The sequence below is a fragment of the Halomonas sp. BL6 genome, from assembly GCF_006228115.1.
GTDB lineage: Bacteria > Pseudomonadota > Gammaproteobacteria > Pseudomonadales > Halomonadaceae > Vreelandella > Vreelandella piezotolerans.
In genome coordinates this window covers 515762-573432 of sequence record NZ_VDGL01000003.1, presented here as the reverse complement: position 1 = coordinate 573432, position 57671 = coordinate 515762, and the positions used below count along the sequence as shown (strand labels likewise).

Sequence of the window (57671 nt, the reverse complement as noted above, 5' to 3'; positions counted from 1 at the left end):
AAAATCGTTGGTTTCTGTCGATGCAGGGCCACGAGCCTTGGCGCGAGCCAAGATTGTTGGATCACCGGCGTAGCGCGCAGCGTCACCGGTCGTTCGCTGGTAATACCAAACACTTCCGACGTCCCTTCACTGATGCGTGAAAACGCATCGTGAATGCTGGGCAGCCACGCTTGACCTGCCGGGGTCAACGAAAGGCTGCGCGCGTGGCGAACGAACAGCTTTTGCCCCAGGCGATCCTCCAGCAGCCGAATGCGCTGGCTGATGGCCGCCTGGGTCACGCCCAGCTCATTACCCGCCGCCGTAAAGCTTAGGGTTCGGGCGGCGGACTCAAACGCTTGTAGCCATAACAGCGGAGGGAGTGAGCTCATGGGAAAGCAACCTATAAGTTAAACAGGGTCTTTGGGGCCAAATTCATCGTTTGTCACTGCGCAAGGGACTCCGCATCCTAATAAGCAGATCGTGTGTTACGTCACCCATTCTCAGCGAGGTTTCTATGTCCAGCGCACTAGCCACAACGGAAAAGCGTTCAGCCCCTCAAATGAGCGAACTCATGCCGTATGACCACGGTCCGGCACTCAAGGACGCCACGCTCACCGACAGCGGCCTTTCGCTAACGTGGCAAGACGGTACGCAAACGGCGCTACCTCTGCTGTGGTTTCGTGATCACTGCGCTTGCCAGGCGTGTCGCCACCCGCAAACCCGCGAGCGCCTCTACCTACCGCTAGACGATATCGAACAAGCGCCCAGCGTTACCTTGGCCGATGGTCATCTCTATCTTCAGTGGCACGACGGGCATGACAGCGCCTTTCATAGCGGCTGGCTTTACCAGCGCCGCCCCGAGGCGACTCGCATCTCATCCCTGCCGAATCCGACGCCGTGGCGGGATGACTTTTTCCCAGCGCGCGTTCGCCATGCCGATTTCATGACCCCGGCAGGGGAGAAAGCCTGGCTGTCCGCCCTGCTACGCGACGGTTTGGCGTTGATCACTGACGCACCGCTGGTGGAAGAGGAAGTTAGCCGCCTTGCCGAGCGAATTGGCCCGCAACGCGCCACCAATTTCGGCGGGCGATTCAACGTGCGCTCCAAGCCCAACCCTAACAACGCAGCCTACACCGCCGTAGGCTTGCCGCTGCATATCGACCTACCCAACTGGCAGCAGCCGCCGGACATTCAACTACTCTACTGCTTGCAAAACGACGCCAGCGGCGGTGAGTCACTGTTTGCCGACGGCGCCCGGGTCATCGATGCGCTACGCGAACAGGACCCTGAGGCACTCGCCATTCTGAGTGAGACCCCCATCGACTTCCGGTTTCAAGACAACCATCACGATATCGCCTTCAAAGCTCCGGTGATCACCTTGGATAGCCAAGGCGAGCTGATGGAGATACGCCTCAATAATTGGATACGCGATACGCTCCATTTGCCAGCCGAAAAAATGACGGCTTGGTACCGGGCCTACAAAGTACTGTGGCAACTCTTCCACAGCGAGGCGCATCAGTTGGAGTTCACACTAACACCGGGCCAGATGGTGGCGTTCGATAACCGTCGCGTACTCCACGGCCGCCGGGAGTTCGATCCTAATAGCGGTGCTCGCCACCTTCAAGGCACCTACCTAGACCGGGACATGCTGGCCTCGCGCCTGCGTGTTCTTGCGCGTACGACCGCACCATCACAATAACCCTAGCAAGGAGACCCTCCTCCATGACACGTTCACTTCGTCCTTTCGTTGCGACCATTACCCTGGGCCTAGCAGGCGTTACTACCCAAGCCGCCGTCGCCGATGACGCCACGCTAGATTTCGGCGTTCCCGCTTGGCCCGGCATTACCGTGAAAACCGAAATCGCCGAGCAGCTCCTTAACCCGCTGGGCTACGACACTCAAACCCATGAAATTGGCCTGCAAGTGATCTATCAAGGCCTGGAAAGTGGCGACGTCGACGCCTTTCTAGGCGCTTGGCTTCCTGCGCAAAAAGAGATGTTCGAGCCTCGCAAAACCTCCGGCGTCATCAGGGACATCGCCAACAACGTCGATGGCGCGCAGATGACCCTGGCCGTTCCAGCGTATTTACATGAGCGCGGTATTCGCAGCTTTGCCGATCTAGACGCGCACCGTGACGAGTTCAATGGCCAAATTCATGGTTTTGGCGCAGGGTCGGCCGCCAGTGAAATTCTACATAACGCCATCGATAACGATATCTGGGGCCTCGGCGACTGGCGCTTGGTGGATACCAGCGAAGTGGGCATGCTCTCTGCAGCACAAGATGCCATTTCCAGAGAAGAAGCCATCGTTTGGGTCGGTTGGACGCCCCACTGGATGAATCTCGAGCTCCCCATGCGCTACCTGGAAGACCCGGAAAACCTGTTTGGTGAGAACAACGGCGAAAGCGACGTACGTACCCTGCTGCGCAGCGACTACGCCGATGCCCACCCGGCGCTGGTCACCTTTTTCGAGCAGTTCAGCTTTACCGCCGAGGAACAGAGCTGGATGATCCAAGCCTTCGGTCAAGAAGAGCGTGACCTCGCCGAGGTGGCCCAGCAGTGGATCAACGACAACCCCGAACGCATAGAGGCCATGCTGGCCGATGTCACGACCGCCGAGGGTGATGCCGCTTGGCCCGTCATTGAAGCGCGCCTACAGTAACGCGCTCGTTCACCCCACCGCCGCAGTGGCGTATGCTAACGCTCTTTTGCCAGATAGGCGGTGGGGATGGAATGTCACGAACGTTGCTAAAAGGGCTAGGCTTACTGATCACGCTGGTGATACTGGGCGTGATGTGGCGCTACCTGCAGCAGCAAGGGCTGCTGACTCAGGCGCAGCTCGAAGCACTCACTACCACCATTAGCCAGTGGCAGCGTGCCCCCTGGATGTTTGCCGCCGTCATAGCCGTCTATACCGGTTCGCTGTTAGTGATGTTTCCGCTAAGCCTGCTGGTCGTGTTGACCGGCCTGCTGTTTGGCCCGGTATGGGGATTGGCTTACGCTACGTTGGGCACGCTGAGTTCGTCGGTGGTCTCTTACTGGGTGGGCCACTGGCTGGGGCGAGATGCCCTCATGCGCTACGGTGGCCGCCACCTACGCGGCCTTTCCGGCTATCTCTCCCAACGCGGCATTCGTACGATGACGGTGATCAACCTGCTGCCGCTGGCTCCCTTCACGCTCACCAATATGTTGGCCGGGGCGTTTCATCTCAATTTCCGCGACTACATGATCGGCTCGACGCTGGGCATCGTGCCGGGACTGGCCGCCGTCATCCTGCTCGGCAGCCAGCTAGGGGCGCTGTTCACCGCTGCCTCACAACAAGAGTTGGTGCTGGCCGTGGCAGGCGTGGTCGTCGGGGTGGGTCTACTCTGGCTACTCAAGCGCGTGGCCACCGCTCGGACGAGCCGTCCTCGAAACGACGGCTAGCCTCTCGCTTGCATCACTTGGGCTGACGCTCGTGGGTCTGATGCGTCGTGTGATGTTTCGCTAGCACCTCGGCATAAAAGTGCGCCACCGCAGCGGCAAACTTGCCGATATCGTAGTCAGCGGCGAACGCTTTGGCTTGATCACCGAGGGTTTCGCGCAACGCGTCATCCTCGACCAGTTCCACCACTCGCTGCCCCCACTTCTGGCGGTTTTGCGGCGTCTTGAAGCCGTTGTGGCCATCGCGCACCACGTCATCGATACCGCTCGAGCGTACGGCGACCACCGGAAGCCCAGCGGCCATGGCCTCTAGAATCACCATACCTTGTGTTTCCGAGGTAGAGGCAAACACGAACACATCGCCTACGTGATAGTAGAGCGCCATCTCTTCGGGCGGCACGGCCCCCACCAAGGTGACCTGTGCTTCCAAACCCAGCGTGTCGATCTGTGTTTGGATCGCTTGTCGGTCCGGGCCGTCGCCGACCAACAGCAAGCGTAGGCCGGTCTTTCCCTGGCGCTTCAACTCTGCTAACGCTTCCAGCATGAAGCCGATGTTCTTCTCTTTGCTGATGCGAGAAACGCTTACCAGCACCGTATCGTCGGCCGCGATAGCCAACTGCTGGCGAAGCGACGCCACGGCCTCCTCGTCGGCATCGGCAAAGCGCGCCGCGTCGATCCCCGTGGGCTGCACCAGCGTCGGCGTCTTGACCCCGATCATGCGCAGGTACTCCTCTGCCGAGTAGGTCGGCACGATGACCCCCTGGCAACGATTGGAGAAGCGCTTGATCAAATAGTGAGAGATCAGGTTGCGAAATAGTGCCCCCGGCAGCGGTACGAAGTGGGCGTAGTGCTCCAAGCGCGTGTGGTAGGTATAGATGACCGGCACTTTCAGCCTGCGCCCCATCCACAGCCCCATCGACCCCAGCCAGAACGGGTGATGTACATGGATCACATCGGGCTTGAACTCACGCAGGCAGCGGCGAAATCGCGCGCTGAACGGGTTGGTCAAGCGAAATTCACGCTTCTCGCCAAACGCCATCAGCGTGGGTACCCGCAGAATGGAGTCATCGTCCTGCCACGACTCCCGGTAGCGCGGCACCAGCAGCTGCACCCGATGCGAGAGATCGCCCAGCCCCTGGCGCAGCCGTTCCACTGACACCGAGACCCCGGAAACGAACGGGAAGTAGTTGTTCGACACCATCGCCACCCGCAGGCTTTTTTCCAGGTAGGGCGTGGGGTCGATATCGAAGTCAGGATAGTAGTCGCGCTCCTCGAAAATCAGCCGGTAAAGCCGCATGGCCAACAGTGTCAGCAGCCCGACGATCAGCAAGAACCGCGGATAGCTGACGTAGAAGAAGGCGTAAATCGTCGACCCCACGCTGCTCAGCATGCGCCACCAGCCGGGGAGGTCGACGTTCAATCGCAACGGCGAGATGCCCACGCTGTCACCGGCTACCTCGACGACGACGTAATGATGAAAACTCTCATCGGCATCCAGCAGCAGGCCGCCCGCGCCGCCGGTGGTCACGTACGTCACCCCGTTGACGGTTTGCTGGGCGTATAGCGAGAGATTCGCGGAAAACACCGTATCGACCCCATAGCGCTCGGCCAAACGCATGATGCCTTCAGCAAGCCGGGGATCGTTGAGGTAGTTATCTTCTTCGAACAGCGGGGCATCCTGGATGACGTTATGCAGTGGCAGGCCCACGAACACGAACCGATGAGCCGCGTCAGAGGCGGCTAGCTCGCGCTCCAGCCAATCCAACTGCCAGGAAGTCGACGACTTGCCGGTACCATCTAGAAAAATGAAGTGGCTGTTGCCCGCCACGAACGCATAGAAATGCGGGCCAAAGTAGTCGTAAAACAGGTAGCTGCCGAAATCGCTGTCTTCATTATCGCCGTAGGTCAAGAGATAAGGCATGTCGAGCAGTTCGAGGCTGTGATAAATCGCCTGATAACTCTCCTGCTGGCCGCCACTCACCGCATTGCCCGCCGACACCATGAAATCGATATCGCCCTGGTTGAGCAGCGGAACGATCTCGTCTTGAAAGACGTTTACCGAGTTATTGATGTTGCCCACCACCGCAAAGCGGTAGGCATCTCGGCCTGCTAGTCGGTCGCGTACCTCGGCGACTTCTACGGTATGCAGCGATTCGAACTCGGGTTCGGCCACGTAGAGCCACACTTGGTGAATGATCAACCCCGCCACCAGCGCAAGGTTCAAAACGAAAAACAGCCTCAACCAGCGCTGGCGGGAGAGGCGAAAAAGGCGTCGAGGCATGTAGAGGCGCTTATCTCAAAGAGTCATTCGGTGGCTGTGACTAAAGCGCGGCACAGCCGTTCAAGGTGGCCAGCAAGCGGCGCGAACCACCCTGCTCACGATGCTCACCTAACCACACCCCTTGCCACGTGCCAAGGGCCAAGCGGCCATCGCGTACCGCCAGGCTGAGCTGAGTGCCCAATAGACTAGACGCCACATGGGCGGGCATGTCGTCGGGGCCCTCTAACGTATGCTGAAAGTAGCTCAGTCCTTCTGGCACCAAACGTCGCATGAAAGCATCCAGATCATGGCGCACGTCTGGGTCGGTGTTCTCGTTGAGCGTCAACGACGCGGAGGTATGCATGAGCTGCAGATGCAAAAGCCCCTGATGGCACTCCGCCAAACAGGGCAGTGCTCTGGCGATCTCATCAGTAATCAAATGAAAACCGCGGGACATTTCCGGCAAGTGAATCTCTTGTTGATGCCACATAAACACTCCTTTGTTATATGCATTGTCAGAGGATACGTTAACAGACATACCATAGCCTATTTCCACTACCTGCCGAACAGCACCAAGAGGACCGCGTGGCGTGGTGCCACCTACCCTGATAAATTGAGCGCTGTGATGGTCTGACATTAAAAGGAGCGAGATGATGACATCCGCATGGCGGCCAAGGAGCATGGCCACGCTGGCAACCCTAGCCGTGACCGGCACATTCTTGATGGGTTGCACCGGCATTCCCGATGGCACGGAACCGGTGACTGACTTCGAGCTCGAGCGCTATCTGGGCGAGTGGTACGAAATCGCTCGCCTGGATCACTCCTTCGAAGAGGGACTAGACTGCGTCACCGCTACCTACAGTAGGCGCGACGATGGGGGCGTCAAGGTGATCAACCGAGGCTACGACCTGGAAGAACGCGCCTGGGACGAAGCCGAAGGTCGCGCCTACTTCATCGATGACGAGCGCGTTGGACGACTGAAAGTCAGCTTTTTCGGCCCGTTTTACGGCGGCTACAACGTTCTCGAACTCGACGATGACTACCAGTGGGCGCTGGTGGCAGGCCCTAACCGGGACTACCTATGGATTCTGGCCCGCACCCCCACGTTAGCAGGCGACGTGGAGCAGCGCCTTCGTCAGCGCGCCGCCGAGCTGGACTTTCCCACCGACGAGTTGATCGACGTGGTGCAGGATCAAACCTGCCCAGGCCGCTAACGGACCCACGTTAGCCATTGGGCAAGGCGGGCACACGGCCCGCCATTTCTCGCTGTAAGAAGTCGATCAACGCGCTGATCCTTTCCGGCACATGGCGGCGATGCTCGAACACGGCGTAAAAGTCAGCGCGTATGCCCTGCCACTCCGGTAGCAGCGTTTGCAACGTCCCACTGGATAGATGCTCGTTCACATCCCACCAGGAACGCAGCATCACACCGTGGCCATCCAGCGCTAAGCGGGTAATGACCTCGCCGTCGTTACTCGCCAATGGTCCCCTGACCTTCACGGCCTGGCGCTGCTGGGATTGCCGGTGCTCGAAGCGCCATAGCGGGAAGTCGCTATCGTTTTCACGAATCACCAGGCAACGGTGCTGGGTAAGATCGCTCGGAGCCTTCAGCGGCGGCATTTTTTTCATATAGCTAGGCGCAGCGCACAAGACGCGGCGGTTGGGTAGGATACGCTTGGCGACGAGGCGTGAATCCGGTGGCTCGCCAATACGGATGCCGACGTCAAAGCCGTGATCGCTCAAATTGAGGGGGAAGTTGGTCAGCTCAAGCCAGCTCTCCACGCCTGGGTGCTCGACGCAAAACCGCGATAGCAGCGGCGCGATATGCCGCCTGCCAAAGCCGAAGGTCGCGTTGACCCTCAGCCGACCGCTTAGGCCTTGGTTCGCGGTCTCGCTGAGTGAGCTTTCGAGCGTTTGTAACTCCTCCAGAATGAGACCACCTTGAGACAGGTAGCGCTCGCCTTCGAGGGTAAGCGTCAACCGGCGCGTCGTGCGCGCCGCCAACGTCACCCCCAGCCGAGCCTCTAGCTGCTTCAAACGTTTACTCACGGCTGAGAGGGACAGCCCAAGCTCGCGAGCAGTGGCGGTCAAGCTTCCCGCTCGCGCTAGCTGCTGAAAAAAGGCGAGGTCATCCAACATCATGGGATTATTCACTTTTAGGCAACAATAGGTTGCATAATAGCCTGATTATCTCGTCGCCAACAGGCGCTACACTCCTACTAAGCAATCACACTCCATCCTTTTCGCGACATCCAACCACATAAGGATCTTCCATGGCCCATCGTATTGCAGTCATCGCTGGCGACGGTATCGGTACCGAAGTGATGCCCGAGGGTATTCGCGCGCTGGAAGCCGCCGCCAAGCGCTTCAATATCGATCTGGCGTTCACCACCTTCGAGTTCGGCAGCTGTGACTACTACTTGGAACACGGCAAGATGCTGCCCGACGACTGGTTCGACCAGCTCAAAGGGTTCGATGCACTGTTTTACGGAGCCGTGGGCTGGCCAGACAAAGTGCCCGACCATATTTCGCTATGGGGCTCGCTGCTGCAGTTTCGTCGCCAGTTCGACCAGTACATCAACCTGCGCCCCTGCCGATTGATGCCCGGCATCAAAAGCCCGCTAGCGGGCCGCAAGCCCGGCGACATCGACTTTTACGTCGTGCGCGAAAACACCGAGGGCGAGTACTCGAGCGTCGGCGGCAAGATGTATGAAGGCACCGAGCGTGAAATCGTCATTCAGGAAACGGTGATGAGCCGAACCGGTGTCGACCGCGTACTAAAGTATGCCTTCGACCTAGCGCAAACCCGCCCGCGTAAAAAGCTTACCTCGGCCACCAAATCCAACGGCATCTCAATCACCATGCCCTACTGGGACGAGCGGGTGGCCGAGATGGCCAAGCAGTACCCAGAGATCGCGGTGGATAAATTCCATATCGATATTTTGACCGCCAACTTCGTGCTGCATCCGGACTGGTTCGACGTGGTGGTGGGCAGCAACCTGTTTGGCGATATTCTCTCCGACTTAGGCCCTGCCTGCACCGGCACCATTGGCGTCGCCCCCTCGGCCAACATCAACCCAGAAGGCAAGTTCCCCAGCCTGTTCGAACCGGTACACGGCAGCGCACCGGACATCGCCGGTCAAGGCATTGCCAACCCTATCGGCCAAATTTGGTCTGGGGCGATGATGCTGGAGCACCTGGGCTATAAGGAGGCGGGCGACGCGATGGTCGAGGCCATTGAAGCGGTGCTGAGTGAGGGCGATAGCCAAGTGCTCACCCGCGACGTGGGCGGCCAGGGCACGACCGAAAGCCTCGGTAGCGCCATTACCGAGCGGATTCGCGGTTGATTCTTCTATAAAAGCGTTCGTTAACGAACAACGCCTCGCTGGCAGCGAGGCGTTGTGCGTTTCAAGCGTCGATTAGCTTGCCAGTTTGGCAGCAATCTCAGCGACATGTTTGCCCTGGAAGCGGGCAATTTTCAGCTCGCGGTCATCCGGCTGGCGGGAACCATCACCACCGGCCAGCGTCGCAGCGCCATAGGGCGTACCGCCGCTGACTTTCGAAATATCGAACTGCTCTTCGATGCCGTAGCCAATGGGCACGATGACCATGCCGTGGTGGGCCAACGTCGTCCAGGTAGAGGTAATGGTCATCTCATCTCCGCCGCCAGTGCCGGTCGACGTGAACACGCTCGCCACTTTGCCGCGCAGCGCGCCGTTGGCCCACAGGCCGCCGGTTTGATCGAGGAAGGTGCGCATCTGACCCGCCATGTTGCCAAAGCGCGTCGGCGTGCCGAAGATGATGGCATCGTAATCCGACAACTCCTGAGGTGTGGCTTCCGGCGTGGTGAAGTCCTGCTTGCCGCCAGCGTTTTTGAACGCCTCCTCCGGCATGGTTTCAGGCACACGTTTTACCGTCACTTCGACACCGTCAACTCCCTTAGCGCCTTCGGCCACCGCGGCAGCCAGTGTATCGATATGGCCATACATGGAGTAATACAGCACCAGTACCTTCGTCATAACGCACTCCTTTGGACTTGCATTCGAGCATTGGACAGGTTGCCCGTCGAGGGCAATGAAAACTCACTAAACCATAGCCTAGTCAAACGTAGAGAAAAGCGAATGTTTTCGATGCTCCGCATCGATTTCATCGACGTGCCGACCTTGCGCTTTTGCCACTTCGGCACTAATTTTTCTTGTATCGTATTTACGGTATGTTTCATTCACGTATAACGCCAAGGAGTCCGGCATGACGATTTTCGAAGCACTTCGCAAAGATCACGACATCCAGCGAGACCTGCTGGCCCGCTTGGTAGAGACCCATGGCGATAGTGAAGAGCGCGATACCCTCTATCAACAGGTACGCGCCGAACTGAAATACCACGCCAACGCGGAAGAGAGAGCGCTGTACATCCCCATGATGGACATCGATCTCACCCAAGAAAAAGCGCGCCACAGCGTGGCGGAGCATCATGAGATCGACGAGCTGATCGAACTGCTGGACGACACCGACTATAGCGCCAGCCACTGGCTCACTCACGCTAAGCAGCTTCAACACTTGGTGACGCATCACTTGGACGAAGAGGAGCAGGAAGTTTTTCAACTGGCAGGCCGCGGCCTCCAAGAGAACCAGAAATCCTCTCTGGCCAAAGAGTATCAGGAAGAAATGCGGCGACAGCGAGCAGACTAGACGTCCTTAGTGTGCGACAGACGCAAGAGCGTCGGTGATCAAAGCGCTTGTGGCAAAGGGCCATGAGCGCTTTTTTGTACCGGCAACTTTCATCATCCCACCCGCCATTTTCACGCGAACGACGCCTCCCCTTGTGGACAGCTACGGGCGTGGGTAAAGGTAGGAACAATAAAAAAGCAAATGCCCATGCTCAAGGACACTTTCATGCTAGGCCAATGGCTCGACTGGACGCTCGACGAGGAACGCCCCTCCCCGCGCATCGGCCGCTTCCCAAGCGGCACTTACCATCTTCACGGGCCAGGTATTCTAGAGCTCACCCCTAACATTCTGCGCCCAGAGGCACGCGCCTGTGTATTTTCTGCGGCGATACATGGTAACGAAACCGCCCCGGTGGAACTGCTCGGTGATTGGCTGAGCGCTTTGGAAGCCAGCACGCTGCAGTTAGGCGCGCCGGTGCTGGTGATCTTGGGTAACATTCCCGCGTTAAAAGCGCACAAACGCTTCATTGCCACCAACCTCAACCGGCTGTTCAAACGCGATCTGGACGAGCGGGGGGCCGAACCCGACCGAGCGCGAGCGTTAATGGAAGCAGTAGATACGTTCTTCGCCCGCCACCATGCGCTGCCGAAACTGCACTACGATCTGCACACGGCGATTCGGGACAGTTTGTATACCCGCTTCGTCGTCGAACCCTACGCCCTCGCCGCCACCGATGCGCAGCAGTGGCAGTGGCTGGCCGGAGCCGATATGCAGGCCGTGCTCCACCAACATCAGCACAGTTGGACGTTCTCCCACTACAGTAAGCACTATCATCACGCCCAAGCGTTTACGTTCGAGCTGGGTCGGGTTGCCCCGTTTGGTGACAATGATATGGCTCCCCTGGCGCCAATGCTGACGCTCTTGGGCTCACTCAGCTCAGGTTATCCGCCGCCGACAAAGCCCGCAGATAACATGGCCTTTTTTAAAGTACAGCACGAGCTGATGCGCCAAGCGAAGGACTTTACGCTCTGCTTCGACGATGACGTGCCCAATTTCAGCCGTTTCGAGCCCGGCACCTGCCTCGCCAAAGATGGGGTAGCGGGTGATTTCATCGTGGAGAAGACACCATTACATGTGGTGTTCCCCAATGCCCACGTCGACATAGGCGCTCGTGCGGCACTGTTGGTAGTGCCCAGTCATGCCATTACCTGACGGACACTTGCGCTACTGCTTGACGATGAAAACGTCTTTTTCATAACGACGTCTTTTTTTATAACAACAACGTGAAGGGGCCGTCAGGACACATCGCCACGTACCAAGACCAATGTCGTCCTGATAAAGTACGCGCATTTGGCGCAGTCCTGATAGAATCGCCCCTTTTTTCGCGCCAGCCGCACACACGCACGACAAATTCATTTGTTGCTGCTGCGGCAACCCTGTACTGGAGCCTACGTTATGGCCGCTACGCCTACTCCCCTTGAAGTGCGCAATATTAAAAAGCGCTTTGGCGATACGGAAGTTCTCAAAGGTCTCTCCCTGGAAGCCCAAAAAGGTGACGTCATCACCCTCATTGGCGCCTCAGGGTCGGGCAAAAGCACCTTCCTGCGCTGCATGAACCTGCTTGAACAGCCCGACGATGGAGAGCTCTACGTCCACGGCGAACAAATTCGTTTCAAAACCACCAAACACGGCCGTGAGCCCGCCGACTGGAAACAGGTGGTGCAGATGCGTGCCAAGCTCTCGATGGTCTTCCAAAGCTTCAATCTATGGGCACACATGACGCTGCTGGAAAACATCATCGAAGCGCCGATCCACGTGCTCGGCAAGCCCAAAAAAGAGGCAATCGAGCATGCCCATGCGCTGCTGGATCGCGTAGGGCTGAGCGCTCGCGCCAATGCCTACCCGGCACAAATGTCCGGCGGCCAGCAGCAGCGCGGTGCCATTGCACGGGCGCTCGCCATGGACCCGGAAGTCATGCTGTTCGACGAGCCCACCTCGGCACTGGACCCGGAGTTGGTCGGCGACGTGCTGAAAGTCATGCGTGACTTAGCCAATGAAGGACGCACCATGGTCGTGGTCACCCACGAGATGAGCTTTGCCCGCGACGTGTCCAGCAAAGTGATCTACCTGCACCAAGGCTTGGTAGAAGAAGCCGGGGCGCCGAACGAGGTGCTGGGTAATCCGCAGTCACCGCGCTTGAAGCAGTTTCTAGCGCCCAAATACTGATCCGCGAGGCACGCACACCATGCTCGATTTGCAAGGTTACGGCCCCCGCCTGATCGAAGGGGCGGGCGTCACCGTTCAACTGGCCGTTCTATCGCTGATCTTGGCCATCCTCCTAGGGCTGCTGACGGCCAGCGCCAAGATGTCGCGTAACTGGCTGTTACGTCGCACCGCCACCGTTTACACCACGGTGATTCGCGGTGTGCCGGACCTAGTGCTGATGATGCTGCTGTTCTTCGGCGGCCAGATCGGCGTCAACGCCATCAGCGACATGCTGTATTACAACTACGACATCGACATTTATATCAATTTCAATGCCTTTGCCGCAGGCGTACTGACCATCGGCTTTATCTTCGGTGCCTACATGGGCGAAACCTTTCGTGGGGCGTTCATGGCAGTGGATAACGGCCAGATAGAGGCAGGCAAAGCCTACGGCATGAGCAGTGGTTTGGTGTTTCGTCGCATTCGCTTCCCCCAAATGATGCGCCACGCCCTGCCCGGCCTTTCCAATAACTGGATGGTACTGCTCAAAACCACCGCGCTGGTCTCGGTAATCGGCCTGACCGACATGGTCCGAGTAGCCGCCGAAGCCTCCCGCGCGACCCACGAGCCCTTCGTGTTTTTGATCCCCGTCGCGGTGGCCTACCTGCTCATTGCCAGCGTCTCCGAGTGGATCTTTGCGCGCCTACAAAAACGTTACGACATCGGCTTTGGGGGGCAGTGACATGTTAGATATCTCTGCATGGTTCAACGACCTACTAGCGGACAACCTGATTTTCACACCGACGACCCTCGGCTACTACTGGGAAGGGTTGGTGACCACCACGCAGTTGGTCTTTCTCTCGCTGGTGGCCGGGCTCATCCTAGCGGTACCGCTGGCCATCATGCGTAGCTCCAGGCACAAATGGATCAGCCTGCCGGTCTATCTGTATACCTACGTGTTTCGCGGAACGCCGCTGTTGATCCAGCTCTACATCATTTACTACGGCGTCGTATTTATCGACGGCATTCAAGAAACCTTTCTGTGGCCGGTGCTGCGCGAAGCGTTTTACCCCGCGCTGATTGCCTTTACGCTGAACACGGCCGCCTATACCACCGAAATTTTTCGTGGTGCCATCAAGGCAACGTCGAAAGGCGAAATAGAGGCCGCACGGGCCTATGGCATGTCGCAACGTTTGATGATGCGGCGGATCATTCTGCCCAGCGCCTTTCGACGCGCGCTGCCAGCCTACGGCAACGAAGTCATATTCATGCTGCATGCCAGCGCCATCGCCAGCGTGGTGACGTTGATGGATCTGACCGGTGCGGCACGCTTCGTGTATGCGCGCTTTTATGCGCCCTTCGATGCGTTCCTATTCGTCGCAGCCATCTATCTCTGTTTGACCTTCGCGATCTTGTATTTTTTCCGCTTCTTAGAGAAAAAGCTGCTGGCCCACCTGCAGCCACAAACCACCTAACCAAAACAAAGACAACACGCGCCAGCGTAAAACAAACGTTGGTTCAAATGCAGACTCCCCCTTTTCGCCGACCTCAACCTGGGGTACGTTAAGGGGGATCACCTTGGGTGAACCTGCTTCTTTTGGAGTCTAAAAATGAAAAAACTACTGACTGTTTCTCTGCTGGGCTTGGCCGTCGCTGCAGCATCTTCTGCTCACGCGCGCGATTACGACAACGTCCGTATCGGCGTCGACGTTCCCTACGAGCCCATGGAATACCGCACCGCTGAAGGTGAACTGACCGGCTTCGACATCGACCTGGGCAACGCCCTATGCGAGCGTATCGGTGTTACCTGTGAGTGGGTGGAGCAGGAGTGGGACGGTATCATTCCAGGCCTGATGTCACGCAACTACGATGCGATCATGTCCTCCATGACCATCAACGATGAACGCCGTCAGCAGGTACTGTTTTCAGACCCCTACATCACCATGCCGTCTGCCTGGTTCGCTCCGAGCAGCCTGGACATCAGCGAAGCCAACGAAGAGACCCTGGCAGGCAAAACCATTGGCGTTCAGCGCGGCACCCTACAGGATAACTACGTCACCGATAACTTCAGTAGCGTCGCTGACATCAGCCGCTACTCCACCGCCGACGACATGGTGCTGGACATGGAAGCACAGCGTCTGGATATCGTCTTCCTCGACTTTCCGATCGGCCAGTCCACGCTGCTCGAAAGCGATGAAGCCGAGTACGTCGTAGTGGGTGAGCGTATCAGCGAGCCGAAAGAGTACTTCGGCGACGGTTTCGGTATCGCCTTCCGTCAGCGTGACGAAGCGCTAGCCGAGCAGTTCAACGAAGCTCTGGCGGAGCTTAAAGAAGACGGCACCTACGATGAGATCTACGCCCGTTATTTCGGCGAAGAGTAAGCGCTAGCTGCTTGAGCGAGCCTCCCCACCTGGGGAGGTTCGCAAGCGAGACGCCAACATGCCCTCACGCCTCCTCTTATCCCACGCGCTGCACGCGCTTCGCCCAGGTACCCGTGGCAATATCGCCCGTTTCTACCTGAGCGAATGGTTCGACGAATAGCCCTCCCCTTTTGGCACGCCCGTGCCAAGGCACGCCCCTGTGCGTGCATATTGCCCTGCGCTTAGCGCACCCCATGCAATAGCCGCCCTAAGGCGGTTGGCATACAGCAGCATCGATCTACCTACTAAAAATCGCTTCAGGAGACTGACTATGCGTTATGCAACGCTGTCCGTGGCCGCTGTTCTTGCGGCTGGTGTTTCACTTTCATTGGCATCCACTGGCGCCTTTGCCCGGGATTATGACGAGATTCGACTCGGCGTCGATGTCCCTTACGAACCCTTCATGTACCGCGAGGCCGACGGCACGCTCACCGGTTTCGAAATCGAGCTCGGCAACGCTGCCTGCGCCTACATGGAGGTCACCTGTACATGGGTCGAGCAAGACTGGGACGGCATCATTCCGGGACTGCTGGCGCGTAACTACGACGCCATCATGTCCTCCATGGCGATCACCGACGAGCGCGCCCAGCGGGTGCTGTTCTCCGAGGCGTACTACACCACGCCCAGCGCCTGGATCACCACCCGTGATAAAGAGATCGATATCGAAGATCGTGCCAGCCTGGAAGGCTTGACCGTTGGCGTGCAGCGAGCGACGTTGCAGGACAACTACGTCACTCAGCTTTACGGCGATGTCTTGGAGATCCGTCGCTATACCGGTGCTGACGATGTGGTCACCGACCTGATGGCGGGCCGCCTGGACCTCACCTTCATGGACTACCCCATCGCCGAAGCCACCATCGATATCGACACGCCAGAGAGCGATTTCCAGCGCATCAGCGACTTCATCAAGCAGCCCGAGGAGATTTTTGGCCAAGGTGTGGGGATGGCGTTTCGCCCCCGCGATGAAGCCCTGGCCGAACGCTTCAACGAGGCTCTGCACGCGCTCAAGGAGAACGGCACTTATGATGAGATCATGAACCGCTACTTCAACTACGATGTACGTTTATAAGCGCGCTGTTCGAATAGCGTGACGCTATCACTACGAGCGCCGGCCTCTGGTCGGCGCTTATCGTTTTCTGATGACTCTCCAGGGAACTCCATGCTGACACTTGTAAAGAATGCCCAACTCTTTGCCCCCGAACCGCTTGGGCTGTGCCACCTGCTGATCGCCGACCAACGCGTTGCCGCCGTGCTGAATGCCGATGAAACGTATCAATTGGGCACGCTGATTCGTACGGTGGACCTGGAAGGGCGCCGCGTGATTCCAGGGTTAGTCGACCCGCTGGTGCACTACATCGGCGGTGGCGGTGAAGGCGGCTTTGGCAACCGCACCGCCGAACTCAGCCTGGAAGACGCCTGCGCCTCCGGGGTGACCACGCTGGTGGGCGCGCTAGGCACCGATGCGCTTACCCGCACCCCAGCCAACCTGATTGGCAAAGCGCGGGAGCTGGCCGCTGGCGGGCTGAGCACCTACGCCTACACTGGCTCTTACCAACTTCCCCCCGTTACGCTGACCGGTTCGGTAGCCAGCGATATTCTCTACATTCCTGAGTTCATCGGCGTGGGTGAAGTCGCGATTAGTGACCATCGCGGCTCCCAACCCACTACCCAAGAGTTAACGCGGCTTGCTTCCGACGCCCGCACCGCCGGGCTGCTCGCAGGGAAATCAGGCATCGTCTTCATTCACACCGGCGACGCCGACACTCACTTGGAGCCGCTGCGCCAAGTGGCCAAAAGCAGCGCCATCCCGCTGACACAGTTCTACCCCACTCACATCAACCGCACTACCGCGCTGTTCGAAGATGGCCTGCGCTTTGCCCGTGAAGGCGGGCGCATCGACTTCACCACCAGCACCACGCCCGAGCTGTTGGCCGGTGGTGAAGTGCCTGCCTCCGAGGCAGTGGCTCGGGCGCTGAAAGCGCGGATCGAGCCCGGCCAACTCAGTCTCTCCTCCGATGCCAACGCCTCGCTGCCGGAATTTGATGATCAACACCGGTTTATTGGCTTGAAACCCGGTAAACTCAGCAGTCTATTCGAGGTGCTGGGCGAGTGCGTCAATGAGCATCAGATCAACATGGAGCACGCGCTACGCTGCGCGTCGACCACCGCCGCCGATACGCTCAAACTGCCCCGCAAAGGCCGCTTACAGACGGGTTCGGACGCAGATTTCATCGTACTAAGCGAAAATCACTGGGCCATCGACCAAGTCTGGGCACTGGGCAAACCCATTTTTAGCGCCAGCTAAGTGTCACGCCCTCCGGCGAACTTGCTCAGCCAAACCGGGTCTTTACTAACACCCCACCACATACAAGGAGGTAGCATGGCTGAAACGATGGCGGGTCCCGCAACGCCCCATGAGGAGACGACAAGCGCGTTTCGTCCCTCCTCCCACTGGACCGCTTGGGGACAGTGGCTAGCGCTGTTCACCATGACCGTGGATCACCTCACCCGCTACGTGCTTCCGGGTGATTGGGATTTGAGCTGGGCGGGCTCCTCGATTGGGCGCATTGCGTTCCCCCTCTTTGCCGCCATGGTGGCGTGGCACGGCCTGTTCAATACCCGCAACCCACTTCGCTATTCGCGACGCATTCTGATCATTGGGCTCGTTGCGCAAATTCCCTACATGATGATGCCCCGCGCGTCCGATGCGTTCATTTTGAACGTCTGTTTTACGTTGGCCAGCGGGTTGGCACTAGGAGCGCTGGTACGGCAAGGCTGGCAGCACTATCAACGGCAAACGTTAGGCTTTGGTTGGCTCATGTTAGGCGCTGCCGTCGGCGTTACGGTGTGGTATCTACTGGGATTTTGGGTGGAGTATGGTCACAACGGCCTGCTGCTGATTCCGCTGTTCATGTTTGCGATGCAGGCGCTCAGTGACACAGGGGATGCGCTGAAATCACGCCTATGGGCGGGGCTCGCGGCATTTCCCGTACTGTGGATTGCCGGGCAGATGAACGCCTCCGACATGGCCAAATCGTTCACCGTCGCCACGTGCGTGCTGGTCCTGATGCTCGCCGCAGGCGCAGCCCAGCGAGTGCCGCCGGTGGCGCTGGCCATGCCCCGACGTTTATGGCTGGCGTGGTACCCAGGGCACTTCGCCCTCATTGCCCTGTGGCTTCTGCTTAGCGGTCAATTGGCGGGGTAGATGCCTGCTCGGCGACGCGCTTGTTCACGTCATCACGCATCCAGGGCTGGTAGCGGCGAAGCCGCGCTCGGCCCTCGGTCTTGGCTTGATACATAGCGGTATCCGCCTGCTTGAGCACATCTGCGTGGTCACAGTCAGCGGCATTGAAACAGGTATAGCCCATGCTCGGGGTGACCTCGACCCAGCGGCTCTCTAGGCGGTACTGACCGGCCAACGCCTGCTGTACGGTCGCCATATAGCGGGCAGCGGCAAGGTCGAGTGCCTCGCTCTCCGACACATCGAACAGTGCCAACAGCACAAACTCATCGCCGCTCAGACGGGCAGCCATATCCTGGCCGTGTAGGCAGGACTCCAAACGGCGCGCGACCTGTACGAGCAGATCATCGCCCGCTGCGTGGCCAAGCGTATCGTTAATCAACTTGAAGCGGTCCATGTCCATGAACATCACCAAGCCTCCGCGTTGGCCGCTCTCTGGCTCCCGGCATAGCGCCTCCAGACGCTCGATGAACAGCCGTCGATTGGGCAAATCGGTCAGCGCGTCGTAGTAGGCTTGGCGATAGATGATCGCCTCGCTGCGCTTCCGTTCGGTGAAGTCTTCGATGATCGCCACACCACCTATCATTTGATCGCTGGCACTGTGAACCCCATTGAAAAACGCCCTCAGCGGCGTTCCCTCAGTGGCTTTGGGCAGTCGATACGTGCCTTCGTAATAGCCGGTGCCTTTTTCCAGCGCATCCTTCACCGCTTGCGCCACGTCACGGTCGGCAGAGCGATCCAGCATACGATAGCCGAGCAGATTCGAGCGCTCCACGCCCAGTATGTCCAGCAGCTTGCTATTGCAGTCGGTGATCTGGCCCTGCTCATCAAAGTGCAGAACGCCTAGCGGCGAGTGCTGAAAAATGGAGCGATAGCGATTTTCGCTCTCCTTGAGCTGTGCTTCGCGGGCCCCCATGCTCACCCGCAGAGCGATATTGTCATGGATGGTCCGGCTAAAGCGTCGGCTGGTCGCCATGATCAACCCTAAAAACAGCACTAACATCAAGCCAATCAAAATCGATAGTGGCGAGCCTTGCAGCAGAAACTGCAGCTTAAGCGGCAATAGAATGGGAAGCACGAAGCCAATGGCAATCCACCATACCGACGAGAGCGTCGTCACACCGCCTGCCGCAATGCCAGCCAGCACGATCGATAGCGCGGCGATTTGGCCAGGATGGTCATGGCTGAACAGCAGCACGCCGGAAGCTCCCCAAACACAGCCTGACGCAATGGCCCCCATGGCAAACCAATGCAACCACCGTCGACGCTGTTGCTGGAGAGCGGGCAACCGTTTGAACCGCTGCGCCAGCAGTAACCTTACGGTAGAGATCAATGCCAGTGACACAAACCACCCCAACAGCAGTGGGGTGTCCACTACGGGCCACATGGCCGCCACCAACAGCCCACCTGCCAGTACACTGCTCAACACCGGTTGCCATAAGTTGTCGTAAAGCAAGCGCACTTTTTCACCGCGCAAACGCTGCAACGTAATGTGGTGATCACGCTGATAACCACTGCGCAGCCCAGAGGCCGTTGCCGTGGCGGCAAGGGGGGTGGGGGGCGACATACAAACTCCCTGTTTTTAGTCGGCTTGACGCCAATCTTATTGGTTAGGTTGTTTTTAATACACCTGTTTTAGCACGTTTACGCGCTATTAAGGAGTAGCCGCTGACAATAAAAAAGCCGCGTTATTAAGCGGCTTGCCTTACGAAAAGAGGGCGATGACGTCAGCCCATCAGGACTGCCTGGATCGCTTCATGCCCTAGAGATCTAGCGGCGCGGGGCCACATGGGAAGATTGTTCGCTAACACGCCTGTTGACCTCATCACTCATCCACGGCTGATAGCGACGCAGCCGCGCGCGGCCTTCGGATTTGGCCTGATACATGGCGATATCGGCTTGCTTGAGCACGTCGACATGGTTATAGGCCGCCGTATCAAAGCAGGTGTACCCCATACTCGGGGTAACATCGACCAAGCGGTTTTCCAACCAGTATTTCCCCGACAGCGCCTGCTGAACGCGGGCCATGTACTGCTCGGCAAGAGCGTCCGTTTGGCTCGCGTTCTCTTCGTCAAACAGGGCCAGCAAAACAAATTCATCGCCACTTAGCCGTGCGGCCATATCACCGTCGCGCAGGCAAGACTCCAAGCGTCGCGCGACCTGCACCAGCAATGCATCCCCAGCCGCATGCCCCAGAGTGTCGTTGATCAACTTGAAGCGGTCCATGTCTAGAAACAGAACCAACCCGCTGCGCTTTTGGTCGATCGTGTGGGTATCGAGCGATTCCAGCCGTTCGATGAACAAGCGTCGATTGGGCAAATCCGTGAGCGCATCGTAATAGGCTTGGCGATAAATGATCTCTTCACTGCGTTTACGCTCGGTGAAGTCCTCGATAATGGCCACCCCACCGATAATGCGATTGTCCATGCCGTGCACACCGTTAAAAAAAGCACGCAGTGGCGTCTTTTTTTGAGTGTTGGGGAGATGATACGTGCCTTCGTAGTAACCCGTCCCTTTTTCAATCGCATCCCTGACGCTGTCGGCCACCCGGGGGTCTGCGGAAGGCACAAGCAAGTCATGGCCCACGATGCAACGACGATCAACGCCCAGGATCACCGGCAGCTTGCTATTGCAGTCCGTCACCTTGCCGTCTTCATCGAAGTGAAGCACGCCCAGCGGTGAGTTTTGAAAGATGGAGCGGTAGCGATTTTCGCTCTCAAGCAATTTTGCTTCACGATCGGCCATGCTCATGCGTAGCGAAATATTATCGTGAATGACTTGTCCCAGGCGTCGGCTGGTAAGAATCAACAAACCGACAAACACAATAATCAACCCACCGATAGCCTGCTGGGTCGGCGCTGGCGAGAGCAGTAGCAATATTTGTATAGGTAGGCTAATCGGGATGATGAAGCATACGGCCACCCACCACACGGCCGAAAGCATCGTAACGCTACCCGCTGCCACGCCTGACAGCACAATCACAAGAAAAGCCACATAATCCGTTTGCTCACCCTGAAACATCAGGACGCCACCGCCGCCCCACGTGCACCCCGCCACCAGCGCTCCCAGAGCGAATCGCCACAGCCACTGGGCCTTTGCCTGCTCTTCCAGCGACGACCGCAAAAAACGACGGGCGTCACACAACCGCCAGGCAGACACGGCTAAAAGGACGATAAACCACATCACTACATATGCCGTATCCACTACGTTTCGCATGACGGCCGCTAATACGAGAGCACCTAAAATGCCTGCTGACACAGGCTGCCAGATGTTGCCGTAAAGAAGGCGCACTTTTTCGCTGCGTAAACGCATGGTGTCTACCAAGCATGGTTGAGGAAAATCACTGGGCAAGCCTGAACACGTTATCATGGGCAAGACGCCATACGTTCAGTGATACGGAGAGCGACCTTTCACGTAGGTAATGCCTTTCACGCATTCATGGGGGAACGGTGGCGACATCCAGACGGTTTCGTCCTTGTACCATGGTGGCGTCGTTTGAGGAGTCCTTGTCACAAAAATTCACCTCCATCGCTGGGGCATCCAACGATGGAGGTGCAGTAGTAAAAGGCGAGGGGTCGACCTGTAGGAATCCCTATAGCATGGATTCGAAACTCCACGCCACGGGAGGCGCATCGGGAATCAATGCTTGGCAAGCACGCACTTTCTCTAATAGCTCGGCGTGGGTGGCGGCCACGACGTTGACATGCGCCAGCTTACGCCCAGGGCGCTCTTCCTTGTCATAGCGGTGTAGATGCGTGTCGGCCATGGCCAGCAGCGCAGCATTGTCGCCTTCCAAGCCGATGACGTTCACCATGCAAGTGGGCGCAGTGGCGTTCGTTGCGCCTAACGGCAAACCTTGCACTGCCCGCAGATGGTTCTCGAACTGGCTGGTGACGGCGCCATCCATCGTCCAGTGGCCAGAATTATGCACTCGTGGGGCCATTTCGTTGGCCAACAGGCTGCCGTCGCGGGTTTGGAACAGCTCCAGCGCCAGCACGCCAACGTAATCCAGCTCGTCTAGCAGCGCACGAATATAGCTGTCGGCCGTCTGCTGAACGCTGGCGTCCAAATCCGGTAGCGGCGCCACGGAGTAGCGCAGAATGCCGCCCACGTGCTGGTTTTCGGCCATGGGGTAGAACACCACCTCCCCATCGCGGCCGCGCACGGCAATCATCGAAACTTCGCGCACGAAATCGACGAACGCCTCGACGATGAGCTGTGAATGGCCAATGGCCTCCCACGCCTCTTGGGCCTGCTCTGGCGCTTTCAGCACCGCTTGCCCTTTGCCGTCGTAGCCTTCAGTGACCGACTTGGCTACCACCGGGCAGCCCAGCTCGGCGGCGGCGGCGGCGAGCTGCTCAGCGCTTTCCACCACGCGGTAGGCGGGCGTGGGAATACCTAAGCGGTCGAACAGCGCCTTCTCTTCTACTCGGTTCTGGCACACCGCAATGGCGCGACTGCCGGGATACACCGGCTTATGCTGCTCGATCTGCTGGACCAGCGCCACGGGCAGGTGCTCGAACTCGTAGGTGACCACGTCGACCTTCTCGAGGAACGCCGCCAAGTGCTGGTTATCAGGGTCGACGATCACCTCACCGATGCCCGCGCTGGGGTTACCGGTGGTATCCAAAAACGTGAAGCTGTTACCTAGCGGATAGCCTGCCAGCGCCAGCATACGGCCGAGCTGACCCGCCCCAAGAACACCAATGTTTTTTGCTATCATACGGTTTGCACTCTGTGCGCTCATGAGGGCTACCTATTGGGCTTGGTCCGCTTCGGGGCGCGGATCGGGGTTGTCCAGCACCATCTGCGTCTGTTCGGCACGGAAGGCATCTACGGCGTCGCGCACGGCGCTGTCGTGCAGGCCAACGATTTGAGCCGCCAGCAGGCCAGCATTGGTGGCCCCCGCTTTGCCGATGGCCAGCGTCCCCACGGCAATGCCGCCCGGCATTTGCGCAATCGAGAGCAGTGAGTCCAGGCCTTTCAGCGCTTTGGACTCCACCGGCACGCCGAGTACCGGCAGCGCCGTTTGTGATGCCACCATGCCAGGCAAATGAGCCGCTCCACCGGCACCGGCCACGATGACTTGCAAGCCGCGCTCAGCAGCGCTTTTGGCATAATCGAACAGCAGATCAGGCGTGCGATGCGCCGATACCACGCGAGTCTCGTAGGGAACGCCCAGTCGCTCCAACATCGCCACCGCGTGCTCCATGACCGGCCAATCGGACTTCGACCCCATGATCACGCCCACTTTGGGTGCGCTGTTCGACATGCAAAACTCCTCGGCCAACGGCCTAACATAAGCTAGAAAGCAGTCCATAAGCCGTGCAAAGCGCGGCTCACTCAGAATTAGGAAGGCGCATAGTTTACCAGAGCCACGGGCGTTTGCGGGCGTGGTGAGGCGTGTGAAATTTTCCTCGAATTAGGCATTGAAAACCGCGTGAGTTGGCGGCATTGTGTGTTTGTCATTTCAGACTGATGGAGTCACATGAGTACGGCATACTCGACTGCTCACGCAGAAGCGATGGATCCTCCGCGAAGCAGCCCTGACCTCGATGTCAGGGAACTTGAAAAACGTACGCGCCTTATGCGCATCATTACCCGCCTGATCGCCGTATCAGATCTGGGGAGCCGTGAAATCGCCCGCCGGGCTGGCTTACCCGTTCAAAAGATCAGCGACCTGCTCGCCGGAAGGCTCGAGCACCTGGACATCGACGAACTGAATGTCCTGCGTCGCACGTTAGAGCCGGAGGCGCCATAGTAGCCACGCCACCTGCCGCTCGATACCCTCTTTAAGTATCTTCCCGCCCCGATTACAGGGGCGGAATCATCACGCCGCCCAGCGCCACCAGAATGACGACGAGCCAAGCAGGCAGCTTCCACACGGAGAGCAGCAGAAAGCCCGTCAATGCCAGCACGAACGCGTAAGGCCCCACGATGGCACTGGTCCACACCGGCTGATAGAGCGCCGCCCCTAAAATCCCCACCACCGCGGCGTTGGCACCGCGCATCAGCGCTTGAGCGCTTCTCCACTGGCGGAACTGATTCCAAAAGGGCAGCACGCCGACCAGCAGCAAAAACCCCGGCACAAAAATCGCAAGCAGTGCTAACAGCGCACCCACCAAACTAGGGATGCCCGGCAGCAGCGCTCCCAAATACGCCGCAAACGTAAACAGCGGCCCCGGTACCGCTTGCGCCGCGCCGTAACCCGCCAAAAACGCATCCGCCGTGACCCAAGCCGATTGCACCACTTCCGCTTCCAGCAGCGGCAGCACCACGTGGCCGCCGCCAAACACCAGCGCCCCTGAGCGGTAGAAGGCATCGACCACGTTCAACCAACCGGCGCTTCCCGCTAACAGCGGTAAGAGCACCAACAGAATGGCGAACAGCGCCAACGCTACCGTGCCCGCTCGGCGCGACACCGGGAAGTGCAGCGATTCGCTGGACGCCGATGCCGTGCTGTCGCGGCACAGCAGCAAGCCCGCCGCGCTGCCCAACACGATCGCCGCCACCTGTCCCAACGGCCCGGTGACCACTACCACCGCAAACACCGCCGCCAAGGCAATGCCCGTGCGAGTTTTATCCGGGCAGAGGTTGCGCGCCATGCCCCACACCGCGTGGGCCACGATGGCCACCGCGACGATTTTCAAGCCGTGAATGATGCCGCTGGCCACCGGGCCCTCCAGCACGGCGGCACCCAGTGCAAACAGCACCAACACGATGGCCGAAGGCAGTGTAAACGCCAGCCACGCCATCGCGGCTCCCCAGGGGCCAGCACGCATCAACCCTAAGGCAAAGCCCACCTGGCTGCTGGCGGGACCCGGTAAAAACTGGCACAGCGCGACCAAATCGGCGTACGCCTGCTCGCTGAGCCACTGGCGGCGTTCGACGAAGGCCGTGCGAAAATAGCCCAGGTGCGCCACCGGCCCGCCAAACGACGTCAGCCCCAGCGCCAAAAATGCCCAAAACACCTCGCTGGCCCGCCCTCGTACCGGATTCTTTTCTGACATCGTGCCCACCGTTTACCCATTAAAAAGCGCAAAGCGTTTAGGTTACGCTTTGCGCTTGACGACTTAGTGACAGCCTACCCGCGTGGGTGATCCGTCAAGAATTACTCTTGGTCGGTTACCGCACCGGTGCTCGCCGAACTCACCAACCGTGCGTACTTGGCCAGCACGCCACGAGTATAGCGAGGCGTAGGCTGTTGCCAGGCCGCGCGGCGGCGCATCATCTCGTCATCGCTGATGTGCACGTCGATGGTATCGGCTTCGGCATCGATGGTAATGGGGTCGCCATCTTCGACCAGCGCCAGCGGGCCGCCGTCGAACGCTTCCGGCGAGACATGCCCCACCACGAACCCGTGACTGCCGCCCGAGAAGCGACCATCGGTAATCAGCGCGACGTCGTTACCCAAGCCACGCCCCATGATGGCCGAGGTGGGCGTGAGCATTTCGCGCATGCCGGGGCCGCCCTTCGGGCCTTCGTAGCGGATCACCACCACGTCGCCCGCCACCACGGTGCCATCGTTGATACGCGCCTGGGCTTCCTCTTCCGAGCCAAACACCCGCGCCGAGCCGCTAAAGCGGGTGCCCTCTTTGCCGGTGATTTTCGCCACCGCCCCTTCCGGCGCTAGATTACCGAACAGAATACGCAGGTGGCTTTCGGCTTTGATCGGGTTACCCAGCGGCGCGATGATCTGCTGATCCATCGGGTAGGGCTCGACATCGGCGAGGTTTTCCGCCAGCGTTTTACCAGTCACGGTCAAGCAGTTGCCGTTGAGCAACCCAGCGTCCAGCAGAATTTTCATCAGCGGCTGGATACCGCCAATCGCCACCAGCTCGCTCATCATGTAGTGGCCGCTGGGGCGCAGATCGGCCAGTACCGGCACGCGCTTACCGATCTCGGTGAAGTCTGCCAGGGTCAGCTCGACGCCGACGGTGCGTGCCATGCCTATCAGGTGCAGCACGGCGTTAGTAGAACCACCCAGGGCAATCACCACGGTCACGGCGTTCTCGAATGCCTCGCGGGTCATAATATCGGAAGGCTTGATGTCTTGAGCCAGCAGCGCCAATACGGCTTCGCCTGCAGCTTTGCAGTCGTCGCGCTTCTCTTGGGAAATCGCGTTCTGCGCCGAGCTGCCCGGCAGGCTCATGCCCAGCGCCTCGATGGCCGAGGCCATGGTGTTGGCGGTGTACATCCCCCCGCAGGAGCCTGGGCCAGGAATCGCCGTCTCTTCGATGTTTTTCAGCTCGATCAGGTCGATGTCCCCACGGGAGTGGGCGCCCATCGCCTCGAACACCGAGACGATATCGGTATGGCCCTTGCCGGGCATGATGGTGCCACCGTAGACGAACACGCTGGGGCGGTCGAGCCGTGCCAGCCCCATCACGCAGCCCGGCATGTTCTTATCGCAGCCGCCAATCGCCACCAGGCCATCGAACCCTTCGCAGCCCGCCACGGTTTCGATGGAATCCGCGATTACCTCCCGCGACACCAGTGAGTACTTCATGCCTTCGGTGCCGTTGGCAATGCCGTCGGAAATGGTGATGGTATTGAAAATCACCCCTTTACCGCCGGCGGCATCGGCGCCATCGCGGGCAAACTCCGCCAGCTCACCAATGTGGCTATTGCACGGCGTCACCATGCTCCAGGTAGACGCAACGCCCACCTGGGGCTTCTGAAAATCGTCATCGTTGAAGCCCACGGCGCGCAGCATGGCGCGGCTAGCCGCTTTACCGGGGCCATCCACCACCGGGGCAGAGTGGCGGCGGGCACTATGATTGGTCGGCTCGGTCATCACGGACTCCTCTTCATTGCATGGCAGAGGCCACAGCTTGGCGATATATCTTACATCCCGCAAGGTACTTAACTTATGGCACCATAGCGTCACCGCACCCCGTAACGCCGATTGCCGTGAAGGAACGCCGCCGTATGCATGCCAATGCCTTGTTCTCCCCCACCTCGCTGACGCCCGGGTTTATGGTGGTGCACGCCAATCGCCTGGAGGATTTACGCGGGCTGGCGGTGGAGTGGATGCGGCTGCACCCGCTGGGGCCGCTAGAGAACGAAACCATTCTGGTGCAGAGCAATGGTATTGGGCAGTGGCTAAAGCTGGCGTTAGCGGAAGACCCTAAGAACGGCGGCGCGGGCATTGCGGCGGCGCTGGACGTCATGCTGCCCGCGCGGTTTTTATGGCAGGCCTACCGCACGGTGCTTACCCACGTTTCCCAACACGCCGATGCCGTGCCGGAAACCTCGCCGTTCGACAAGTCGCGCTTGGTCTGGCGGCTACTGCGCCTGCTGCCTACGTTGGCCGGGCAACCAGTGTTCGAGCCGCTGGCGCAGTTTCTAGAAACCGACCGCGACCAGCGCAAGCATTACCAGTTGGCCGAGCGGCTGGCGGACCTGTTCGACCAGTACCAGGTGTACCGCGCCGATTGGTTGGACGCCTGGGCCAACGGCCACGATGTGCTGATTACCGCCAAAGGCGAGCACCGCCCATTGGAAGAGCATCAGCGCTGGCAGCCTTCGCTGTGGCGTATCCTGCGTGACGATGTGGCCGCCACCCAAGGCGAGGCCGGGCTGAACAGCAGCCGCGCCCAGGTACACCAGCGCTTCTTGAAAGCCACCGAAAAGTTAGAGGGCCGAGCCTGCCCGCCGGGGCTGCCCCGTCGGCTGATCATTTTCGGTATTTCGTCGCTGCCCCAGCAAACCCTGGAAGCCCTGGCAGCGCTCTCCCGCTGCTGCCAGATCGTGCTGTGCGTGCACAACCCCTGCCAGTTCTACTGGGCGGACATCATCGAGCACAAAGACCTGCTACGCGCCCAGCGTTATCGTCAGCGGCGCAAAACCGGCATGCCTGACACGCTGGACGTACTAGGCACCGGCGATGCCGATGACGCCCTGCACCTGCACGCCCAGCCGCTGCTGGCCGCCTGGGGCAAGCAGGGCCGCGACTACCTCCGCCTACTCGATGAGCACGACGACGCGGGCAACTATCAAACGCTTTTCGAGCAGCAGGCGCTGCGCATCGATATGTTCGAGCCGTTCAGCGGCGAGGAGCGCCACTGCCTGCTCAGCCAACTGCAAGACGATATCCGGGAGCTGCGCCCGGTGGCAGAAACCCAAGGCCAGTGGCCAGCGCTGCCCGCCACCGATGACTCCATCGTGTTTCATATTGCCCACGGCCCCCAGCGGGAAGTGGAGATTCTCCACGACCAGCTGCTGGCCGCCTTCAGCGCCGACCCCGCCCTGCGCCCGCGCGACATCATCGTCATGGTGCCGGATATCGACCGCTACGCGCCGCACATTGAAGCAGTATTTGGCCAGCTGCCCACCGACGACCCGCGGCATATCCCCTACACGCTCTCCGACCAAGCCAGCCGCCACCGCCTGCCGCTAATGATCGCGCTGGAAAAGCTGCTGCGCCTGCCAGAGCTGCGCCTGACGGTCAGCGATGTGCTCGACCTGCTGGACGTGCCCGCCCTGCGCCAGCGCTTCGGGCTAGAAGAGCGCGACCTGCCGGTACTGGAGCGCTGGATGGAAGGCGCGGGCATCCGCTGGGGGCTGAACGCCCAGCAGCGCCAACGGCTGGAGCTGCCCGGCGGGCTGAGCCAAAACACCTGGGCCTTCGGCCTGCGCCGCCTGCTGCTGGGCTACACCGTGGGCGACGGCCACGCCTGGCAAGGCATCGAGCCCTTTGATGATATTGGCGGCTTGGAAGCGGGCCTGGCAGGGCCACTGGCCACGCTGCTGGAAAAACTCGACGCCACCTGGGAAACCTTCTGCCAACCCACCGATGCCGCCACTTGGGTCGCGCGGCTGCGGGCGCTGCTGGAAACCTTCTTCCTCACCGACGATGCCCAGGAAAGCATCATGCTCACCAAGCTGGAAAACGGCTTGCAGCAGATGCTGGAAAGCAGCCAGGAAGCAGAAATCGACGACCCGCTGCCGCTCTCCATGGTGCGCGAACACTGGCTGGCACAAATCGATGAACACAGCCTTTCCCAGCGCTTTTTGGCCGGGGCGGTCAACTTCGCCACCCTGATGCCCATGCGCGCCATCCCCTTCAAGCGGGTGTGCCTGCTGGGCATGAACGACGGCGACTATCCCCGCTCCCAGCCACCGCTGGATTTCGACCTGATGGGCAGCGACTACCGTCCCGGCGACCGTTCCCGCCGGGAAGACGACCGCTACCTTTTTCTCGAAGCGCTGCTCTCCGCCCGGGACCAGCTCTACATCAGCTGGATGGGCCGCAGCCAGATCGACAACTCCCCGCTGCCCCCCTCGGTACTGGTGGGCCAGTTGCGCGACCACCTGGAAGCTGGCTGGCAAACGGAAAACGGCGCGCCGCTGTTGGAAAGCCTCACCACCGAGCACCCGCTGCAGCCGTTCAGTCGCGCCTACTTCACCCCCTCCACAAGCCGACTGTTCACCTATGCCCACGAATGGCGGGAAGTACACGCCCCGCGCACGCCCGCCGCTGCGAGCCGCACGCTGCCAGCGCCGGAAAACGCCCCCACCAGCCTCTCGCTTGGGCAGCTAGGCAGCTTTCTGCGCGAGCCGGTACGCAGCTTCTTCAATACCCGGCTGGGGGTCTATTTCGAGCAGGAGGCAATGGCCGAGCTGGACGCCGAGCCCTTCGCGCTGGATGGCCTGCAAAATTGGCAGCTCCAAGACCAATTGATTGCCGCCCAGCGCCACGCGGTGGATCACGGCCAGCCGCGTATCGAGGCATTGCACGAGGCGCTAGAGCGCTTTCAAGGCCAAGGCGTACTAGCCATGGGCGCGTTCGGCGAACGCATGCGCGCGGCACTCGCCGACCCCATGGAGGAATTGTTCAACGCCTACGAAGAGGCGCTAGACGCATGGCCGCATCTCCTGCCCGACAGCCTGATCCACTTCGAGGCCCACGGCCTAACGCTGGAAGAGCCTTTGGGCGAGCTGCGCCAGGATGAGGAAGGCCACCGCTGCCGCCTGCTGCTGCTCAGCAGCAGCCTGATTAGCCAGGGCAGCGGGCGCGGCCAATACCGCTGGAGCCACCTGCTGCGCCCCTGGGTTGCGCACCTAGCGGGCAACCTGGATGGCCCGATGACGACGCAGCTGCTCTCCAAAGCGGGGCATGTCACGCTGGAACCCGTAGCCGCCGACACCGCCCGCCAGCACCTGGAAACGCAGCTCGCCGCCTGGCAAGCGGGCCAGCAAACCCCGCTGCCACTGGCCCCACAGGCCGGTTTTGCCTGGCTGGCCAAGCAAGGCACGCAGGAGATAGCGCAGGAGAAAGGCCGAGACAGCGACGCCTTTGCTGCCGCCGAAGCCGCCTATGAAGGGGGTTACAAGGTCACCGGCGAAGCCGCGCAAAGCGCGTACTTGAGCCACCAGTGGCCCCGATTCGAGCGGCTGTTTTTCGAGCAGGCCAACGGACATACTTTTGCCACACTGACCGAATCACTTTACGCACCGCTCTTTTTCGCTGTTAAGGGCAAAAAGGAGTAAAGCCACACGGCTAGGAACGGCCCATGCTGAGGACTTTCTTCGCCAACGCAATCATCTCCGGGTCGCCGGTGTGCTTGGTAGGCACATCGGAGAGCTTCACCACCGGCAGCCAGCCCTGCCCTTCGGGGCGGGCCTCGACCATCTTGATCACCATGTTCATGGGCGCCACGCCAATATCGTTGGTGAAGTTGGTGCCAATACCAAACGCCATGCCAATTCGCCCCTGGCAGAACGAACGAATGCGCTCCACTTTTTCAGGCGTCAGGGCATCGGAGAAGATGATGGTTTTGCTCAATGGGTTGATGCCCAAGCGCTGATAGTGGGCCATGGTGGCATCGGCGAACTCGATGGGGTCGCCGCTATCGTGGCGAACGCCGTCGAACAGCTTGGCGAACTTCTTATCGAAGCTCTCGAAAAAAGCACGAGTGGTAAAGGTATCGGTCAGCGCGATGCCCAAATCGCCCCGGTAGACATCCACCCAGTGCTCCAGCGCCAAGCTATTGGCCATTTTGAAACCAAAACGAGCGCCGTGGAACATGAACCACTCGTGAGCGTGGGTGCCGATGGGTTTTACCCCATGGCGCATCGCCAGCAGTACATTGCTGGTGCCACTAAACGCCTCACCGCCGTAATAGCGCAGCGCCTGCACGACCCGGTCGTGTACCGCAAACGAGAAGCGCCGCCGAGTGCCGAACTCGGCAATCTTCAGCCCGTGCTGGCGATACAGCTCGATCTTCTCGCGGGTGCGCTGCTCGATGAGCGCTTCGTCCTCTTTGGTCACCGCCACGCCGCGCAGCTGGTACCAAAGCTCGCTAATCACCGCCATCAGCGGCACTTCCCATAAGATGGTACGGTACCACGGGCCTTCGATCACCACCGACAGCTCGCTGCCCTGCTGCTCGATCGTGACCTCACTGGGGTCGTAACGAAAGCCCGCCAGAAAATCGAGATAGGTGGGATCCAAATAGGGGCAGGTGGTTTGCAGGTAGCGCTTCTCTTCATCCGACAAGCGCAGCGTCGCCATGCGATCCACTTCACCGCGCAGCGCCTCACCAAAGCCCTCGGGAAACGCATGCTCACCGCGATTGATGAACGCGTAACGGGCGTGGGCATAGGGGAAGCGTTTGATCACGGCATTCTGCATCGTGATCTTGTAAAAATCGTTATCCAGAAGCGAGGTCAGCATGAGATCCCTTCACCAGCATCAACAGATCGCCAAGAGCGGCTAGCCCATTAGATTACCAGTTGGCGACGATACCTCACAGCCTAACCCCTGTTTACTATGGCTGGCAGGTGGGCGAACGGCTATCTGCTATCGTGAGTAGAGTGCTACCATTTCAATACCGGTTTATCACTAGGAGCGGACTCCATGCGTCTTTCGCAATCACAGCGCGAGCTTATTCTGTCAGGCGTCCGTGAGTTTGTAGGGCCTTCGGTGGCAGTGCATGTTTTCGGCTCGCGGCTAGATGATAGTAAGCGCGGCGGCGATGTCGATCTGCTGCTTATATCCCCCAACGCCATCCCGCTACTCGCCTGTGCTGAGTTCAAGATGGCGCTAGAACAACGCCTCCAGCTACCGCTTGATATCGTGACCTACGTAACAACAGCTGAACCTACTCCGTTTCAAGCCATTGCACTCGCCCAGTCACGGCCAATGACGCTTGAGGTAGCCGCATGAGCCAGGATGTACTTAGCGAACAGCAGCGCTATCTGGCGCAACTGCTTGAAGCCATTCAGCGCTGCGCTTGGTTTCTTCATCAATCACGCAAAAAAGTCACATGGCCTTTGGACGGTGATTGGTTAGCCGACCATAAAAAAGATGTCGACCTTTTTGAAACACTGGCCGCTATCAATGAGCGGTTTGCCAAGCTACAGGACTCTATTGCTTCTGCTATGCGGCACAGCGCCCTGTTGGCAGGTGAGTCTACTGACAGCTTTCTCAAAGTCCTTTCGCTGTTCGAAAAGCAGGGCGTCGTGGACGCTACCAGTGACTGGCAGCGCTGCCGCGCTATTCGCAATATTGCCGCTCATGATTACTCGACGCACTATGCACAAATAGCAGAGCACTTTAACTTGCTGAACGAACTTGCCGACGTTCTCCTTGTTACCTCAAAAAGACTAGTGACATGGAGTGCTGAACAATTGGGCATTTTTCCTGCCACCCAAGACTTCTCTAACGAATTCGACACCGTCTTTCAAACCAGCCTCTAACGTTGCTTTGCTCTTTTGCCCAGCTCTTGGCAACGCGATATAGTGCCGGTGCCTTGGGTCAGCCACCCAAGGCGCTTTGCTTTTCGCCTGCCGTGATGTTCGGAGAATGAGAATGAGCCAACCCGCCCCGCTGAACCCGCTGACGCTGCCGCTTCACGGCAGCCGTTTGATCGAAGCCAGCGCGGGCACGGGGAAAACCTTCACCATCGCGCTGCTCTACGTGCGCCTGGTGCTGGGCGGGCAGCAAAGTGACGACGACACTGCCTTCGTACGCCCGCTCACCCCGCCGGAAATTCTGGTGGTCACGTTCACCAACGCCGCCACCCAGGAACTGCGCGAACGTATCCGCCATCGGCTGGTGGAAGCCGCTGGTGTGTTTCGAGCTGAGGGCACAAGCGAAGGGGCGCCGGGGGCAAGCCGTAGTGGAGGTCATTCGACAGGGATGTTGAATGTAGCGCCCACGGATGGGTTCACAGCGCCTCCACGTAGGCTTGCCGCCGGGGAAGCCCCGGTGGTTGCACTAGATCCCTTACTCCTAACACTCCGCGACCAATACGACCCAGCCACCTGGCCCGCCTGCGCCCGACGCCTGGAGCTGGCCGCCGAGTGGATGGACGAAGCCGCCGTGTCCACCATCCATAGCTGGTGCTACCGCATGCTGCGTGAGCACGCCTTCGATAGCGGCAGCCTCTTCTCGCTCAATTTGGAAAACGACCAGCAAGAGCTGGAGCAAGAAGTGGTGCGCGACTACTGGCGCACCTTCTACTACCCGCTGGACGCCGAGGCCCTGGGCAGCATCACCGGCTACTGGAAATCCCCCGATCAGCTACACCAAGACGTTCGCAAACTGCTCCACGAAAGCGACGCGCTGGGCGCGTTACGCCCGGAGCCCAAGCAGACCCTGAGCGCCGCCCAAGCTGAGCGCAGCGCACGCTTAAGCGAGCTAAAGTCTCCATGGTTGACTTGGGTAAACGAGCTACGACAGCTGTTCGATGATGGACAGAAAGCGAAGCTGTTCGCTGCCAACAAGATGCGCAAAGATCATCGCGGCAAATGGTTGGATAAAATCCAAGATTGGGCAGAAAGCGACAGCATCGCTCCAGATATAGATAAAAAAGCAGCAGCATGGAAGCGGCTAACGCCTGATGGCATTGCAGAGATATGGAACGGCCCCCCACCCGCGCACCCAGCGTTTGAGGCTTTCGATGCATTGCCCGCCGCGCTAAACACGCTGCCCGAGCCACGCAACGACCTGCTGATTCACGCCGTGCAGTGGTGCAAAGTGCGCCTGGAGCGGGAGCAAGAGCGCCGCGCCGAAATGGGCCCCAACGACCTGCTCACCCACCTGGACCGCGCACTGCAAGGCCCCAACAAAGAGGCGCTGGCCGCGCAGATACTGCGCCAGTTCCCCGTGGCGCTAATCGACGAGTTCCAAGACACCGACCCCATCCAGTACCGCATCTTCAACGCAGTATATGAGGTCGCCAAGCCCCGCCGAGACGCCGCCATGCTGCTGATCGGCGACCCCAAGCAGGCCATCTACGCCTTTCGCGGCGCGGATATCTTCACCTACCTCAAAGCCCGCGAAGACACCGCAGGCCGCCACGTGACGCTGGGCACCAACTTCCGCTCCAGCCGCGCCATGGTCGAGGCGGTGAACCACTGCTTCCGCTACGCCGACCAGCACCCGGCCGGGGCGTTCCTGTTCCGCGAAGAAGGCGGCAACAACCCGCTGCCCTTTCTGCCGGTAGAGGCCAAAGGCCGCAGTGAGCAGCTCATTCACCAAGGCCAGCCGCTGCCAGCCATGACGCTCTGGCCGCTCGCCGCCGACGAGCCGCTCTCCAAAACCGCCTACCAAACCGAGATGGCCGAACGCTGCGCCTCGTATATGGCGGAACTGCTCAGCGCAGGCCAACACGGCAAGAGCGGCTTTCAAACCGATGAGACGCTCATCCCGCTCAAGCCTTCCGATATGGCGGTACTGGTGAACGGCCTGCAGGAAGCCCGCGCCATTCGCCAAGCGCTGGCCAGCCGTGGAGTGAAGAGCGTGTATCTCTCTGACCACGATAAGGTATTTAGCTCGCCCATGGCCGCCCAGGTAGAGCGCTGGCTGCGCGCCTGCGCCGAACCGCTGGCCAGCTCCCGCCAAGCCGAAGCGCACCTGCGCGCCGCGCTGGCCACGCCGGTGCTGGGGCTAAGCCTGGCGGAGCTGGACCACCTGCAACAAAACGAGCTGGCCTGGGAAGAGCGGGTAGAGCAGTTCAGCCACTACCACCGCCTATGGCAGCGCCAGGGCGTGCTGCCGCTGGTGCGCCGCATGATGGTGGATTTTGATATTCCCGCCCGCCTGCTGGCGGAGTTTGAAGAGGGTGAGCGCTTGCTCACCGACCTGCTGCACCTGGGCGAACTGCTGCAACAGGCCAGCGCCGAACTGGACGGCGAACACGCGCTGATTCGCTTTCTGTTTGACGCCATCGCCGACCCGGAAAGCCACGGCGACAGCCACAAACTGCGCCTGGAGAGCGACGAGGATTTGGTCAAGGTGGTCACCATCCACAAATCCAAAGGGCTGGAGTACCCGCTGGTGTTCCTGCCCTTCATCGCCAACCACCGCCCGGTTAAAGCCGAAGACGTACCGCTGCGCTGGCACGATGGCGAAGGCAACCTGCAGCTCAGCTTAGAAGCGGATGACGCGATACTCGCCACCGCCGACCGCGAACGGCTGGGGGAAGACCTGCGCAAACTCTACGTCGCGCTTACCCGCGCCCGCCACGCCACCTGGCTGGGGCTAGCCCCGCTGAAAGGCCTGGAGAACAGCGCGCTGGGCTACCTGCTAAAAGGCGGCAATGCCCTTTCACCGGAGGCGCTCAATAAAGCGCTTGGTGAGCTGGTGGAAGGCAGCGAGATACAGGTTCACCAACCGCCCGCGCCCACCACAGAGCGCGTGGCACAAGTGGCGCAAAGCAGTGAGCTGGGCCACGCCCGCACGCCCACGCGACCCGCCAAAGAGCACTGGTGGATTGCCAGTTACTCCGCGCTGCGGCTTTCCGGCACGCTTATCGCCCCGGTGTTGCCACCGCTGGAACCGACCACCGCCCAGGAAGCCACCGCGTTTGAAGTGCTGGATGAACCTCGGGATCTATCTCAACCGGAAGCATATCAACTGCACAAATTCCCCCGTGGCCCCGGCCCCGGCACCTTTCTGCACGGGCTGCTGGAGTGGGCGGGCAAGCAAGGCTTCGACACCGCCGCCAACAATATGGACGCCCTCAACGACATGCTGTGGAGGCGGGTGCAGCTACGCGGCTGGCAGGCATGGCAAGAACCGCTGGCGGGCTGGCTAAGCACCCTGCTCACCACGCCGCTACCGCTGGCCGCGCCCACCCCGCAAAGCGTGGCGCTGAATGATTTAGAAAGCTACCAAGTAGAGCTAGAGTTCTGGTTTGCCGCCAAGCGGGTGAACACCCAAGCCATTGATACGCTGGTGAGCAAACACTTACTGCCAGGGGTAGAGCGCCCAGCGCTGGATGCCGACACTCTGAACGGCATGCTGAAAGGCTTTATCGACTTGGCCTTCGAGCACCAGGGGCGCTTTTACGTGCTGGACTGGAAATCGAACTACCTGGGCCCCAACGACAGCGCCTACGAACCCGAAGCCCTGCGCCACGCGCTGCTGGCTAAACGCTACGACCTGCAGGCCGCGCTCTACTTACTCGCCATGCACCGGCTGCTCAAAGCGCGCCTGCCGGATTACGACCCGCACCAGCATTTGGGCGGCTCGATGACGGTATTTCTGCGCGGCAGCCGCAGCCCTGGGCGCGGCGTGGTGGGCGAACCCGCCCCGGTTGAACTCATCGAGGCCCTGGATAGCCTGTTTGCAGGCGAGCCACACGCCACCCAGCAGGAGGCCACGGCATGAGCCGCCAGCAAGACACCCACACCTTCGATATGTTCGGCGAAGCCGCCAGCGCCCACCCGGCACTCAGCAGCACCCCGGAACTGCTGGCCCTGTGCGAACGCTGGGTAGCGCGGGGCTGGCTGCGAGATTTAGACCGCGCCCTGGTGCGCTTTCTCGCCAGCGAAGCCCCGGACGCCCCCACGCTGCTACTACTGGCGGCAGCGCTGGCCAGCCACCAGCTAGGCCGCGGCCACGTGTGCCTGGATATCAACGCCACGCTCAACGCGCCGGATTTCGCCCTTTCGCTACCGCCCGAAGGCGACGACCTCACCGACCCGCCGCCGCTGCCCAGCGACGTGCTGGCCACGCTCACACTCAGCGAATGGCAAGCCGCCCTGCACCACCCGCTGCTCACCAGCGAAGGCCCCGGCAACACGCCGCTGGTCGTAGTAACCACTCACTCAGCCAGCGGCATCCCCAACACACGGCTCTACCTGCGCCGTTACTGGCAGTACGAACAAAGCCTGCACCGACACATCGCCGCCCGCCTGGAAGCGACGAATGACGCCAGCGCCTCTGGGTTACTCCCCCACGCGCTCAACATCCTGTTCAAGCAAAGCAACGGGCTGGACTGGCAAAAAACCGCCTGTGCCCTGGCCGCCCGCAGCCGCTTCGGCATCATTACCGGCGGCCCCGGCACCGGCAAAACTACTACCGTGGTACGCCTGCTCACCTTGCTGCAAACCCTGCAACTGGCCAAAGCCCCCAGCCCGCCGCTGCGCATTCGCCTGGCCGCCCCCACCGGCAAAGCCGCCGCCCGCTTGAATGAATCCATCGCCGGGCAGGTGAATGCGTTACCGCTTGATGAGTTGGCAACGCTGTTAAGTGAACACTCACCTTCTGCGGCAGCCAGCGAGATCGCGATTCCCACGGACGTGACCACCCTGCACCGCCTACTCGGCGCACGCCCCGATACCCGCCACTTCCGCCACAGCGCCGCCCACCCGCTAGCTCTGGATGTACTGGTAATCGACGAAGCCTCGATGGTGGATATCGAAATGATGGCCGCCACCCTCAGCGCCCTGCCCGCCCACGCCCAGTGCATTCTGCTGGGGGATAAAGACCAGCTCGCCTCGGTAGAGGCCGGTTCGGTACTCGGCGACCTATGCCGCCGCGCCGACGCCGCCCACTACACCCCGGCCACCGCCGAATGGCTGGCCCAGGCCACCGGCCAGCCGCTGCCATTAGATTTCATCGATCCCGCAGGCCAGCCGCTGGACCAAGCCATTACCATGCTGCGGGTGAGCCACCGCTTCAATGAACACAGCGGCATCGGCCAACTGGCGAAAGCCATCAACCAACCGGGCCATGCCCAAAGCGAACGGGAAAAACAGCAGGCAGTAAGCGCCGTGCTGCGCCACGGCTACCCGGATATTCACCATTTGGTGATGAGTGACGACGCCGCGCTGGATAAGCTGGTGATTCACGGCAGCCCCAGCGGCTTTGCGGGCAACGGCGAAGGCCGCAGCGACCGCGAAGGCCATCCCATCGCCCCGCCTACGGGCTATCGCCACTACCTCAACGTGCTGCACGCACAGCGCCCACGGGGGGAGTCGTTCGAGGAGAACACAACTGCCTACAACGCCTGGGCCAGCGAGGTGCTCAGCGCCTACAGCCACTTCCAACTGCTGTGTGCGCTGCGCAAAGGCCCCTGGGGGGTTGAAGGGTTAAACCAGCGCATCCCCAGCACACTGCGCAGTGAAAAGCTGCTGTTCGGCAGCGACTACACGCTGGAAAAAGGCTGGTTTGAGGGCCGCCCGGTACTGGTGACCCAAAACGACTACGGTCTGAAACTGATGAACGGCGATATCGGCATTACTCTGGCCGTGCCCGACCCGCGCAACCCGCAGCAGAAGTTATTAAGAGTCGCCTTTCCTTCATCAAGTGCCGTCAGCGACCCCGACAAGCCCATCCGCTGGGTGCTGCCCTCCCGCCTGCACGCGGTAGAAACCGTGTTTGCGATGACGGTTCACAAATCCCAAGGCTCCGAATTTTTGCACACCGCGCTACTGCTACCGCCCACGCTGAACCCCATTCTGACCCGCGAGCTGGTGTACACCGGCATCACCCGCGCCCGCGAATGGCTCACGGTGGTGGAAGCCAAGCGCGGGGTGTTGAATGAGGCGGTGGTGAGGGAGGTTGTTAGGGTTAGTGGGGTTGGGGGTTAATTGAAACCGACATCACAGGCCCTAGAGTTGACAGTTTTCGGTGAGTAACGGAATTAGTTAAACAACTAACGCTCGGATTTCAAGCTGACTTGGAATGCAAAACAGCCAAACAATATGAGCTCTTTTAGATCATTTATCGATCATGACCTATCGAATAAATCATCTATGGCGCTGGATACTGACAGCGTACTATAACGCTGTTCTTTATAGGCTTCGTATTGTTGATCCTCATGCATTGAAGACTTTATATTAGCTTGTATAACTTCTTCAATATCACAATACTGGCTAACTATTTCTACATCATCTTCATCAAAGGGAATAGCCAACTCAGAAAAACGGCTTTCAATATATGCCGATATTTCAGAGTAATCATAATCGCTAGCATCATAAACCGAGGTCAATATACCTTCCTCAATCACATCTCTTGTTATCTCCTCAGATATGTACTCGACATATTGCTCTTTAAGTTTCAAAGTTAGCTCAGAAGGTGGTATATCTATTGCGGCTACCAAATTTGAAATTGCAACAAATTCATCGAAATCTTTTTCATACTCAAAAACCCAATCTTTTAGTTGACATTTAAATATCGGATCATCGGCACCTATCAAATTTAAAGTATAAGCCAAACAGAAAAAATCAAAATAATCGACTCCAAAAAATTTTGGACCACTGATCAGCGCAGACCTTACTAGAACTCTAATGTAATCCAAAATTTTATTATTAAGGAGGATAGATGAGGAGGAGGCAAAAGCCAATATCCGAAGCTTATAAGAATCTAATTTGCAACCACCTTTATCTTCCGACAGCTGTATCAATTGCGACTCCAATAAATCAAAATAATATGAATCGCTAATAATTCCAGATACCATCAAGCCATTCAAGTTAGATATCGAGCCAGGCGTCTTCAAGTGAATCAACAATTCGTTAATATAGCCATAATCGTTCAGATAGTTTGAGATAACAAAATCAGCGATAGAAGGATTGAATAAATCATACAAAACACGCCCATCACCTAGAATACTTCTATTTAATAGCGCACCAACTAGCAACCTTAAAACAGCATCGTAACTTTTGGTTGGCTTGGCTACTACATGGCTTGATGCCAAGCCGGAATAAAGCCTTTTCAAGATCTCTTCTTCTAATGGCTTTCCATGTAAAGATACAGCTACAACAATATGCCTACATATATCATCAACCTGTACGTCAAAAACATTTCGCCATATATCTTTGGGATTCGACATAGTTGAACCTATGTAGCCCCAATACTTTTGGGGGCTTATATCCGAAATCCGATGACAATCTGTAATGAATGAAACCAGCCTAGGATTGAAATTCTGATGCTTAATAATTTTAAAGTATCTTTTATCTTCATATATCTGATCAATATATTCCTCTCTCAAATTACCAAACCAGATATGGTTGTATAAAATTTTAGCCTTATCCAAATCAGTCAATAATGAAATGGATAACTCATACTCGTTCCTACTTACCTTCCTGATTTCAAAAAGATCACTAAGGCGCTTGCCTTGATTTAAAATATTTGATCTTGAAGTAAGAATAAATCTTTTCTTTTTGTCCTTTTCTATCCTTTTTATAAAATTTATAACATGAGAGTCCTGATACGAATCAAGGGCCAACAAAAAATTTCGTCCTAAAAAATCATCAAAATAGAACACTTGGTAAGAGTCTTCACGATATACTTGCTCTGCTTCATTAAGTGAATTTTCAATAAAACAGAAGTCATAACCTTTAGCAATATAAAATTGACTCAGTTGATCTGCCAGAGTCGTTTTACCTACACCAGGTGCACCAGTAATTATTATAGAGTGGACTCTTTCAAGTTTCTCCATTGCTTGAGTGTGGCTTTCGGTAACTACATATCGGCTTGACTCTTCGATAATCTCCTCAAGCTTATGTCTACTTCTACCTATAATCGCCGAACTCAACATTGACTGAAGAACATTACTGGATGAAATCCATAGCTTATAATGCTTTTTTTCCACATTTGGATTTATAGATATAAGGTCATTAATATCTTCATTCCCAAAAATATCAGAATCGTTCAATATATATGGCGAAAACAATTCTTTAATTTTAATCTTATTCTCACGTGAAAGACCAAGAGATGTCACAAATATATATCGTTTTGGATTAAGCCTTTTTACTTTTTCCGCTTCTATCTTTTCAATAGACCTCATGAGCGCCGGTAATCCAGATTTTATCCAATGCTTGCATTGGATAACAACTTCATCTCCCGATGCAGAAAAAAAGCGTCCATCTACACCACCATCTCGACCAGATTTAAACCTTTCGACCCTTTCTTTAAGGTGGCATGTTAAAAGATCAGTAGATAGAGCTTCAAACTCTTTATCATTTAAGCTACTAAAATCATAATCGTACATTTACTTCACTACCTATATTAATTAAAAATCACTTAACCAGCACCAGCACCAGCACCAGCACATGGCGCTTCTTAGCCACAATAGTGAAGACGTCGCAGTGATAGATCTTATTAAACATCAAATTCTCAACCAATCGATTAAATCAATGATGCTTTGATGATCAGCACATGTGCTAGTAAACCCATTAGCATCTATATTTTGTTTGAAAAATGCCCAAGCACTTTCATCTTTGCTTGTCGTACCTATGTGAGCTTCTATTGCACCTTTCTTCCATACCCAAATATTTTGAGCTTTCATTTTACTATGTAAAGATTCAATAAGCGGAATAGCTGGTGGTTGAGCAGCCAAAAATTCAAAAGCTTTAGCAGCAGAAACGATATTGTTGTTTTTAGGCAAACCACTACCATTTAAAGTCACGCCATGCGATAGCGTTAAACCTTGAATTAAAGCTTTTAAAGCTAATAGATCCGAATCATCAGATTGCAAAAAACCGTCTCTTACTGCGCCTGTAAAGCAATAATCTAAGTCACATATAGCTTTTGAAGGAAGATCCATAGCCTCCAAAATCTCCAGAGATTTTTTAGTATCATTCACTCCGCTTTGAGCAACAAGGGCATATTTTTCTTGCCCCATAGTTAGAGAAGTTACGCACTTGAACAAGAAAGGGAGTAATCGCAGCTCAGTTTTACCCTCAGCTAATATTACTTTCTCAGCAAACAAAACTTGATTAGAATGAGCTAAGTTAAACAACTGCTCCATTTGATGAGTTGAGTTAGGCACTATCTTCTGAATTGCATCTGAAAGCCTAAGTCTAGCATGGGTTCCTAAGGCATCATTCTTTCGGATCAACAAAGTTTGTTCAGCTAACTCAGGCGTAATCATTTGAGCAGAATGAGTAGTGATTAAAACTTGATACCCGTTTTTCGATAAAGTTACCAACGCCTCTCTTATTTGCTCAATCGCAAAAGGGTGTAAATATAACTCTGGCTCATCAATTAAAAGTAAGGTGGTGGAGCCCGTTTCAGCAGTGCTTCTCTTTATTTCTGCGAGATATTGAACTAAAGCCATTTGAATTGAACGCTGAGCACCATGTCCATATGAAGAGAAATCTCTTCCGCACCCTGCACCTTCAAAAACCTTTAACGTTCCTGATTTTATTAAAGCATCTATCGTTGGCATCTCAAAGTGTAGTTTAACACTCATACCGGGGAATAAGTCGTTAATTTTGGAGTTAACACTTTGATCGATTACTGAAAACTCAGAAAACCTCATGTCTCCATCACATGAGATTCTTCTGCCAATTTCATTTAGATGTTTATTTAATTCAACTTCATGCGCTGTTTTCACAGGGGTTAGAAATTCGCTTAACAACTTTCCGATAGTGGTAGAAGTTTTTGCCCTAGAAGCGTCTTCTGCTGCATTCTCCATCGCACCAATTCTTATTGGTTCAGGTAGCAAAACAGCTATAGCGTTATCTAATCCTGTAGGGTTAATTGCCCAGTCATTGTCAGATTCATTCCAAACAGAAATTCTAATTTCAGAAGCTTTCGCACCAGGCGTTTCTTGCACTCTCTTTACTTTTATTTTTTCATCTTGAACATATTTTTCAATTGATTTTCTCTGTCCCTGAGGCATCACAGCAAGAAGCGCAGGTGAAACACCTTCTATTGTTGCTATGACCTCAACAGGCTGAGAGGCATCAAAAAAATCCTGCTCTGTTAAACTGGATTTTTTTAAAAGCCACTGAATGGCTGAAAGACAATTTGACTTCCCTGCATTGTTGTACCCAACAAATGGAGTAAAATTGGATAACTTTAGCTCTGTAGCGAGCAAAGATTTATAGTTTTTTATTACTATACTAGAAACTCTGTGAGTCATGCATCCGCCTTGGTTATGATTTTTCAAGAGTCAAAAATAAGTTAGAAAAAACTTTTATCACAAGATCAAAGCACATAAAAATCAACAACTTAATCTATCGTATCATTCACACATCAACCCATTAAATATCTAATTTTATTTGTATAAAATAAGCCAATCAATGTGATAGCGGTACTATAAGCATGGGTGTGGTGACAATATTTTCCGGAACATCTACTCAAGCCCAAACATATCATTTGGCTACTTTGGCATAAAACGCCACCCTACCCGCGATAGCTGATATGTCCTCAATCGGCTTCTCATAACTCCAAGCAATATCCAGTCGCTCACCCAACGAAAAATACACCGCATGTCCTTTAAACGGGCAATGGGTGATCGTTTCCGAAGCGGTAAGTAAGTCCATACGCACGTCTTCACGTGGGAAGTAGTGGCGTGGCGGGTAGCCGTGTTCGCGGAGTTCCAATGTGTTGGTAGAGTCAGCTAACAGAATGCCATCCACCCGCACTTGCATGCGCTGCTGGCTGGGGTGAAGCGTTATGCGGGCATTCTGCATCGTAAATTCCCTGCGGCGTTGTTCGCTCTAATACTTTGAGACTAGCAGCAAACATAAGTTAAGCCTACCTTGGGAGCTTAACTTTTAGTCGGTAATGAATGCTTTGGAAGGTAGGTGAGTCATCACTTCTACGCCACCGCTTAATACACCGTGGTGAATGTGGCACAGCACTAAGCTAGGCTGGGTGCCGTGGGCGCTAACCGCTAGCTCCCCTGCTACGTTCCAGCCGCCGCTATTGCCGCAGGTTTGCCAGCCTCCCGTGGTGGAAACGTGGTTGGCGAGCAGTACCGGCAGTTGGTGGCGCTTTGCGATGGCGGCGAGCAGCTCGGCATCTTTTGCATAGCCGCCTGGGGAGATCAGCGCGCTGGCGAGATATACGTCCGCTTGTTGTGCGGCGGCGGTGGCAGCATGGTTTGGGTGGGTAAAGTCGGCGCAAACGGCCAGGGCGATGCGGGTGCCATTAACGTTGATTAGGCCGCTCTCAGAGCCAGGGGCACAGTAAACATCTTCCCCTTCGTGAAGGTGCTGTTTTAGGTAGAAGGTGTGTTCTCCGTTAGGGAAGCAGATCACCGCTGCGATGTAGGGTTTGCCGTTGGGGTTGTGCAGTGGGCAGCCTGCTATTACCACCGTGTTATTGGCGACGGCAGCGGCGATGAGGGCGGCAAAGGCGGCATCGTCGCGGGGCATGGCCAGTTGGCTGAGTAGCGCCAGCTCGTAGCCGGTGAGCGAGAGTTCGGGAAAGGCCACCACGTTGGCCCCCAGCGCGGCGGCGCGTTCTATGTAGGCTAGGTGCGTTCGTAGGTTGTCGTTTACCGCCGCTTTAGTGACGGGCAGTTGGGCGAGCGCGATGGTGATGGCTTGGCTGTTGGTCACTTTTATTCCTTGGCTGGCGTGGTGCGGGAAAGGTCGCAGGCTAGGCGAAGGCAGTTTGCACGAAGCTGGTTCGTGCCGTGACACCCGCATGCCACGCGGCAAGCTGGGCATGCTCCTCTTTCCAGCGTATCTCTGGCAGCCGGAAGGCTAGGTACTCCAGCGCGACCGCAATGGCTATGTCGCCTAGGTGGATCGATGTCGCCGTGGGTTTGCCGCCCAGCTCGCTATTCAATTGATTCAACAGCCGCTGCATGGCCCTTGCCCGGCGTTGGCCCAGCTCGCTTTGGTCAATGTCTTTGCCATAGTGCTTGCGGGCAATCACGGTGGTGAATGCGGCATCCATGAGGTTTTGGCCCAGGCCTGCCAGGTGCAGCACGTCACTCAACGGGTTGGTGGGCAGTATGGTCGGGGTGGGTGTTTCGCTGTTTAGACTATCCAAGTACATGGCGATCAGCATGGATTCGCTCAGCGTGGTGCCCTCCTCCGTAACCAGCGCGGGGATGCGCCCGGCGGGGTTGGCTTTGAGAAGATCGGCGTCGTCGGCCCAGGGGTCGCACCACTTGAGCGTCACGGTGTCCATCAGACCTTTTTCAATTAGCACGATGCGTACCAGCCGCGCATAGGGGGATGTTGCGTTCAGGTAGAGTTCCATGGTGGCCTCCCTTTGTCTGAATAGTGCTTGTTCGGTTATTGGGCAGACGCATGTGTGCGGCGCTGCTGTACGCCCTGGCTAAGCAGTACCAGCATCAAGCCAAGGGCAAGCGCCATGCCGCTGATGGTAAAGAGTGGCGTGTAGCTGCCCCACATGCCAAACAGCGCCGACATGCCATACCCTGCCCCTGCTTGGGCGGCGGCGAACGCGGCCGTGGCTCGCCCCCAGAGCTGCTTGTGGGCGGTGGGCCCGACCAGCTCGGCCAAGCAGCCAGAGGTAAGGGCCACGATGCCGGGAATCATCGCTCCTACCATGAACGAGGAAATCGATTGGCTGAGCAGGGCAAGCGAGAATACCGGGAGCAGAACGGCGGCGGCCTTGGCGGCAAAAGCGATCATCAAGCCGCCTTGCCAACCCACGCGCTGCGCCAGCGCCCCCACCATGAACGGCCCGCATAGCGCCCCCACCCCAAAGATGCCCCATTGCAAGGAAGCAGATTGCTGGCCGAGGGCGTGCTCCCTGGCAAGATAGTCCACCCAGAACACGGTATGCGGTACGAACCCCACCGCATCCAGGGCGTAAGCGCCAATGACCAGCAGCACTATGACCTTTACGCCCGCATAACGCGCGGCGCTATTACCCACCGGGCGTGTGATGCGGGGTGCGGGCAAGCGCGCGACGCCACGGTCGCACAAGACGCCCGCCGCTAAACTAAGCAGCCCCAGCGCCCCCCAGGTGAGCGAGAGGCTGACCCCGAGCAGTAACGGCACGACGAAGGCGGACAGCAGCGCGCCAGCGCCAATACCGGTAAACACCAACGCGCCGATACGGGTTCGCCTTTCCGGGGGCGTGGCCGCCAGCGCCAGCGAGGGGCCTACGACCATCAAGATCCCCCCGGCCACTCCCGACACCAATCGCCAGAAGAAGAACCAGAGAAAACCACCTGCCCCAGCGCAGAGCAAGAAGCTGAACCCGATACTCGCAAAGCTCGCCGTCATCACCCAGCGGGGCGCGAAACGCTCACTCAGCGAGTGGGCAACGAGCGCGCCGACAAAATAGCCCAGCAGGTTGGCCGCCCCTAAATAAGCACCCTGGCTGGCGCTAAACCAGCCTTGCTGGATGATCGCGGGCAATAGGGGCGTGTAGGCGAAGCGCGCGATGCCAATCGCCGCGAGGGTCGCCATGATGCCTGTCATCAGCGCAGGCAGATCGTCGGTAGTGAGGGGTCGCGTCATCACGCCAGTTCCTTAGGGTGTCGCCCTGGCAAGCGTCGCTGCCTCCTTGCAAGGCTCGTGAGGTTGGATTTAGGAAACACCGAGGCGCACGATCGCCCTGCTCACGCCTTTTTCACAAATTGCGCGGTCACCATCATGTCGCCTGCGCCGTCTACTTTGCAGTCTAGCTGGTGGTCTTTGCCCTCTTTTAGCCGTTTGATGACGGCTTTGGTGCCGATCTTGAGCACTTGAGAGCTGCCTTTCACCTTGAGGTCTTTGATCAGCGTGACTTTGTCGCCTTCGGCCAGCGGCGTGCCGTGGGCATCGGCTACGTTCACGGCCTCTTCAGCGGCGGCTTCTTCAGGGTTCCATTCGTGGGCGCATTCGGGGCAGACGAACAGGCGCTGATCCTGATAGACGAATTCCGATTGGCAGCGGGGGCATGGCGGGCAAGACATAAGCAGCGGCTTCTGTAGTGAATGAGCGGTGATAATACCCAGCTAGGGCGTTTTTGGCGACGAGCGTTCACGCCCTGGCGCACCCGGGCGCTACCTAGGGGCCTGGCGGAGTCACGTTGGCGTCTGTCAGGGTGCGCGGCCGGTAGTGGCACGCGGCGTCGGCCCAGCGCGACCAAACGGACTCATCGACGGAGACGTTCACCGCAGGCAGCCCTTGCATTCCTTGCGCGTAGCATCGGTAGAAGCGTGCGTCGCTCGACTGTCGCAGGCGTTTGTATTTGGCGTACCAGCCCCCCAGGAAGGCGGCGTAGGAATCGATGGGATCGGTTGCCCAGGCGTTTTCCGCAACGTCTGGGTAATCCAGCTTCAGGCCCGCCTGGGCTGCTTTCTCGACCATCCACAGCAGCGGTATATCGGCCAACGCATCTCGCGGGCCATACCCGCCGCCCACATTGGCATGAGCGCCAATGAACCAGCGCTGCTGTACGTCGCGATTAGCCGGTTTTTGCTGGCCGTCCGCGCTGGTCCAGAGGGAGACGTTGTAGTCCGCTCGGTGTTCGTCCAGCGCCACGGCCTGATAGGCGTAGTCGACGATGCTGGAAAGCTGGGTATCGTGCCAGTCGTAGTAGCGCTTGAACAGTTTGGTGCCGGGCACACCCAGCGCGCCTACGGTGTCCCATACCCCAATGAAATGAACCCGTGGCTGGCGGCTAAAGTTTGCCTTGAACGCTTTACACGCATCGCTATCCGGATGCAGCTCCCGGTCTCGATACAGTTGCTCGGCTTTATCGAGCAGGCTGGGCGTCACCACATGCACTAGTCCGCATTTGCGCATCATCCCCACGAGGCTTCTAGCGGTATAGGCGCCGCGGCTGAACCCGAATATCCAAATCTCGTCCCCTTCGCGGTAACGCCTTGCCAGCCAGTCGTAGCCTTTCCGCAGGTTGTCACTCAACCCGTAGCCAAAGGCGCCACCAATGAAACGTTGATACCGAGAGGTGCCGACACCAGGGTCGTAATAGAACCGCTGTTTGACACCCTTGTCGTCATCATGGAGGAGCCGCGTCAGTCGGTACACGTTCGTTTGGTCTTCTGGGTCGTTCCAGGTGCCATCGAACAGCAGTATCAATTTTTGCTGGGTCATGTGTCTCTACCGCTGGTGGAAAGGCAGTGGCTAGCCAGCCAGGATACTGACACAGTAACCTAAAAATTGAGGGCGCCCAGTTAAAAATGCCCCAGCACAGGCCAGGGCATATATCTTTCAAGGGCTTAGAATGAGGCCCACTCCTCGACCTCTTGGCGGGCAGCCTGCGCCGGGCGGAGAGCCGTCGCCTGGGGCTTGGCGGCGGGGCGCTGAACCTTGGGCGGTAACGCTGCCTGGGGCTTCTCCGTGGTCGCCCCTTTGAAGAACGCCACTTCTTTCATCAGCGCCTCGGCTTGAATCTGCAGGGAGCGGCCCGCCGCGCTGGACTCCTCCACCAAGCTCGCGTTGAGCTGGGTCACGCTGTCCATCTGCGCAATGGCCGTATTGACCTGGTCGATGCCTTGAGACTGCTCGTGGCTGGCCGTGGCGATCTCGCCCATCAATAACGAGACGCGCTGGACACCGCTGACGATCTCTTCGAGGGCTTTGCCTGCCTGGTTGACGAGGGTAGACCCATTGCCGACTTGCTCGATGCTCTCCTCGACCAGTTGCTTGATCTCTTTGGCTGCATTGGCGCTGCGCCCGGCCAGGTTACGCACCTCACCGGCCACCACGGCAAAGCCGCGGCCCTGCTCACCTGCTCGGGCGGCTTCCACCGAGGCATTGAGCGCCAGCAAGTTGGTCTGGAAGGCGATTTCATCGATCAAGCCGACGATACCAGCGATTCTGCGGCTCGAGGCGTTGATGCCCTCCATCGCATTCACCGCTTTCCCCGCGATTTCACCACCGGCATTGGCTTGTTGCGTCACCGCGTAAACGAGCTTTTCGGCTTCGGAGGCGTTGTCCGCGTTTTGCCGAACCGTGGAGGTGATCTCATCCATCGAAGCGGCCGTTTCCTCGATGCTGGCCGCCTGTTGCTGCGTCCGACTGCTCAGGTCTTCGGTGCCATGGGCAATCTCTTCCGCCGCCCCGTTCACCGATTCGGCGTTGTGACGAACGGACATCACCACTTGGGAAACCTTGACCTCCATGGCCTTCAATGCCTTGAGCATGTCGCCAAACTCATCTTTGCAGGTAATGTTGATGGCGTTATCCAGCTGGCCTTGCGCCATGGCGTTGGCGAGCGCTTGCGCTTTGCCTAGTGGGGTCATGATGCCGCGAATCAGCCATATCGCCAGCAGAATGCTCACGATCACCGCCCCTGCGATCACGCCGATGATGATATTGCGCGTCCATACATAGTCTGCGGACGTTTGCTGATGAGAGGCCGCTGCTTGAGCGCTGTTACGATCGATCAGCGCGTGAAGCGAATCGAGCACCTGCGGGTAGGCTGCCCGTAACGTCGTGGTGGCGATGCGGCGGGCCGCGTCGAAATCATCGTCGATCATCGCTGTGTTCACCTCATCGATGCCAGCGCGCAGCACCGCCAGCGATGCGATGAACTCTTCGGCGATACCGCGTTCGACCTCGTCAGACACCCGCTTGGGGAAATAGTCGTTCCAAGCGGCATCGATCAGGGCATCGTTTTCGGCGATCTCTTGCTGTGTCGTCACGGCAGAGGCAGGGTTGCGGTCACGCTGCTCCGCCGTGATTTTTACGCGGGTGCTAAGCAGTGCCTCGTTCACTTCCCCCAGGTCGACCAGCGTCAGCACGTTGCCTTCGAACGTTCGGGTAATGGCATCGTTCATTTTGCTTAAATGGTAGAGACCGAATACTCCAACAGCGACCAGCATGACAACACAGGCGCCCAAACTCACCGCCAGCCGTCTTTTCACGCTTTTTTTAAGATATAGCATGGCCATTATTCTCATTAGTCCGCAACGAACCGCTTTGATAAAAGGAGTGTCATTGCGTCAAGAAAAGTGCCGAGATGAGGCACGTTCAAAGAGGCAATGCGCGTTATCCGTTGGCTGGGGTATCGAGGGCTTTACGACTCAGACAATGTCTTATAAGGAGGCGAGCCAATGTCCTACACAACAGATAGCAAATATCCTACAAAACAAATGGTGGATGTCTTACAAAAATCGCTGCTGCAATCGTAAACAAATATAAAATTCATACAAAACAAAGTGTTAATAAAAAAAATAAATGAAAGCATGTAGGTTGATCGACGCGCTTTTGACGGTGTTGAACATATTTATTGGGAAAACAGCTTTTTCACTCAACACGCTTTTAACTAGCTCGCTATTAAGTAAAACTCACGCCTAACTATTGGTAAAGATAACGTCTAAGAAACACCTAACTTTATTCACTATGACTGGCATATGAACTGGCACGCCTGGCGTTCGAGAAACGTTTTTTGGGTGCGCTCGTCGCATCGAAACCACGCTCCTTTCATCCTTGCGCAATCGCCGTTGGCGTCCCTTGGCCTCGGCTCCTAGACTGAAGCTTCGTTTCTCTTGAGATACCCGGCCTATGCGCGTGTTTTCTAATCCGGTCGGTGCCGGTTCACTCTGGTTCGATAATTTGGTCACGGCGGATGGTGTGCCGGTGGCCTACGACCCCCAAGCGCGGGCGTTCATTCCCATGCCGCCCTTCTGCGCCAATCGCGAGGTGATTGGCTGTAACTGGATTGCCCCGAAGCAGGGCGAGTTCTGTCGCGCCTGCGCGATGACCGCCCTGGCGCCAGACCCTTCCATTTCCGATGCGATACCCCATTGGGCGCACACCGAGGCGGCCAAGCGCTGGGTCATCGATAATCTGGGCCGCTGGCACTGGTTTCGCCGGGAAGACCCGGGCGCGCCGCCGGTGTTTCATATGTTGGCAGAAGGCGGTACGCCGGTGCCCATGGGACACGTGGGGGGCGTGGTGACGATTAGCGTGGCGGAAGCGGATGCCGTGCTGCGCACCACCCGTAAAGAGGCGCTGGATGAACCCTACCGCACCATGATTGGCCATATGCGCCATGAAATCGCCCATATGCTGTGGTGGCGGCTTAGCCTGCGAGAGGATTTTCTGGCGGCCTTCCGCGAGACGTTTGGCGATGAGCGGGAAGACTACCCGGCGGCGCTGCAGCGCCACTACCAAAACGGCCCGCCGGCGGATTGGCAAACGCGCTTTCTTTCCACCTATGCCTCTTCCCACCCCCATGAGGATTGGGCAGAAACCGCCTCGCACCTGCTGCACCTGACGGATATCACCGACAGCTTCGTATCCTCGGGCATGACCTCGCCCGCGCTACCGGACGACCACAACTGGGATGCCTACGCCGAGCCGGACGCCGAGCGGCTGATACATATTGCGGCCTCTTTGGTAGCGGGCGTGAACCACGTGAATCGCTCGATGGGCCTGTCGGATCTCTATCCTTTCGTGCTCTCCGATGTGGCCCTGCGCAAGCTGGCATTCGTCCACGACTGGCTGCGGCGTGGGGCGCAAGGGCTGTAAACCACGTGCGCTTCGCTCGATGCGGTTTAGTAAAGGCCCAGAGTTTCGATCACCGCTGCCACCTGTTGGCGGGCCTCCCCTTGCAGGGTGTTCAGCGGCTGAGGCAGGCAGGGGGCACTCACGCGGCCAGTGAGTTCGGCCATGGTCGCCACCACTCGCAGGCTGCCACCATAGTCGTGATACAGCGCCCATAGCGGGGCCAAGGCGTCGGAACGGGCTTGGGTTACTTCGGCGTCGCCCGCTTGGGCGGCGCGGGTGAGCGCCAGCGCGAGTTCTGGGTAGAGCCCGCCGATCACCGAGTACCACGCCTCGCAGCCTGCCAGCAGGCCCGTGGCGGCGGCGGGGTCGCCGCTGATCCCGATGGTCACATCATGAGGAATCAGCGCCCGCAGCCGCGCCACACGAGCGTTGGCCTCGTCTAGATGGTTGGGCACCGGCGGAATTTTGATCGAGCGCACCTGGGGCAGCTCGGCAATGCGCCCGTGCAGTTCGTCGCTGAACGTAAAATGCGTGGTGCCAGGGTTGTCATACACGCACAGCGGTACGCTGATGGCACGGCTGACGGTGCTGAACAGGTTAAACACGTCGTCATTGGTGAGTTTTTGATACGACACCGGCGCTAACAGTAGCCCGCTCGCCCCGGCCTGCTGGGCGTGCTCGGCATTGGCCAGCACATCGCGAGTGCGCAGCGCGCCAATGCCCACCACCACCGGCACCCCAGCGGCGTTTTCCACGCTCAGCTTGGCCACTCGGGCCCGCTCCTCCACGCTCAAATAGGCGTAGCTGCCGGTCGAGCCCAGCACACCGATGGAATCCACCTTCGCGTGGGCCAGCCGGGCCACTAGCTGGATGAACTCCTGCTCGTTGATGCCCTGCTCGTTCATGGGGGTCAGCGGAAATGCACTCAGGCCGGTAAACATGGGGGCGTCCTTTTTTGGGGGGCTGCCTGGGCAGCCAAGGGGGCTGGTCAGGGCGTTACAGGCCACCCGCCAGATCCAGTAAAGTGCCGGTGGCAAAGGATGACTTGTCACTGGCCAGCCAGACAATGGCTTCTGCAACTTCGGAAGGCTGGCCACCCCGCTGCAGGGGGATGCGAGACTTCAAGCGGTCTACGCGGGCAGGCTCGCCACCGAGTGCGTGCATCTCGGTGTAGATGAGGCCGGGACGCACTGCATTCACGCGGATGCCTTCGGCCGCGACTTCCAGCGCCAACCCCCGAGTCAAGGTATCCACGGCCCCTTTCGAGGCGGCGTAATCCACGTACTCGTTGGGCGAGCCGCTTTTGGCGGCCATGGAGGAAACATTGACGATACTGCCGCCCGCGCCGCCCTGGCGGGTAGACATGCGCTGCACGGCCTCCTTGCAGCAGAGAAAGCAGCTCATGACGTTCTTTTGCAGCACGTTGCCAAAACGCTCCGGCGAGATATCCACCAGCCGCGCCTGGGTGTTGAGAATGGCGGCGTTGTTGACCAGCACCGTCAGTGTGCCGAGTTCCTGATCGACCCGGCGAAACAGGTTCGCCACCTCATCGGCTTTCGACACATCCGCCTTCACGGCCAGGCAGCGCACGCCCAGAGCAAGGATGTCACTGCGCACACGCTCGGCGGCCGCGTCGTTTTCGACATAGTTGAGGCACACATCGTAGCCATGCCGGGCGAACAGCCGGGCCGTCTCGGCACCAATGCCTCGACTCCCGCCGGTAATCACCACCACGTTGGGGTTTGCCATGCGCTCTCCTCGTTTGCCAGCGTTTTGCGAATGCCGCCCACTGTGTACGTCTAGTGAATATACACTGACACCGCCGTTGAGCAATTATGTACAAGCCACGCTGGCGCCCGCGTCATATCCTGAAACGGGTCAGGTTAAGCCCGCCCTGGGCCGAATGCGATCAAGGAGGTTGGCATGGGCAGCAGCCAGTTCGAGTTTTTCAAAAATCACCATGTGCCGTCACTGACCGTCTTGAAAGCGGCCATCGAGGATTTTAGCTATGACCGTCATGCCCACGAGGAGTACGCCTTTGGGGTGACGCTGGCGGGGCGGCAGGATTTCTTCAGCGGCGGGCAGTTTCATCGTAGCCCACCGGGCAACGTGATTCTGTTCAACCCTGAAGAGGTTCACGACGGCCACGCTGGCGGTGAGCAGGCCTTGGGCTACGTGATGGTATACGTGCATCCCAACCAAGTGTTGCCGCTGTTCGAGGAGCTGCTTGGCCGCCCACAAACGTCACCGTTTCGCTCCCGGAGTACGCTGATTCACGACCCGCTGCTGCGCCAGGCGATACAGGAAGTCGCACGCCTGACCACGCATCAAGCGGGCAGCTGCATCGACCAGGAAAACGCATTGTATCGCGTGATCGAGCGTATGGTTCAGCTTGGCGGGCACATGGTGACTGGCCAACGTACCACTCGCCCAGACACGCTGTTGGGCCACGCCAAAACGTATATTCATGAGCATCTTGAGGCAGATATCTCGCTGGACGATATCAGCCAGGCCGCGCATTTGTCGAAGTACCACTTTTTGAGGCTATTTCGCCAACAGTTCGGCATGACCCCTCATCAATACGTGATCAATTGCCGCGTGAACGCCGCCCGCTCCGCGCTCGACCAGGGCGCGCCACTCACCGAGATAGCGCTGCGTTTCGGCTTTGCGGATTTGAGCCACTTCAACCGCCGTTTCAAACGCATCTACGGCATGACCCCTTTCCAGTACCAACGCGACATCACGCGTTAAGCATCACGTCCACCTAGAGGTTTTCTCATGTTAGCAATCGTCGCCTATGCCCTGGGCGTCATGTACACGCCTGGGCCTGTGAATCTGTTGGGGTTGAATGTCGGTATCAACGGGCAGGGTAAAACCTCGCTGGGGTTTTGCCTGGGCGTGGGGCTGGCCATGCTGCTGTACTTGCTGGTGTTGGGGTGGGCGGGAGCCGCCTGGATATCTCAAGACTCCCTGGTGCTGCTCAGCGCGCTCGGCTGCGCTTATATCCTGTATCTGGCCTACAAGGTGGCCCGCGCCAATGCCACCCTGGATACCCACGCCCCGGCGCCACGCATGCTCAGTTTTCGTGATGGCCTGATGATGCAGTTACTCAACCCCAAAGCCATGGTCGCGACTCTGCCTATCGCGACGCTGCAGTTTCCTGCCGAGGGTATTCAGGGCATGAGCCTGTTTATCTGGGCACTAGGGCTGGCCGCTCTGGCGGCAGGCGCCCCCGGCAGCTATGTGGTGATCGGCAGCTTGCTTGGCCAGCGCGTCAGACAGCCAACGTTTATCAAAGGGTTTAACTGGATAATGGCAGGATTGCTGGTGGCTGTATCATTATCGATTGGCTACGAGCATGTATGGCTGGTGGTTACTGCCCAAAACTAATCCCCAAGCGCAGCGCTTGCAGGCTATCGAGCTGTAACGTGACGTCATCAGAGAACAGCGGGTGGCCTTGTAATTGCACATTGACTGCTGCCTGGGAGCCACGGTAGCTAAGCGTCACGGCAATATTGGCGCTGTCGCTCACCGGGGCCAGCCAATCGTACTCGACGTCATCCACGCTCACCGATGACAGCCCACGGGCTTCTAACTGCTGCTCGACTTCCTTCTCGATCACCACGCCATAGTAGAAATAGAGTCCTGCGTAGCCCAACCCCAGCAGTACCAGCAACGAAAAGAGCTTGCCCATAATTTTCCTCTGTTTGAGTACACGTGACGTTATCCCGCCGTCAAACGTGGATGATGCCTGTTTTCTAGAAACAACGGCAAGTTGGGCGTGGTGGATTCAGTAAAACACAGAGCGGACCATCATGGCCCGCTCTGTGTTTTTGATAGCGCTTTCCCACTTCCTTCAGGCTGGCAAACTGGCATGTTCCTGCTGGGCTTCTCGGCAGCCTCTCACACTCTCCGCCAGCGCTTTGACGAGCCCATGCACCCGCGACACGGCGTCATCGCCGCTGCTGGCGTGTTCGATGCAATCTACCAGCGCGGAGCCCACGACCACGGCGTCGCTGAAGCGGCCAATGGTGACGGCCTGTTCGGCGGTGCGAATGCCGAAGCCCACGGCAATGGGTAGCGGCGTGTGTTCGCGCAGCTGGTGCACGGCGCTTTCCAGACGCTCGGGTGTGGGGGCACTGCCGCCCGTCACACCCGCCACGGAAACGTAGTAGATGAACCCGGAAGCGTTGGCCAGCACCTTGGGTAGCCGCTTGGCATCGGTGGTGGGCGTGGCCAGGCGGATGAAATCGATGCCGTGCTGAGCGGCGGGCTGGCACAGCTCTTCGTCGTGCTCGGGAGGCAGGTCCACCACGATCAGCCCGTCTACTCCGGCCTGGGCGGCGTCACTGAGAAAACGCTCGACGCCGTAGCAGTAAATCGGGTTGTAGTAGCCCATCAGCACGATGGGAGTCGTGCCGTTTTGTTCACGGAACTGGCGCACCATGTCCAGCGTTTTGGCCTGGGTTTGGCCATTTTTCAGGGCGCGCAGGGCAGCCTTTTGAATGGCGGGGCCATCGGCCATGGGATCGCTGAACGGCATGCCGAGCTCTATGATGTCCACACCGGCCTCCGGCAGCCCGTGCAGCAGGCGGCGGGAGGTCTCGGCGTCCGGGTCGCCGGCGGTGAGGTAGCTGATCAGCGCGGGCCGGTTTTGCTCTTTGAGCGCGGCAAAGCAGTCGTCGAGTCGAGAGGTACGGTTCATGGTGTTCTCCTGGGTCGCGCTCATGAATGTGTCATGCCGAAGCGGTCGCCTAAATGCTCGGCCACGCTGTTCATGTCCTTGTCGCCGCGTCCGCTGAGGTTGACCACCATCAGGTGCTCGCGGGGAAGTGTTGGCGCGCGCTTAGCCACTTCGGCCAGGGCGTGGGCGGTTTCCAGGGCGGGGATGATGCCCTCCTGGCGGCAGCAGATCTGGAAGGCTTCCAGCGCTTCGTCATCGGTGGCAGAGACGTACTCGACCCGCCCCTGTTCGTGCAGCCAGGCGTGTTCGGGGCCGATGCCGGGATAATCGAGCCCGGCGGAAATCGAGTGAGCGTCGATAATCTGGCCGTCTTCGTTTTGCAGCAGATAGGTGCGGTTGCCGTGTAGTACACCTGGCGTACCGCCGTTTAGGCTGGCGGCGTGCAGGCCGCTCTTGACGCCTTTACCGCCCGCTTCCACGCCGACCATGTGCACGCTGTCATCATTGATGAACGGATAGAACAGTCCCATCGCGTTGGAGCCGCCGCCCACGCAGGCAATCAGCGAATCCGGCAGGCGGCCCTGCTTTTCGAGCATCTGGGCGCGGGTTTCGTGGCCAATCACCGCCTGAAAATCGCGCACCATCGCCGGGTACGGGTGCGGCCCTGCCACGGTGCCAATGATGTAGAAGGTGTCGTCGACGTTGGTGACCCAGTCGCGCAGCGCTTCGTTCATGGCGTCTTTCAGCGTACCGGTACCGGAAGTGACCGGCACGATCTCCGCGCCCAGCAGTTTCATGCGGAACACGTTGGGCTGCTGGCGCTCGATGTCGGTGGCGCCCATGTAGATCACGCAGGGCAACCCAAAGCGGGCCGCCACGGTGGCGGTGGCAACACCGTGCATGCCTGCACCGGTTTCCGCGATGATCCGTTTCTTGCCCATCTGCTTGGCCAGCAGTACTTGGCCAATGCAGTTGTTGATCTTGTGCGCGCCGGTGTGGTTTAGCTCTTCACGCTTGAGGTAAATGCTCGCACCACCGAAGTACTCGGTGAGCCGCTCGGCAAAGTAGAGCGGATTGGGGCGCCCTACATACTCGCCCTGGAAATAGGCCAGCTGACGCTGAAACTCGGGGTCATTTTTTGCAGCGGCGTACTCATCCTGCAGCTCGAGAATCAGCGGCATCAGGGTTTCGGCCACAAAGCGGCCACCAAAGCTGCCAAACATGCCGTTGGCATCGGGTAGGCTTAACGGTTGGTTCATCACGACCTCTGCGTTTTGGGTGCGATTTAGGTTTGTGAAGACGTTAGCGCAGGCAGGCGGGAAGAAAAATCGATAAGATGGCAAGCACGTGTGAGTTTTACGCAACTGTTTCAGGAGACCCCATGCAAAACAGCCTGCCGCCCTTGAGCGCCCTGCGCGCCTTT

At 58.2% G+C, this 57671-nt stretch carries 50 protein-coding genes (2 of these 50 running past the window's edge); 24 read left to right on the top strand and 26 right to left on the bottom strand.

Features of this window, described 5'->3' with window-relative positions:
* Positions 1-368, bottom strand: partial view of a LysR substrate-binding domain-containing protein gene (locus FHJ80_RS09320; protein ID WP_139526779.1) — the beginning only. The gene continues 505 nt to the left of window position 1, outside the view; only the first 368 of its 873 coding nucleotides appear in the window; the start codon lies at positions 366-368; the stop codon falls past the left edge of the window.
* Between the two features lie 182 nt (positions 369-550).
* Here FHJ80_RS09320 and FHJ80_RS09315 point away from each other — a divergent pair, with 182 nt between their 5' ends.
* The 3 genes from FHJ80_RS09315 to FHJ80_RS09305 all read left to right on the top strand — a co-directional run bounded on the left by FHJ80_RS09315 (position 551) and on the right by FHJ80_RS09305 (position 3404).
* Positions 551-1678: a TauD/TfdA family dioxygenase gene (locus tag FHJ80_RS09315; protein ID WP_255303914.1), complete on the top strand. Its 1128-nt coding sequence runs from the start codon at positions 551-553 to the stop codon at positions 1676-1678.
* A 23-nt stretch (positions 1679-1701) separates the two neighbouring features.
* Positions 1702-2640: an ABC transporter substrate-binding protein gene (locus FHJ80_RS09310; RefSeq protein ID WP_062372743.1), complete on the top strand. Its 939-nt coding sequence runs from the start codon at positions 1702-1704 to the stop codon at positions 2638-2640.
* Between the two features lie 71 nt (positions 2641-2711).
* The gene (locus FHJ80_RS09305; protein WP_139526777.1) at positions 2712-3404 is read left to right on the top strand and encodes a TVP38/TMEM64 family protein; all 693 of its coding nucleotides are present in this window, start codon (positions 2712-2714) and stop codon (positions 3402-3404) included.
* A gap of 13 nt (positions 3405-3417) precedes the next feature.
* Here the strand turns inward: FHJ80_RS09305 and FHJ80_RS09300 are convergent, their stop codons facing one another.
* On the bottom strand, positions 3418-5682 hold the full coding sequence (locus FHJ80_RS09300; protein WP_139526776.1) for a glycosyltransferase: 2265 nt from the start codon (positions 5680-5682) through the stop codon (positions 3418-3420).
* A gap of 40 nt (positions 5683-5722) precedes the next feature.
* The gene (locus FHJ80_RS09295; protein ID WP_062372734.1) at positions 5723-6151 is read right to left on the bottom strand and encodes a secondary thiamine-phosphate synthase enzyme YjbQ; all 429 of its coding nucleotides are present in this window, start codon (positions 6149-6151) and stop codon (positions 5723-5725) included.
* A 190-nt stretch (positions 6152-6341) separates the two neighbouring features.
* On the opposite strand from FHJ80_RS09295, the gene FHJ80_RS09290 reads away from it, so the two are divergent.
* Entirely contained in the window at positions 6342-6875 is a 534-nt protein-coding gene (locus FHJ80_RS09290; protein ID WP_139526934.1) for a lipocalin family protein, read from the top strand.
* A 10-nt stretch (positions 6876-6885) separates the two neighbouring features.
* On the opposite strand, the gene FHJ80_RS09285 is transcribed toward FHJ80_RS09290, so the two are convergent.
* Positions 6886-7803, bottom strand: a complete 918-nt coding sequence (locus FHJ80_RS09285; protein ID WP_139526774.1) for a LysR family transcriptional regulator — start codon at positions 7801-7803, stop codon at positions 6886-6888.
* 131 nt (positions 7804-7934) lie between these two features.
* On the opposite strand from FHJ80_RS09285, the gene FHJ80_RS09280 reads away from it, so the two are divergent.
* Positions 7935-9008, top strand: coding sequence for a tartrate dehydrogenase (locus tag FHJ80_RS09280; RefSeq protein WP_139526772.1), 1074 nt, complete (start codon positions 7935-7937; stop codon positions 9006-9008).
* A 72-nt stretch (positions 9009-9080) separates the two neighbouring features.
* Here the strand turns inward: FHJ80_RS09280 and wrbA are convergent, their stop codons facing one another.
* Entirely contained in the window at positions 9081-9680 is a 600-nt protein-coding gene (wrbA, locus tag FHJ80_RS09275; protein ID WP_139526770.1) for an NAD(P)H:quinone oxidoreductase, read from the bottom strand.
* A gap of 229 nt (positions 9681-9909) precedes the next feature.
* Here wrbA and FHJ80_RS09270 point away from each other — a divergent pair, with 229 nt between their 5' ends.
* From FHJ80_RS09270 to FHJ80_RS09230, 9 genes are all read left to right on the top strand, one after another.
* Positions 9910-10350 (top strand): hemerythrin domain-containing protein, encoded by a 441-nt coding sequence (locus FHJ80_RS09270; protein WP_139526768.1) that lies wholly within the window; start codon positions 9910-9912, stop codon positions 10348-10350.
* Positions 10351-10554: 204 nt separating this feature from the next.
* Entirely contained in the window at positions 10555-11541 is a 987-nt protein-coding gene (locus FHJ80_RS09265; RefSeq protein ID WP_139526766.1) for a succinylglutamate desuccinylase, read from the top strand.
* A gap of 243 nt (positions 11542-11784) precedes the next feature.
* Positions 11785-12555, top strand: a complete 771-nt coding sequence (locus FHJ80_RS09260; RefSeq protein WP_139526764.1) for an ABC transporter ATP-binding protein — start codon at positions 11785-11787, stop codon at positions 12553-12555.
* A gap of 19 nt (positions 12556-12574) precedes the next feature.
* Positions 12575-13276 carry an ABC transporter permease gene (locus FHJ80_RS09255; protein WP_058577210.1) on the top strand — a complete coding sequence of 234 codons (702 nt, stop codon included), beginning with the start codon at positions 12575-12577 and terminating at the stop codon, positions 13274-13276.
* A gap of 1 nt (position 13277) precedes the next feature.
* Positions 13278-14009, top strand: coding sequence for an ABC transporter permease (locus FHJ80_RS09250; protein ID WP_139526762.1), 732 nt, complete (start codon positions 13278-13280; stop codon positions 14007-14009).
* A 135-nt stretch (positions 14010-14144) separates the two neighbouring features.
* Positions 14145-14915 (top strand): transporter substrate-binding domain-containing protein, encoded by a 771-nt coding sequence (locus FHJ80_RS09245; RefSeq protein ID WP_139526760.1) that lies wholly within the window; start codon positions 14145-14147, stop codon positions 14913-14915.
* Between the two features lie 310 nt (positions 14916-15225).
* A complete protein-coding gene (locus FHJ80_RS09240) occupies positions 15226-16023 on the top strand; it encodes a transporter substrate-binding domain-containing protein (RefSeq protein WP_139526758.1) in 798 nt (265 codons plus the stop codon).
* Positions 16024-16113: 90 nt separating this feature from the next.
* Positions 16114-17259 (top strand): beta-aspartyl-peptidase, encoded by a 1146-nt coding sequence (gene iadA, locus FHJ80_RS09235; RefSeq protein ID WP_139526756.1) that lies wholly within the window; start codon positions 16114-16116, stop codon positions 17257-17259.
* 75 nt (positions 17260-17334) lie between these two features.
* Positions 17335-18159, top strand: a complete 825-nt coding sequence (locus tag FHJ80_RS09230; RefSeq protein WP_139526755.1) for a TraX family protein — start codon at positions 17335-17337, stop codon at positions 18157-18159.
* On the opposite strand, the gene FHJ80_RS09225 is transcribed toward FHJ80_RS09230, so the two are convergent.
* From FHJ80_RS09225 to purE, 4 genes are all read right to left on the bottom strand, one after another.
* On the bottom strand, positions 18137-19762 hold the full coding sequence (locus FHJ80_RS09225; protein ID WP_139526753.1) for a diguanylate cyclase domain-containing protein: 1626 nt from the start codon (positions 19760-19762) through the stop codon (positions 18137-18139). The genes FHJ80_RS09230 and FHJ80_RS09225 overlap by 23 nt on opposite strands.
* Positions 19763-19965: 203 nt before the next feature.
* Entirely contained in the window at positions 19966-21507 is a 1542-nt protein-coding gene (locus FHJ80_RS17505; protein WP_304363352.1) for a diguanylate cyclase domain-containing protein, read from the bottom strand.
* A gap of 280 nt (positions 21508-21787) precedes the next feature.
* The gene (locus FHJ80_RS09215) at positions 21788-22918 is read right to left on the bottom strand and encodes a 5-(carboxyamino)imidazole ribonucleotide synthase (protein WP_255303911.1); all 1131 of its coding nucleotides are present in this window, start codon (positions 22916-22918) and stop codon (positions 21788-21790) included.
* Between the two features lie 33 nt (positions 22919-22951).
* Entirely contained in the window at positions 22952-23467 is a 516-nt protein-coding gene (gene purE / locus FHJ80_RS09210; protein ID WP_139526746.1) for a 5-(carboxyamino)imidazole ribonucleotide mutase, read from the bottom strand.
* 216 nt (positions 23468-23683) lie between these two features.
* On the opposite strand from purE, the gene FHJ80_RS09205 reads away from it, so the two are divergent.
* Positions 23684-23956, top strand: a complete 273-nt coding sequence (locus FHJ80_RS09205) for an XRE family transcriptional regulator (RefSeq protein WP_139526744.1) — start codon at positions 23684-23686, stop codon at positions 23954-23956.
* Positions 23957-24008: 52 nt separating this feature from the next.
* Here FHJ80_RS09205 and chrA read toward each other — a convergent pair whose 3' ends face one another.
* Positions 24009-25205: a chromate efflux transporter gene (gene chrA, locus FHJ80_RS09200; protein ID WP_139526742.1), complete on the bottom strand. Its 1197-nt coding sequence runs from the start codon at positions 25203-25205 to the stop codon at positions 24009-24011.
* Positions 25206-25306: 101 nt separating this feature from the next.
* Positions 25307-26992, bottom strand: a complete 1686-nt coding sequence (gene ilvD, locus FHJ80_RS09195; RefSeq protein WP_139526741.1) for a dihydroxy-acid dehydratase — start codon at positions 26990-26992, stop codon at positions 25307-25309.
* A 134-nt stretch (positions 26993-27126) separates the two neighbouring features.
* Here ilvD and recC point away from each other — a divergent pair, with 134 nt between their 5' ends.
* The gene (recC, locus tag FHJ80_RS09190; RefSeq protein ID WP_139526739.1) at positions 27127-30690 is read left to right on the top strand and encodes an exodeoxyribonuclease V subunit gamma; all 3564 of its coding nucleotides are present in this window, start codon (positions 27127-27129) and stop codon (positions 30688-30690) included.
* A 10-nt stretch (positions 30691-30700) separates the two neighbouring features.
* On the opposite strand, the gene pncB is transcribed toward recC, so the two are convergent.
* Positions 30701-31876 (bottom strand): nicotinate phosphoribosyltransferase, encoded by a 1176-nt coding sequence (pncB, locus tag FHJ80_RS09185; RefSeq protein WP_139526737.1) that lies wholly within the window; start codon positions 31874-31876, stop codon positions 30701-30703.
* A 183-nt stretch (positions 31877-32059) separates the two neighbouring features.
* Here pncB and FHJ80_RS09180 point away from each other — a divergent pair, with 183 nt between their 5' ends.
* The 4 genes from FHJ80_RS09180 to recD all read left to right on the top strand — a co-directional run bounded on the left by FHJ80_RS09180 (position 32060) and on the right by recD (position 39027).
* Positions 32060-32368: a nucleotidyltransferase domain-containing protein gene (locus FHJ80_RS09180; RefSeq protein WP_054641497.1), complete on the top strand. Its 309-nt coding sequence runs from the start codon at positions 32060-32062 to the stop codon at positions 32366-32368.
* Positions 32365-32901 (top strand): hypothetical protein, encoded by a 537-nt coding sequence (locus tag FHJ80_RS09175; protein ID WP_054641496.1) that lies wholly within the window; start codon positions 32365-32367, stop codon positions 32899-32901. The genes FHJ80_RS09180 and FHJ80_RS09175 overlap by 4 nt, the downstream gene beginning before the upstream one ends.
* Positions 32902-33013: 112 nt before the next feature.
* The gene (gene recB / locus FHJ80_RS09170; RefSeq protein ID WP_139526735.1) at positions 33014-36820 is read left to right on the top strand and encodes an exodeoxyribonuclease V subunit beta; all 3807 of its coding nucleotides are present in this window, start codon (positions 33014-33016) and stop codon (positions 36818-36820) included.
* Complete coding sequence (gene recD, locus FHJ80_RS09165) at positions 36817-39027, top strand: exodeoxyribonuclease V subunit alpha (protein ID WP_139526733.1); 2211 nt, start codon at positions 36817-36819, stop codon at positions 39025-39027. The genes recB and recD overlap by 4 nt, the downstream gene beginning before the upstream one ends.
* Positions 39028-39167: 140 nt before the next feature.
* Here recD and FHJ80_RS09160 read toward each other — a convergent pair whose 3' ends face one another.
* The 9 genes from FHJ80_RS09160 to FHJ80_RS09120 all read right to left on the bottom strand — a co-directional run bounded on the left by FHJ80_RS09160 (position 39168) and on the right by FHJ80_RS09120 (position 49997).
* Positions 39168-41429, bottom strand: a complete 2262-nt coding sequence (locus FHJ80_RS09160) for a restriction endonuclease (protein WP_139526731.1) — start codon at positions 41427-41429, stop codon at positions 39168-39170.
* A gap of 117 nt (positions 41430-41546) precedes the next feature.
* Positions 41547-43307: an ATP-dependent endonuclease gene (locus FHJ80_RS09155; protein ID WP_139526729.1), complete on the bottom strand. Its 1761-nt coding sequence runs from the start codon at positions 43305-43307 to the stop codon at positions 41547-41549.
* A gap of 232 nt (positions 43308-43539) precedes the next feature.
* Positions 43540-43860 (bottom strand): DUF427 domain-containing protein, encoded by a 321-nt coding sequence (locus FHJ80_RS09150; RefSeq protein ID WP_139526727.1) that lies wholly within the window; start codon positions 43858-43860, stop codon positions 43540-43542.
* 84 nt (positions 43861-43944) lie between these two features.
* A complete protein-coding gene (locus FHJ80_RS09145; RefSeq protein WP_255303909.1) occupies positions 43945-44733 on the bottom strand; it encodes a carbon-nitrogen hydrolase family protein in 789 nt (262 codons plus the stop codon).
* 40 nt (positions 44734-44773) lie between these two features.
* Entirely contained in the window at positions 44774-45385 is a 612-nt protein-coding gene (locus tag FHJ80_RS09140; RefSeq protein ID WP_139526726.1) for a glutathione S-transferase family protein, read from the bottom strand.
* A 35-nt stretch (positions 45386-45420) separates the two neighbouring features.
* Complete coding sequence (locus FHJ80_RS09135) at positions 45421-46620, bottom strand: YbfB/YjiJ family MFS transporter (RefSeq protein ID WP_139526724.1); 1200 nt, start codon at positions 46618-46620, stop codon at positions 45421-45423.
* Positions 46621-46721: 101 nt separating this feature from the next.
* Positions 46722-47057, bottom strand: a complete 336-nt coding sequence (locus FHJ80_RS09130) for a zinc ribbon domain-containing protein YjdM (RefSeq protein ID WP_139526722.1) — start codon at positions 47055-47057, stop codon at positions 46722-46724.
* Positions 47058-47151: 94 nt separating this feature from the next.
* The gene (locus FHJ80_RS09125; protein ID WP_139526720.1) at positions 47152-48201 is read right to left on the bottom strand and encodes a DUF2235 domain-containing protein; all 1050 of its coding nucleotides are present in this window, start codon (positions 48199-48201) and stop codon (positions 47152-47154) included.
* A 125-nt stretch (positions 48202-48326) separates the two neighbouring features.
* Positions 48327-49997 (bottom strand): methyl-accepting chemotaxis protein, encoded by a 1671-nt coding sequence (locus FHJ80_RS09120; RefSeq protein ID WP_139526929.1) that lies wholly within the window; start codon positions 49995-49997, stop codon positions 48327-48329.
* A gap of 619 nt (positions 49998-50616) precedes the next feature.
* Here FHJ80_RS09120 and FHJ80_RS09115 point away from each other — a divergent pair.
* Entirely contained in the window at positions 50617-51585 is a 969-nt protein-coding gene (locus FHJ80_RS09115) for a putative zinc-binding metallopeptidase (protein WP_139526718.1), read from the top strand.
* 26 nt (positions 51586-51611) lie between these two features.
* Here FHJ80_RS09115 and FHJ80_RS09110 read toward each other — a convergent pair whose 3' ends face one another.
* Entirely contained in the window at positions 51612-52505 is an 894-nt protein-coding gene (locus tag FHJ80_RS09110; RefSeq protein ID WP_139526716.1) for a dihydrodipicolinate synthase family protein, read from the bottom strand.
* 55 nt (positions 52506-52560) lie between these two features.
* The gene (locus tag FHJ80_RS09105) at positions 52561-53313 is read right to left on the bottom strand and encodes an SDR family oxidoreductase (RefSeq protein WP_139526715.1); all 753 of its coding nucleotides are present in this window, start codon (positions 53311-53313) and stop codon (positions 52561-52563) included.
* Between the two features lie 174 nt (positions 53314-53487).
* Here FHJ80_RS09105 and FHJ80_RS09100 point away from each other — a divergent pair, with 174 nt between their 5' ends.
* A complete protein-coding gene (locus FHJ80_RS09100; protein ID WP_139526714.1) occupies positions 53488-54315 on the top strand; it encodes an AraC family transcriptional regulator in 828 nt (275 codons plus the stop codon).
* A gap of 27 nt (positions 54316-54342) precedes the next feature.
* Complete coding sequence (locus FHJ80_RS09095) at positions 54343-54954, top strand: LysE family translocator (RefSeq protein ID WP_139526712.1); 612 nt, start codon at positions 54343-54345, stop codon at positions 54952-54954.
* Here the strand turns inward: FHJ80_RS09095 and FHJ80_RS09090 are convergent.
* From FHJ80_RS09090 to trpB, 3 genes are all read right to left on the bottom strand, one after another.
* Positions 54938-55258: a hypothetical protein gene (locus FHJ80_RS09090; protein WP_139526711.1), complete on the bottom strand. Its 321-nt coding sequence runs from the start codon at positions 55256-55258 to the stop codon at positions 54938-54940. The two genes, FHJ80_RS09095 and FHJ80_RS09090, sit on opposite strands and share 17 nt — an antisense overlap.
* A 162-nt stretch (positions 55259-55420) precedes the next feature.
* Positions 55421-56269: a tryptophan synthase subunit alpha gene (trpA, locus tag FHJ80_RS09085; RefSeq protein WP_139526709.1), complete on the bottom strand. Its 849-nt coding sequence runs from the start codon at positions 56267-56269 to the stop codon at positions 55421-55423.
* A 20-nt stretch (positions 56270-56289) separates the two neighbouring features.
* The gene (gene trpB / locus FHJ80_RS09080) at positions 56290-57507 is read right to left on the bottom strand and encodes a tryptophan synthase subunit beta (protein ID WP_139526707.1); all 1218 of its coding nucleotides are present in this window, start codon (positions 57505-57507) and stop codon (positions 56290-56292) included.
* A gap of 122 nt (positions 57508-57629) precedes the next feature.
* Here trpB and FHJ80_RS09075 point away from each other — a divergent pair, with 122 nt between their 5' ends.
* Positions 57630-57671, top strand: the 5' end (the start) of a protein-coding gene (locus FHJ80_RS09075) for a LysR family transcriptional regulator (RefSeq protein WP_139526705.1). It continues 849 nt past the right edge of the window; the window shows 42 of its 891 coding nt (coding positions 1-42); its start codon is at positions 57630-57632; its stop codon lies beyond the right edge, outside the window.

Coding starts and splice junctions, on each gene's coding strand:
- FHJ80_RS09315 (WP_255303914.1), top strand. CDS start 551: ATGCCGTATGACCACGGTCCGGCACTCAAGGACGCCACGCTCACCGAC.
- FHJ80_RS09310 (WP_062372743.1), top strand. CDS start 1,702: ATGACACGTTCACTTCGTCCTTTCGTTGCGACCATTACCCTGGGCCTA.
- FHJ80_RS09305 (WP_139526777.1), top strand. CDS start 2,712: ATGTCACGAACGTTGCTAAAAGGGCTAGGCTTACTGATCACGCTGGTG.
- FHJ80_RS09300 (WP_139526776.1), bottom strand. CDS start 5,682: ATGCCTCGACGCCTTTTTCGCCTCTCCCGCCAGCGCTGGTTGAGGCTG.
- FHJ80_RS09295 (WP_062372734.1), bottom strand. CDS start 6,151: ATGTGGCATCAACAAGAGATTCACTTGCCGGAAATGTCCCGCGGTTTT.
- FHJ80_RS09290 (WP_139526934.1), top strand. CDS start 6,342: ATGGCCACGCTGGCAACCCTAGCCGTGACCGGCACATTCTTGATGGGT.
- FHJ80_RS09285 (WP_139526774.1), bottom strand. CDS start 7,803: ATGATGTTGGATGACCTCGCCTTTTTTCAGCAGCTAGCGCGAGCGGGA.
- FHJ80_RS09280 (WP_139526772.1), top strand. CDS start 7,935: ATGGCCCATCGTATTGCAGTCATCGCTGGCGACGGTATCGGTACCGAA.
- wrbA (WP_139526770.1), bottom strand. CDS start 9,680: ATGACGAAGGTACTGGTGCTGTATTACTCCATGTATGGCCATATCGAT.
- FHJ80_RS09270 (WP_139526768.1), top strand. CDS start 9,910: ATGACGATTTTCGAAGCACTTCGCAAAGATCACGACATCCAGCGAGAC.
- FHJ80_RS09265 (WP_139526766.1), top strand. CDS start 10,555: ATGCTAGGCCAATGGCTCGACTGGACGCTCGACGAGGAACGCCCCTCC.
- FHJ80_RS09260 (WP_139526764.1), top strand. CDS start 11,785: ATGGCCGCTACGCCTACTCCCCTTGAAGTGCGCAATATTAAAAAGCGC.
- FHJ80_RS09255 (WP_058577210.1), top strand. CDS start 12,575: ATGCTCGATTTGCAAGGTTACGGCCCCCGCCTGATCGAAGGGGCGGGC.
- FHJ80_RS09250 (WP_139526762.1), top strand. CDS start 13,278: ATGTTAGATATCTCTGCATGGTTCAACGACCTACTAGCGGACAACCTG.
- FHJ80_RS09245 (WP_139526760.1), top strand. CDS start 14,145: ATGAAAAAACTACTGACTGTTTCTCTGCTGGGCTTGGCCGTCGCTGCA.
- FHJ80_RS09240 (WP_139526758.1), top strand. CDS start 15,226: ATGCGTTATGCAACGCTGTCCGTGGCCGCTGTTCTTGCGGCTGGTGTT.
- iadA (WP_139526756.1), top strand. CDS start 16,114: ATGCTGACACTTGTAAAGAATGCCCAACTCTTTGCCCCCGAACCGCTT.
- FHJ80_RS09230 (WP_139526755.1), top strand. CDS start 17,335: ATGGCTGAAACGATGGCGGGTCCCGCAACGCCCCATGAGGAGACGACA.
- FHJ80_RS09225 (WP_139526753.1), bottom strand. CDS start 19,762: ATGTCGCCCCCCACCCCCCTTGCCGCCACGGCAACGGCCTCTGGGCTG.
- FHJ80_RS17505 (WP_304363352.1), bottom strand. CDS start 21,507: ATGCGTTTACGCAGCGAAAAAGTGCGCCTTCTTTACGGCAACATCTGG.
- FHJ80_RS09215 (WP_255303911.1), bottom strand. CDS start 22,918: ATGATAGCAAAAAACATTGGTGTTCTTGGGGCGGGTCAGCTCGGCCGT.
- purE (WP_139526746.1), bottom strand. CDS start 23,467: ATGTCGAACAGCGCACCCAAAGTGGGCGTGATCATGGGGTCGAAGTCC.
- FHJ80_RS09205 (WP_139526744.1), top strand. CDS start 23,684: ATGAGTACGGCATACTCGACTGCTCACGCAGAAGCGATGGATCCTCCG.
- chrA (WP_139526742.1), bottom strand. CDS start 25,205: ATGTCAGAAAAGAATCCGGTACGAGGGCGGGCCAGCGAGGTGTTTTGG.
- ilvD (WP_139526741.1), bottom strand. CDS start 26,992: ATGACCGAGCCGACCAATCATAGTGCCCGCCGCCACTCTGCCCCGGTG.
- recC (WP_139526739.1), top strand. CDS start 27,127: ATGCATGCCAATGCCTTGTTCTCCCCCACCTCGCTGACGCCCGGGTTT.
- pncB (WP_139526737.1), bottom strand. CDS start 31,876: ATGCTGACCTCGCTTCTGGATAACGATTTTTACAAGATCACGATGCAG.
- FHJ80_RS09180 (WP_054641497.1), top strand. CDS start 32,060: ATGCGTCTTTCGCAATCACAGCGCGAGCTTATTCTGTCAGGCGTCCGT.
- FHJ80_RS09175 (WP_054641496.1), top strand. CDS start 32,365: ATGAGCCAGGATGTACTTAGCGAACAGCAGCGCTATCTGGCGCAACTG.
- recB (WP_139526735.1), top strand. CDS start 33,014: ATGAGCCAACCCGCCCCGCTGAACCCGCTGACGCTGCCGCTTCACGGC.
- recD (WP_139526733.1), top strand. CDS start 36,817: ATGAGCCGCCAGCAAGACACCCACACCTTCGATATGTTCGGCGAAGCC.
- FHJ80_RS09160 (WP_139526731.1), bottom strand. CDS start 41,429: ATGTACGATTATGATTTTAGTAGCTTAAATGATAAAGAGTTTGAAGCT.
- FHJ80_RS09155 (WP_139526729.1), bottom strand. CDS start 43,307: ATGACTCACAGAGTTTCTAGTATAGTAATAAAAAACTATAAATCTTTG.
- FHJ80_RS09150 (WP_139526727.1), bottom strand. CDS start 43,860: ATGCAGAATGCCCGCATAACGCTTCACCCCAGCCAGCAGCGCATGCAA.
- FHJ80_RS09140 (WP_139526726.1), bottom strand. CDS start 45,385: ATGGAACTCTACCTGAACGCAACATCCCCCTATGCGCGGCTGGTACGC.
- FHJ80_RS09135 (WP_139526724.1), bottom strand. CDS start 46,620: ATGACGCGACCCCTCACTACCGACGATCTGCCTGCGCTGATGACAGGC.
- FHJ80_RS09130 (WP_139526722.1), bottom strand. CDS start 47,057: ATGTCTTGCCCGCCATGCCCCCGCTGCCAATCGGAATTCGTCTATCAG.
- FHJ80_RS09125 (WP_139526720.1), bottom strand. CDS start 48,201: ATGACCCAGCAAAAATTGATACTGCTGTTCGATGGCACCTGGAACGAC.
- FHJ80_RS09120 (WP_139526929.1), bottom strand. CDS start 49,997: ATGCTATATCTTAAAAAAAGCGTGAAAAGACGGCTGGCGGTGAGTTTG.
- FHJ80_RS09115 (WP_139526718.1), top strand. CDS start 50,617: ATGCGCGTGTTTTCTAATCCGGTCGGTGCCGGTTCACTCTGGTTCGAT.
- FHJ80_RS09110 (WP_139526716.1), bottom strand. CDS start 52,505: ATGTTTACCGGCCTGAGTGCATTTCCGCTGACCCCCATGAACGAGCAG.
- FHJ80_RS09105 (WP_139526715.1), bottom strand. CDS start 53,313: ATGGCAAACCCCAACGTGGTGGTGATTACCGGCGGGAGTCGAGGCATT.
- FHJ80_RS09100 (WP_139526714.1), top strand. CDS start 53,488: ATGGGCAGCAGCCAGTTCGAGTTTTTCAAAAATCACCATGTGCCGTCA.
- FHJ80_RS09095 (WP_139526712.1), top strand. CDS start 54,343: ATGTTAGCAATCGTCGCCTATGCCCTGGGCGTCATGTACACGCCTGGG.
- FHJ80_RS09090 (WP_139526711.1), bottom strand. CDS start 55,258: ATGGGCAAGCTCTTTTCGTTGCTGGTACTGCTGGGGTTGGGCTACGCA.
- trpA (WP_139526709.1), bottom strand. CDS start 56,269: ATGAACCGTACCTCTCGACTCGACGACTGCTTTGCCGCGCTCAAAGAG.
- trpB (WP_139526707.1), bottom strand. CDS start 57,507: ATGAACCAACCGTTAAGCCTACCCGATGCCAACGGCATGTTTGGCAGC.